Source organism: Novosphingobium sp. BL-S-33 (assembly GCF_056857025.1).
Genome location: NZ_CM166474.1, coordinates 1828262 through 1884831, shown reverse-complemented (window position 1 = coordinate 1884831; position 56570 = coordinate 1828262). Strand labels below are relative to the sequence as shown.

General features: G+C 64.9%; 54 protein-coding genes and 1 tRNA gene (1 of these 55 cut by a window edge). 29 read left to right on the top strand and 26 right to left on the bottom strand.

All coding sequences use genetic code 11. The annotated features are described in order from the left end of the window. From rfbF to AC1VVM_RS08810, 5 genes are all read left to right on the top strand, one after another. A protein-coding gene (gene rfbF / locus AC1VVM_RS08830) for a glucose-1-phosphate cytidylyltransferase (protein ID WP_132384725.1) crosses the window boundary here: on the top strand, window positions 1-623 show its 3' portion. Its footprint begins 214 nt before the window's first position; the window shows 623 of its 837 coding nt (coding positions 215-837); the start codon falls outside the window, past its left edge; the stop codon is at window positions 621-623. After that, window positions 616-1758 (top strand): CDP-glucose 4,6-dehydratase, encoded by a 1143-nt coding sequence (gene rfbG, locus AC1VVM_RS08825; RefSeq protein ID WP_482903598.1) that lies wholly within the window; start codon window positions 616-618, stop codon window positions 1756-1758. The genes rfbF and rfbG overlap by 8 nt, the downstream gene beginning before the upstream one ends. Beyond that, a complete protein-coding gene (locus tag AC1VVM_RS08820) occupies window positions 1749-2969 on the top strand; it encodes a DegT/DnrJ/EryC1/StrS family aminotransferase (RefSeq protein WP_482954953.1) in 1221 nt (406 codons plus the stop codon). The genes rfbG and AC1VVM_RS08820 overlap by 10 nt, the downstream gene beginning before the upstream one ends. An 89-nt stretch (window positions 2970-3058) precedes the next feature. Next, a complete protein-coding gene (locus tag AC1VVM_RS08815) occupies window positions 3059-4018 on the top strand; it encodes an NAD-dependent epimerase/dehydratase family protein (RefSeq protein WP_165912028.1) in 960 nt (319 codons plus the stop codon). 5 nt (window positions 4019-4023) lie between these two features. Further along, window positions 4024-5004 (top strand): glycosyltransferase family 2 protein, encoded by a 981-nt coding sequence (locus AC1VVM_RS08810; protein WP_482903596.1) that lies wholly within the window; start codon window positions 4024-4026, stop codon window positions 5002-5004. On the opposite strand, the gene AC1VVM_RS08805 is transcribed toward AC1VVM_RS08810, so the two are convergent. After that, window positions 4976-5392: a GtrA family protein gene (locus AC1VVM_RS08805; protein ID WP_482903595.1), complete on the bottom strand. Its 417-nt coding sequence runs from the start codon at window positions 5390-5392 to the stop codon at window positions 4976-4978. The genes AC1VVM_RS08810 and AC1VVM_RS08805 overlap by 29 nt on opposite strands. Beyond that, window positions 5389-6438: an SDR family NAD(P)-dependent oxidoreductase gene (locus AC1VVM_RS08800; protein ID WP_482903594.1), complete on the bottom strand. Its 1050-nt coding sequence runs from the start codon at window positions 6436-6438 to the stop codon at window positions 5389-5391. Before AC1VVM_RS08800 ends, AC1VVM_RS08805 begins: the two co-directional genes overlap by 4 nt. 354 nt (window positions 6439-6792) lie before the next feature. Here AC1VVM_RS08800 and AC1VVM_RS08795 point away from each other — a divergent pair, with 354 nt between their 5' ends. Together AC1VVM_RS08795 and AC1VVM_RS08790 are read left to right on the top strand one after the other, a co-directional pair. Continuing rightward, entirely contained in the window at window positions 6793-7827 is a 1035-nt protein-coding gene (locus AC1VVM_RS08795) for a hypothetical protein (RefSeq protein WP_482903593.1), read from the top strand. A gap of 208 nt (window positions 7828-8035) precedes the next feature. Continuing rightward, a complete protein-coding gene (locus AC1VVM_RS08790; protein WP_482954952.1) occupies window positions 8036-9046 on the top strand; it encodes an IS30 family transposase in 1011 nt (336 codons plus the stop codon). A 101-nt stretch (window positions 9047-9147) separates the two neighbouring features. Here AC1VVM_RS08790 and AC1VVM_RS08785 read toward each other — a convergent pair whose 3' ends face one another. Next, window positions 9148-9501, bottom strand: coding sequence for a response regulator (locus tag AC1VVM_RS08785; RefSeq protein WP_132385702.1), 354 nt, complete (start codon window positions 9499-9501; stop codon window positions 9148-9150). A 131-nt stretch (window positions 9502-9632) separates the two neighbouring features. Beyond that, the gene (locus AC1VVM_RS08780) at window positions 9633-9950 is read right to left on the bottom strand and encodes a hypothetical protein (RefSeq protein WP_207904590.1); all 318 of its coding nucleotides are present in this window, start codon (window positions 9948-9950) and stop codon (window positions 9633-9635) included. Between the two features lie 190 nt (window positions 9951-10140). On the opposite strand from AC1VVM_RS08780, the gene AC1VVM_RS08775 reads away from it, so the two are divergent. The 7 genes from AC1VVM_RS08775 (at window position 10141) to AC1VVM_RS08745 (ending at window position 19628) form a co-directional block, all read left to right on the top strand. Next, window positions 10141-12516, top strand: coding sequence for a chemotaxis protein CheA (locus AC1VVM_RS08775; RefSeq protein ID WP_482903592.1), 2376 nt, complete (start codon window positions 10141-10143; stop codon window positions 12514-12516). A gap of 2 nt (window positions 12517-12518) precedes the next feature. Continuing rightward, window positions 12519-12998, top strand: coding sequence for a chemotaxis protein CheW (locus tag AC1VVM_RS08770; protein WP_482903591.1), 480 nt, complete (start codon window positions 12519-12521; stop codon window positions 12996-12998). 55 nt (window positions 12999-13053) lie between these two features. Beyond that, window positions 13054-13419, top strand: coding sequence for a response regulator (locus AC1VVM_RS08765; protein ID WP_132384715.1), 366 nt, complete (start codon window positions 13054-13056; stop codon window positions 13417-13419). Window positions 13420-13439: 20 nt separating this feature from the next. Beyond that, window positions 13440-14564, top strand: a complete 1125-nt coding sequence (gene cheB / locus AC1VVM_RS08760) for a chemotaxis-specific protein-glutamate methyltransferase CheB (RefSeq protein WP_482903590.1) — start codon at window positions 13440-13442, stop codon at window positions 14562-14564. Further along, window positions 14555-15433 (top strand): CheR family methyltransferase, encoded by an 879-nt coding sequence (locus tag AC1VVM_RS08755; RefSeq protein ID WP_482903589.1) that lies wholly within the window; start codon window positions 14555-14557, stop codon window positions 15431-15433. The genes cheB and AC1VVM_RS08755 overlap by 10 nt, the downstream gene beginning before the upstream one ends. A gap of 105 nt (window positions 15434-15538) precedes the next feature. Then, the gene (locus tag AC1VVM_RS08750) at window positions 15539-17350 is read left to right on the top strand and encodes a methyl-accepting chemotaxis protein (RefSeq protein ID WP_482903588.1); all 1812 of its coding nucleotides are present in this window, start codon (window positions 15539-15541) and stop codon (window positions 17348-17350) included. 73 nt (window positions 17351-17423) lie between these two features. After that, a complete protein-coding gene (locus AC1VVM_RS08745) occupies window positions 17424-19628 on the top strand; it encodes a penicillin acylase family protein (protein ID WP_482903587.1) in 2205 nt (734 codons plus the stop codon). Between the two features lie 345 nt (window positions 19629-19973). Here the strand turns inward: AC1VVM_RS08745 and AC1VVM_RS08740 are convergent, their stop codons facing one another. The 3 genes from AC1VVM_RS08740 to nhaC all read right to left on the bottom strand — a co-directional run bounded on the left by AC1VVM_RS08740 (window position 19974) and on the right by nhaC (window position 24452). Continuing rightward, a complete protein-coding gene (locus tag AC1VVM_RS08740) occupies window positions 19974-22121 on the bottom strand; it encodes a methyl-accepting chemotaxis protein (protein ID WP_482903586.1) in 2148 nt (715 codons plus the stop codon). Between the two features lie 21 nt (window positions 22122-22142). Beyond that, window positions 22143-22850: a TorF family putative porin gene (locus AC1VVM_RS08735; protein ID WP_482903585.1), complete on the bottom strand. Its 708-nt coding sequence runs from the start codon at window positions 22848-22850 to the stop codon at window positions 22143-22145. 132 nt (window positions 22851-22982) lie between these two features. Next, window positions 22983-24452 (bottom strand): Na+/H+ antiporter NhaC, encoded by a 1470-nt coding sequence (gene nhaC, locus AC1VVM_RS08730; RefSeq protein WP_482903584.1) that lies wholly within the window; start codon window positions 24450-24452, stop codon window positions 22983-22985. A 518-nt stretch (window positions 24453-24970) separates the two neighbouring features. On the opposite strand from nhaC, the gene AC1VVM_RS08725 reads away from it, so the two are divergent. The 3 genes from AC1VVM_RS08725 (at window position 24971) to AC1VVM_RS08715 (ending at window position 28653) form a co-directional block, all read left to right on the top strand. Beyond that, window positions 24971-25888, top strand: coding sequence for a hypothetical protein (locus AC1VVM_RS08725; protein ID WP_482903583.1), 918 nt, complete (start codon window positions 24971-24973; stop codon window positions 25886-25888). Window positions 25889-25955: 67 nt separating this feature from the next. Continuing rightward, entirely contained in the window at window positions 25956-27386 is a 1431-nt protein-coding gene (locus AC1VVM_RS08720) for a basic amino acid/polyamine antiporter (RefSeq protein ID WP_482903582.1), read from the top strand. A 25-nt stretch (window positions 27387-27411) separates the two neighbouring features. Then, window positions 27412-28653, top strand: a complete 1242-nt coding sequence (locus tag AC1VVM_RS08715; protein ID WP_482903581.1) for an arginine deiminase — start codon at window positions 27412-27414, stop codon at window positions 28651-28653. Between the two features lie 245 nt (window positions 28654-28898). Here the strand turns inward: AC1VVM_RS08715 and AC1VVM_RS08710 are convergent, their stop codons facing one another. Continuing rightward, a complete protein-coding gene (locus AC1VVM_RS08710; RefSeq protein ID WP_482954951.1) occupies window positions 28899-29303 on the bottom strand; it encodes a DUF6491 family protein in 405 nt (134 codons plus the stop codon). 339 nt (window positions 29304-29642) lie between these two features. Then, window positions 29643-30104, bottom strand: coding sequence for an outer membrane lipoprotein (locus AC1VVM_RS08705; protein WP_482903579.1), 462 nt, complete (start codon window positions 30102-30104; stop codon window positions 29643-29645). Window positions 30105-30480: 376 nt separating this feature from the next. Here AC1VVM_RS08705 and AC1VVM_RS08700 point away from each other — a divergent pair, with 376 nt between their 5' ends. From AC1VVM_RS08700 to AC1VVM_RS08690, 3 genes are all read left to right on the top strand, one after another. Further along, on the top strand, window positions 30481-30852 hold the full coding sequence (locus AC1VVM_RS08700; RefSeq protein WP_482903578.1) for an SHOCT domain-containing protein: 372 nt from the start codon (window positions 30481-30483) through the stop codon (window positions 30850-30852). A gap of 4 nt (window positions 30853-30856) precedes the next feature. After that, complete coding sequence (locus AC1VVM_RS08695) at window positions 30857-32590, top strand: alpha/beta hydrolase (RefSeq protein ID WP_482903577.1); 1734 nt, start codon at window positions 30857-30859, stop codon at window positions 32588-32590. Window positions 32591-32760: 170 nt separating this feature from the next. Further along, window positions 32761-33126: a hypothetical protein gene (locus tag AC1VVM_RS08690; protein ID WP_482903576.1), complete on the top strand. Its 366-nt coding sequence runs from the start codon at window positions 32761-32763 to the stop codon at window positions 33124-33126. A gap of 343 nt (window positions 33127-33469) precedes the next feature. On the opposite strand, the gene AC1VVM_RS08685 is transcribed toward AC1VVM_RS08690, so the two are convergent. The 4 genes from AC1VVM_RS08685 to AC1VVM_RS08670 form a co-directional block, all read right to left on the bottom strand. Next, a tRNA-Lys gene (locus AC1VVM_RS08685) sits at window positions 33470-33545 on the bottom strand. Between the two features lie 38 nt (window positions 33546-33583). Continuing rightward, complete coding sequence (folK, locus tag AC1VVM_RS08680) at window positions 33584-34093, bottom strand: 2-amino-4-hydroxy-6-hydroxymethyldihydropteridine diphosphokinase (protein ID WP_132389490.1); 510 nt, start codon at window positions 34091-34093, stop codon at window positions 33584-33586. A gap of 26 nt (window positions 34094-34119) precedes the next feature. Continuing rightward, on the bottom strand, window positions 34120-34983 hold the full coding sequence (aguB, locus tag AC1VVM_RS08675) for an N-carbamoylputrescine amidase (RefSeq protein WP_482954950.1): 864 nt from the start codon (window positions 34981-34983) through the stop codon (window positions 34120-34122). 13 nt (window positions 34984-34996) lie between these two features. Next, complete coding sequence (locus AC1VVM_RS08670; protein WP_482954949.1) at window positions 34997-35863, bottom strand: class I SAM-dependent methyltransferase; 867 nt, start codon at window positions 35861-35863, stop codon at window positions 34997-34999. A gap of 120 nt (window positions 35864-35983) precedes the next feature. Here AC1VVM_RS08670 and msrA point away from each other — a divergent pair, with 120 nt between their 5' ends. Continuing rightward, window positions 35984-36529 (top strand): peptide-methionine (S)-S-oxide reductase MsrA, encoded by a 546-nt coding sequence (gene msrA, locus AC1VVM_RS08665; protein WP_132389484.1) that lies wholly within the window; start codon window positions 35984-35986, stop codon window positions 36527-36529. A 321-nt stretch (window positions 36530-36850) separates the two neighbouring features. Continuing rightward, a complete protein-coding gene (locus tag AC1VVM_RS08660; RefSeq protein WP_482903573.1) occupies window positions 36851-38416 on the top strand; it encodes an arylsulfatase in 1566 nt (521 codons plus the stop codon). 182 nt (window positions 38417-38598) lie between these two features. Here AC1VVM_RS08660 and AC1VVM_RS08655 read toward each other — a convergent pair whose 3' ends face one another. Both AC1VVM_RS08655 and AC1VVM_RS08650 read right to left on the bottom strand, forming a co-directional pair. Beyond that, the gene (locus AC1VVM_RS08655) at window positions 38599-38757 is read right to left on the bottom strand and encodes a hypothetical protein (RefSeq protein WP_482903572.1); all 159 of its coding nucleotides are present in this window, start codon (window positions 38755-38757) and stop codon (window positions 38599-38601) included. Window positions 38758-38988: 231 nt separating this feature from the next. Next, a complete protein-coding gene (locus AC1VVM_RS08650) occupies window positions 38989-40233 on the bottom strand; it encodes an RsmB/NOP family class I SAM-dependent RNA methyltransferase (protein WP_482903571.1) in 1245 nt (414 codons plus the stop codon). 54 nt (window positions 40234-40287) lie between these two features. Here AC1VVM_RS08650 and AC1VVM_RS08645 point away from each other — a divergent pair, with 54 nt between their 5' ends. Then, the gene (locus AC1VVM_RS08645; protein WP_132389478.1) at window positions 40288-40467 is read left to right on the top strand and encodes a DUF1674 domain-containing protein; all 180 of its coding nucleotides are present in this window, start codon (window positions 40288-40290) and stop codon (window positions 40465-40467) included. 30 nt (window positions 40468-40497) lie between these two features. Here AC1VVM_RS08645 and AC1VVM_RS08640 read toward each other — a convergent pair whose 3' ends face one another. After that, entirely contained in the window at window positions 40498-41403 is a 906-nt protein-coding gene (locus tag AC1VVM_RS08640; protein ID WP_132389476.1) for a LysR family transcriptional regulator, read from the bottom strand. A gap of 94 nt (window positions 41404-41497) precedes the next feature. Between AC1VVM_RS08640 and AC1VVM_RS08635 the strand changes: the two genes are divergently transcribed. Both AC1VVM_RS08635 and AC1VVM_RS08630 read left to right on the top strand, forming a co-directional pair. Then, complete coding sequence (locus AC1VVM_RS08635; RefSeq protein WP_482903570.1) at window positions 41498-41926, top strand: DoxX family protein; 429 nt, start codon at window positions 41498-41500, stop codon at window positions 41924-41926. Window positions 41927-41939: 13 nt separating this feature from the next. Beyond that, window positions 41940-42728 carry a DODA-type extradiol aromatic ring-opening family dioxygenase gene (locus AC1VVM_RS08630; protein WP_482903569.1) on the top strand — a complete coding sequence of 263 codons (789 nt, stop codon included), beginning with the start codon at window positions 41940-41942 and terminating at the stop codon, window positions 42726-42728. Window positions 42729-42764: 36 nt separating this feature from the next. Here AC1VVM_RS08630 and AC1VVM_RS08625 read toward each other — a convergent pair whose 3' ends face one another. The 4 genes from AC1VVM_RS08625 to AC1VVM_RS08610 all read right to left on the bottom strand — a co-directional run bounded on the left by AC1VVM_RS08625 (window position 42765) and on the right by AC1VVM_RS08610 (window position 46980). Further along, a complete protein-coding gene (locus tag AC1VVM_RS08625) occupies window positions 42765-43745 on the bottom strand; it encodes a sensor domain-containing diguanylate cyclase (protein WP_482905179.1) in 981 nt (326 codons plus the stop codon). A gap of 145 nt (window positions 43746-43890) precedes the next feature. Further along, window positions 43891-44403: a L,D-transpeptidase family protein gene (locus AC1VVM_RS08620; protein ID WP_482903568.1), complete on the bottom strand. Its 513-nt coding sequence runs from the start codon at window positions 44401-44403 to the stop codon at window positions 43891-43893. Window positions 44404-44408: 5 nt separating this feature from the next. After that, a complete protein-coding gene (locus AC1VVM_RS08615) occupies window positions 44409-45698 on the bottom strand; it encodes an adenylosuccinate synthase (RefSeq protein ID WP_482903567.1) in 1290 nt (429 codons plus the stop codon). 154 nt (window positions 45699-45852) lie between these two features. Next, window positions 45853-46980, bottom strand: a complete 1128-nt coding sequence (locus tag AC1VVM_RS08610; RefSeq protein ID WP_482903566.1) for an ATP phosphoribosyltransferase regulatory subunit — start codon at window positions 46978-46980, stop codon at window positions 45853-45855. Between the two features lie 268 nt (window positions 46981-47248). Between AC1VVM_RS08610 and AC1VVM_RS08605 the strand changes: the two genes are divergently transcribed. Both AC1VVM_RS08605 and AC1VVM_RS08600 read left to right on the top strand, forming a co-directional pair. Further along, complete coding sequence (locus tag AC1VVM_RS08605; protein WP_482903565.1) at window positions 47249-48043, top strand: EF-hand domain-containing protein; 795 nt, start codon at window positions 47249-47251, stop codon at window positions 48041-48043. A 201-nt stretch (window positions 48044-48244) separates the two neighbouring features. Continuing rightward, window positions 48245-48532, top strand: coding sequence for a GIY-YIG nuclease family protein (locus tag AC1VVM_RS08600; protein WP_482903564.1), 288 nt, complete (start codon window positions 48245-48247; stop codon window positions 48530-48532). Between the two features lie 233 nt (window positions 48533-48765). On the opposite strand, the gene serA is transcribed toward AC1VVM_RS08600, so the two are convergent. Together serA and AC1VVM_RS08590 are read right to left on the bottom strand one after the other, a co-directional pair. Further along, window positions 48766-50352, bottom strand: coding sequence for a phosphoglycerate dehydrogenase (serA, locus tag AC1VVM_RS08595; protein ID WP_482903563.1), 1587 nt, complete (start codon window positions 50350-50352; stop codon window positions 48766-48768). A 140-nt stretch (window positions 50353-50492) separates the two neighbouring features. Further along, entirely contained in the window at window positions 50493-51626 is a 1134-nt protein-coding gene (locus AC1VVM_RS08590) for a phosphoserine transaminase (protein WP_482956318.1), read from the bottom strand. Between the two features lie 255 nt (window positions 51627-51881). Between AC1VVM_RS08590 and AC1VVM_RS08585 the strand changes: the two genes are divergently transcribed. Further along, on the top strand, window positions 51882-52562 hold the full coding sequence (locus AC1VVM_RS08585; RefSeq protein ID WP_482903561.1) for an extensin-like domain-containing protein: 681 nt from the start codon (window positions 51882-51884) through the stop codon (window positions 52560-52562). Here AC1VVM_RS08585 and maiA read toward each other — a convergent pair. The 4 genes from maiA to phhA form a co-directional block, all read right to left on the bottom strand. Further along, window positions 52559-53194, bottom strand: coding sequence for a maleylacetoacetate isomerase (maiA, locus tag AC1VVM_RS08580; RefSeq protein ID WP_482903560.1), 636 nt, complete (start codon window positions 53192-53194; stop codon window positions 52559-52561). The genes AC1VVM_RS08585 and maiA overlap by 4 nt on opposite strands. A gap of 16 nt (window positions 53195-53210) precedes the next feature. Then, window positions 53211-53777 (bottom strand): VOC family protein, encoded by a 567-nt coding sequence (locus tag AC1VVM_RS08575; RefSeq protein ID WP_482956317.1) that lies wholly within the window; start codon window positions 53775-53777, stop codon window positions 53211-53213. Between the two features lie 202 nt (window positions 53778-53979). Beyond that, window positions 53980-55080 carry a 4-hydroxyphenylpyruvate dioxygenase gene (gene hppD, locus AC1VVM_RS08570; protein WP_482903558.1) on the bottom strand — a complete coding sequence of 367 codons (1101 nt, stop codon included), beginning with the start codon at window positions 55078-55080 and terminating at the stop codon, window positions 53980-53982. Then, window positions 55077-55934, bottom strand: a complete 858-nt coding sequence (phhA, locus tag AC1VVM_RS08565) for a phenylalanine 4-monooxygenase (RefSeq protein ID WP_482905178.1) — start codon at window positions 55932-55934, stop codon at window positions 55077-55079. Before phhA ends, hppD begins: the two co-directional genes overlap by 4 nt. A gap of 108 nt (window positions 55935-56042) precedes the next feature. Between phhA and AC1VVM_RS08560 the strand changes: the two genes are divergently transcribed. Further along, the gene (locus AC1VVM_RS08560; protein ID WP_132389450.1) at window positions 56043-56504 is read left to right on the top strand and encodes an Lrp/AsnC family transcriptional regulator; all 462 of its coding nucleotides are present in this window, start codon (window positions 56043-56045) and stop codon (window positions 56502-56504) included. The last annotated feature ends 66 nt before the right edge of the window (window positions 56505-56570 follow it).

Here is a 56570-nt window from a genome sequence, read left to right as displayed (position 1 = left end):
ACGACTTCACGGTGGGCATCGGCAATGGCGAGATGGCCCTGCGCCCCACCACCAAGATCGACTGGCGCGTTTCGGTGGTGGACACCGGCCTGGCAACGATGACCGGGGGGCGGCTCAGGCGGCTCCGCTCGTGGCTGGATAACGAGACATTCATGGTCACCTACTCGGACGGGGTGGGCAACATCGATATTACCGCGCTGCTGGAATACCACCGCTCGCATGGCAGGCTGGCCACCGTTACCGCGGTCCAGCCGCCAGCGCGTTTCGGCAATCTGGAATTGGGCGAATGCGCTGGAAAAGGTGGCCAGGTGGTGGAATTCACCGAGAAGGTCATCAAGTACGAAACCTGGATAAACGGCGGCTTCTTCGTCTTTGAGCCGGGCGTGCTCGACTATTTGACGGGTGACGAGGAACCGCTCGAACAGGCGCCGCTCACCCGCCTGGCTCACGATGGCCAGCTCATGGCTTTCAAGCACAAGGGCTTCTGGCACCCGATGGACACCGTGCGTGACCGCGACACACTGGACAAGCTGGGCACGCAGGCGCTGCCGCCGTGGATGGATTTCGAGAACGGGCAGCCGGTGCTTTCCACCGACGGTCCGACCAAACTGCAACATGCCTGACGAGGGCACTCTGGATCAGGCGCTTGCAGCGGTTTACCGCGGCAAGCGGATCCTGGTGACTGGCCATACCGGATTCAAGGGTGGCTGGCTTTGCCTCTTGCTCAGGAAACTGGGTGCCGAGGTTGCCGGGATCGCCTTGCACCGCCCCCCGCAAGGCCCTGACTTCTTCCATTCGGTCGACCTCGGGGAGCTGGTCGACCACCGCATTGCCGACATTCGCGATGCCCGCGCCTATGGCGAGGCCTGCAAGGGGCTGGAACCCGATCTGGTGTTTCACCTTGCCGCGCAGGCGCTGGTGCGGCCTTCCTATGCCGACCCGGTGGAAACGTTCGCCACCAATGTGACCGGCACGGCGATAGTGCTCGACGCGGTGCGGCGCATACCCTCTACGCGCGGCGTGGTCGTCGTTACCAGCGACAAGTGCTACGACAACCGCGAGTGGGCATGGCCCTATCGCGAGACCGACGCGCTGGGCGGCGCAGACCCCTACAGCGCCTCCAAAGGCTGCACCGAACTGGTGGCCGCCGCGTTCCGGCATTCGTATTTTGGCGATCCCGCTGGCTGCCAGATCGCCACCGCACGGGCGGGCAACGTGATCGGCGGCGGCGACATGTCGCTCGACCGGCTGCTGCCCGACGTGGTGCGCGCGACCATGGCGGGCACGGCAGTAACGATCCGCAATCCGGCCAGCGTACGCCCGTGGCAGCACGTGCTGGAGCCCGTGACGGGCTACCTCATGATAGGCGCCAGGCTGCTGGGCAGCGATGCCCCGCGCTATGCCGAGGCTTTCAACTTCGGCCCGAGCGCGGATGGCTTCATCGATGTCGAGACACTCGCCCGCCGATTCCAGCACGCCTGGGGCTCCGGTGTCGCGCAGATCGCCTTCGGCAAGCGGCCGGACGATCCGCACGAGGCAGGGATGCTCACGCTCGATTCCAGCAAGGCGCGCGCGCGCCTCGGCTGGCGGCCCCGCCTTTCGACCGAAGATGCGGTGGCCCTGACCGCCGAGTGGTACCGCACCGCAACGCGCGGCCATGCCGCGATGCGCGCCATCAGCGAGGCGCAGATCGCCCACTATTTCAACGCAACCGCAGACACCCAATCGTTCGAGGGGGCAACGGCAGCATGCGCGTGAATTACGGCCAGACCGTCCACGGCGAGGAAGAGATCGCCGCCGTCCTCGAAGTCCTGCGAACATCGACGCAGATGGGCCCGAAAGTGCGCGCCATGGAGGAGCAGGTCTCCGCGCTCTTCGCCAAGGACCACGGGATCATGGTCAATTCCGGCTCCTCCGCGAACTACCTCGCGATCGAACTGCTGAACCTGCCAGAAGGCAGCGAGGTCGTGACCCCTGCCCTCACGTTCGCGACGACGGTGGCGCCCATCGTGCGGTCACGGCTGATTCCCGCTTTCGTCGATTCCGCCGTGGGCACCTACAATATCGATGTCGACAAGATCGAAGCGATGATCGGGCCGAACACCCGCGCGGTGATGATCCCATCGCTGATCGGCAACCTGCCCGACTGGGACCGCATTCGCGACATTGCCGACCGGCATGGCCTGATGATCGTGGAAGACAGCGCCGATACATTGGGCGCCACTTTGCGCGGAACCAGCACGGGGACACGCTCGCACATTTCCACCACCAGCTTCTACGGGTCGCATGTCATCAATGCGGCGGGCAACGGCGGCATGCTCTGCGTCTCGGACGAGGACCTTGCCCGGCGCGCGCTGCTGCTGCGTTCGTGGGGGCGGACAAGTTCGCTCCATGTCGATTCCGAGAGCATCGACACGCGCTTCAACGTCGCACTCGACGGTATCGACTACGACGCCAAGTTCCTGTTCGACGAACTGGGTTTCAACGTCGAGCCTTCGGAGATGGGCGCCGCCTTCGGGTTGGTCCAGCTCACCAAGCTCCAGGCCAACATCGCCGCGCGCGAGCGTCACTTCCAGCGCCAGTACGCGTTCTTCAAGGCTTACGAGGAATGGTTCGTGCTGCCCCGCCAATTGCCGGATTCGCGCACCGGCTGGCTCGCCTTCCCGCTGACCATTCGCGAGGATGCGCCTTTCACCCGCACGCAGATGCAGATCTGGCTGGAGCAGCGCGATATCCAGACGCGCCCGGTGTTCACCGGCAATATCCTGCGCCAGCCGGCCATGCAGGGCGTGCCCGCGCGCGTATCGCCCGAAGGCTATCCGGTGGCCGATGCGGTCATGAGGGGCGGCATCCTGCTCGCCTGCCACCACGGCCTGACCGAAGCCCACATCCAGTACATGCATGAAAGTTTCGAGGCCTTCGTTGCATCGCTGCCCGCGTCCTCCCGCTTCGAGACCGCCAATGCCTGAGTATTCGCCCAAAATGCCGCTGCCGGGGACAGCGGCCTGACGGAAAAGCACAGACTGCCCGGAAGGCCGGGCCGAAGGGAACAGGAATCGTGGTGCGCAAGTCAGTCTCGCTGGTGACAGGAGCAGCCGGCTTCATCGGCTCGCACCTGTCCGCGCGCCTTCTTGCGGAAGGGGACGAAGTCCACGTCCTCGTCCGCCCGACGACGTCGCTGGCGCGGCTATCCGCGATCGCTGGAAACCTTACGATCCACACCTCCGACTTGCGCGACCGTGAGGCCACGCGCGCGCAAATCGCGGCGATCGCGCCAGAGCGCGTATTCCACCTGGCCGCCGAAACCCGCCTGCCCCCCGAACCGAGCTTCGAGCGGGCCCGCGCGGCCATCGCCTTCTATATCGAACCCACGCTCAACCTTGTGGAAGCGCTGGCGGACCTTTCCGCGCCCCCTTCGGTCGTCGTCCGCACCGGGACCATCGCCGAATACGGCGACGCTGATCTGCCCTATGGCGAGGCCAGCCGCCCCCACCCGCTCTCACCCTATGGCGCCGGGATGCTGGCCACCGCGCAGTATCTTGCGATGCTGGCCCCCACCGTGCCGTTCCCGGTTATCACCGCCAGACTGGCGCTGTGCTACGGCCCCGGCCAATCGCGCGAATTCCTTGTCCCCGCGCTGATCGACGCAGCGATTACGGGTCGCCCCATCACTGTCCGGCGTCCCGGCGACCGGCGCGACCTGCTGCACGTTGCGGATGTCGTCGACGCCCTGCTCCAGATTGCCGAGCTTGCCTCCGGTGATTGCACGCTCGTCAATGTCGCCTCGGGCGAGGCACCGACCATGGGCGAAGTGGCCGACCGGATCGTCGCCATGACCGGCTGCGACCCCGCTCTCGTCACCAGGCTGGACCCGCTTCCCGGCGACAGCCCGGTCGAAATGCGCAGCACCACCGAACGGGCACGCGTGCGCTTTGGATGGGAGCGACGGATCGGGCTTGAGGAAGGGCTGCGCCAGACCATCGCGGCCGAGCAACTCATGCGCAGCATGGCGGGGTGACGGCAGTGAACGCAGAGCCCAAAACCCTTGTCTCGATCCTGATACCGGCCTTCAACGAAGAGCTGACCGTGGTTCGTTGCTACGAGGCAGTGGTGCGCGTTTTCGAGAGACTGCCAGAGTACAGCTACGAGATCATCGTCACCGACAACCATTCGACCGACCGGACTTTCGAACTGCTGGAAGAGCTTGCCCGAAGGGACCCGGCGCTCAAGGTCATCCGGTTCTCACGCAACTATGGCTACCAGCGCTCACTGCTCTGTGCCTACAAGGCAGCCAGCGGTGCTTGCTCGATCCAGCTCGATTGTGATCTTCAGGACCCGCCCGAACTGATCCCCGACATGCTCCAGCATTGGCGGCTGGGCCATCAGGTCGTCTACGGCATCCGCCGCAGCCTGCAGGACAGCTTCGTGGTGGCGACGGCCCGGCGCGCGTTCTACCACTTCATCACCTGGATCAGCGACGACGACCTGCCGGTCAACGCTGGCGAGTTCCGCCTTTGCGACCGGCGCATCCTGGTCGAGCTGCACAAGGTGGACGATGCCTCGCCCTATTTGCGCGGCCTCATCAGCGCGATGGGTTTCTCGCAGATCGGGCTGGAGTACGACCGTGCGGACCGGACGGCGGGGGAAAGCAAGTTTCCGCTGAAATCGATGATTTCGCTGGCGGTGGACGGCGTGCTCAACCACTCGCTGCTGCCGCTGCGGATCGCCTCGATCTCCGGGATCATGATCGGCGTGCTGTCGCTGCTGCTGACGTTCGTCTATCTGATCGGCCGGATCGTGCTGGGACAGCATTGGCCCGCCGGCTTCGCGACGACGACGATCCTGCTGCTGATGTCGATCTCCATCAATTCGATCTTCATGGGGATCCTGGGCGAATATGTCGGGCGCCTGTTCCTTCAGGCCAAGAACGCATCCAGCCCGATCGTCGAGACCCGGCTCAACTTTCCCGACGTGGTCACGCTCGTCGCGCGGGAAACACGATAAGGCGGGTCAGCACGAAGAGCAGCGCGGCATAAGTGCAGACGGCCAAGCCCTGAAGCAGCGCAGTGCCGCCCAGACCCGCTGCCCTCCCCAGCGCAATCACGCCAAGATTGGCGCCATAGGCCGTCAGGAACGCCAGCACATAACGCACCATCTCCGCCCGGCTCGGACGGTGGCGAGCGCGGAACGTCAGGCTGCGGTGCATAAGATAGGAAATCGGCAAGCCCATCGCGAAGCCCAGCACATTGGCGCCGTAATCCCCCAGCCCGGCGAACAGCCAGCACAGGATGAGGCCATAGCCGATCGCGGTATTGGCCGCGCCCACCAGCACGAACCGTGCGAGCGTGGCCAGTTCGCCGCGCAGGGCCACGACGCGATCCGCCGGGCTCACTCGGCCGCCTGGGATGCCGCCTCGGTCTCGCACCCGTAGAACACGCGATACCAATCCGCGAAGCGCTGGAGCCCTTCTTCCAGCATGACGCGCGGGTGATAGCCGGTAAGCGCGTTCAGGCGGCTGACGTCGGCATAAGTGGCGGTCACGTCGCCCGGCTGCATCGGGCGCATGACCTTCACCGCCTCACGCCCGAGCGCCGCTTCGAGTGCGGCGATCATGTCCATCAGGCCGACCGGGCGACTGTCCCCGATGTTGAGCACGCGGTGCAGCGGATCGTACATTCCCCCGCCCGGCGGGTTGTCGAGCGCACCGAGCACCCCGTCGACGATATCGTCGATATAGGTGAAATCGCGCGCCATCCGGCCCTCGCCATAGACCTCGATCGGCTGACCGGAGAGGATATTTCCGGTGAAGCTGAAATAGGCCATGTCCGGCCGTCCCCATGGCCCATAGACCGTGAAGAACCGCAGCCCCGTCTGCGCGAAGTGATAGAGCCCGGCATAGGCATGGCTCATCAGCTCGCACGAACGCTTGGTGGCGGCGTAGAGCGAGACTGGGCTTACCGTGGGATCGTCCTCGGTAAACCCACTGCCTGCCAGCGGCCGGTCGCCGTAGACCGAACTGGACGAGGCATAGACCAGGTGTTCGAAATCCGGCGCATGGCGGCACGCCTCCAGCACCGAGAGATGCCCGGCCAGATTGGAATGCTGATAGGCGAAAGGATGCTCGATGCTGTAGCGCACCCCCGCCTGCGCCGCGAGATGCACGACCCTGCGCACGCCCTCGTGCCGAACCAGCGCTGCCAGTCCCTCGGCATCGGCGATGTCCATGCGGTGGAACATGAAGTCGGGATGCCCCTCGAACGTCGCGAGGCGCGCTTCCTTCAGCGCGGGATCGTAGTAAGCGTTGACCACGTCGATCCCGATCACCCGCTCGCCCCGGGCCAGCAGGCGATGCGCGGTGGCATGGCCGATGAAGCCGGCCGCCCCGGTCACGAGCACCGGATCGCGGCCGCCACCTCGCACCTTTTCATGTTCGTTCACAGACTGGCTCCCTTCCGCCGTTCGGCGCGCAGGCCCTCCGCAAAGGGGTGCTGGGTGACGAAGGGTGCTGGGGGAACCCGCCCCGGGCAATCACCCCTATGGCGATCCCGGACGTGTCATTGGGGTCGGAGCGCCAGCCCATTGGGCGTACCCCGCCCACAACCGGGGCCGCGATGGTAGTGCGCCACGGCTCAGCCTAGACTTAAGGGGTGCCAGCGGGCGATTCATGGCAATTGACCGGAATCGGGCAAAAACCGAACATTCGACTTGCATTCAGGAAGCTAACCGGGCCGGTCGGGCACAGAGATCCCCCCAAAAGGCAACCGTTCCCGCCGAGGCATGGAGATCCCCGCGTTGTCCCAACAGTCGATTCAACCGCTTGTTCATATCGGCTTTCACAAGACCGCCTCCACGCTGCTCCAGCGCACGCTTTTCGCCCGCTCAGACCTAGGCTACGAACGCCCCGGCCGGGACCGCGTCCGCCTTCAGGCCGACTTCATCCGCTACGGCGCCTTCGACGAGATGGAGCCCAAGGTGATCGAGGCCTATCACCGCCTTGCCTACGAAGCTCGCACGCGCGGCCGCACGCTGGTGCTCTCGCACGAGCGTCTCTCAGGCTATCCCGGATCGGGCGGGTTCGACGCGCGGATGATCGCGGACCGCGTCAAGACCTGCCTTCCCGATGCCCGAATCCTGGTCTTCGTGCGCGAACAGCGTTCGATGCTCTATTCCTACTATCTTCAGTATATTACCGACGGCGGATCGCTGTCGTTCCGGCGGCTGACGCGGCCGATCCAGCCCAAGCTGTTCCGCAAGCCGGAATTCGACTTGCGCAGCTTCGCCTATGTCCCGCTGATCGAATATTACCGGACACTGTTCGGTTCGGAGAACGTGCTCGTCATCCCCTACGAAGCGCTGCGCGGCGAATCCTGGCGCATTGCGGTGGAGATCGCGCGTTTCTGCGGCCAGTCGACCGCCCGGATCGAGGCTGACATCTTCGGCGACATGGCCAATGCCAGCATGCCGCTGATGATGCAGCTGCTGCGGCGCCATCTCAACGGGCTGATCTACCGCAACCAGCTCTCCCCGCACGCGCCGATCGCGTTCAATCCGTTCGACCGCTGGTATCGCCGGATGCGCCCGCTGTTCGAGCCCACGCGGCTGATCGATGCTCCCCTGCGTCGGCGCCTCAAGCGCCAGATCGAGGATGTCACCGGCGACCGCTATGCGGAGAGCAACCTCCAACTTCAGCGCATGACCGCGCACGATCTTTCGCGTTACGGCTATCGCTTGTCGGTTCCGTCATCGGCGCCTCAGCCGAGGACGACCGCACCGAACGGCAACGAGGTCACGGTGCGAACCGGCACGGCCTTGCAAGCAACGGGCTAACCTGCGGACGCTGACTGCCCCCCACGAGGCCACCCCAACACCTCGTCGCCCCCGCGAAGGCGGGCCCCCGCTTTTGTTGAGTTCACGCAGAGACGCGGAGACATACAGAGACCGTGCAGCAATCCGCCGTTCTCTCTGCGTGCTTAAAAGAAGAAGCGGGATCCGCCAAGTTCACAAACGAAGTGCAACACCAGGTTATGGTGTTGTCATGGGAAGAGCTTACGAACAGCTTGATCTGGAAGAGCGGTGTACGATTGCCCGTCTTCATGAAGACGGGCAATCGCTGCGCCAGATCGCGGCAGCTGTGGATCGCTCGGCATCGACGATCTCTCGGGAGCTGAAGCGCAACAGCGGCAGCACGGTGGGCTATCGGCCCGGCTATGCGCAAGAGCAGGCGCGCGCCCGGCGCTGGTCGGGCCTGCGCCTCGAACGCGATCAGGCCTTGCGCGAGGGCGTGCTGGGCCGCCTCGCGGCCGGCTGGTCACCCGAGCAGATCGCCGGCCGCATGGCCCGCGAGGCCGGCGTGCGTATCATCAGTCACGAGAGCATCTATCGCTTCATCCATGCCCAGATCAGGCGGACGAACGATCGATCATGGCGCCATTATCTGCCCCGCGCCAAGGCCCGCCGCGGATGGCGCCGCAAGCCCGGCGGATCCTCGGTCCGCTTCATCGCCAAGCGCCAACCCATCGCCATGCGCCCGGACGAGGCCGCGGATCGGTCCCGGCCCGGCCACTGGGAGGCCGACTTCATGCTCTTCGCCCGATACGGCCAGGCCATCCTCGTCGCCCATGAACGCTCCTCGCGCTACACCCTGATCTGCCATCCGCCCGACCGAAAGGCCCGGCGCACCGCCGACCTGCTCGCCGCCATGCTGCGGCCCTGGCCCGCCGCCTTGCGCCAAACCCTGACCCTCGACAACGGCACCGAGTTTGCACAGCACCACAGGTTGCACCGTCTCGGCATCGATACGTTCTTCTGCGACCCCCACGCCCCATGGCAAAAGGGCGGCGTCGAAAACGCCATCGGCCGCCTCAGACGCGACCTGCCGCGCAAGACCAACATCGAGGATCTCTCGCCTGCCCACTTTGAGGACATCATCCAACGCTACAACAATACACCGCGAAAATGCCTCGACTTCAAAACACCCGCCGAGGCATGCTCTCTTCAACCGTTGCACTTCGAATGTGAATCCACATCCCCGCCTTCGCGGGGATGACGGGGTTTGGGATGGCGATCTCAGTTAGTCCGGCGACCAACGCGCCGTTAAGTCTGCCTTACCTGATCGCCGCCCGCATTTAGACTCAGGCCATCAAAATATCAGGCCGCGCCGATGCCTTGCAGCTTCATGTGCAACGTATGGTGATCGAACGGCTTGATGACGTATTCGTCGGCACCCGCCTCGATCCCCTTGCGGATATCGCCGTTCTCCGAGTTGGTGGTACAGAACACCACCTTCGGCCGGTGGGCGCCCTGCATCCCGCGCAGCGCGGTGACGAATTCCAGCCCGCCCATCAGCGGCATGTTCCAGTCGAGCAGGATCAGGTCCGGCATCGCCGCCATGCACTTGCTCAGCGCTTCCTCGCCATTCTCGGCCTCGGTCACGGTGTAGCCGAGCGCCTCAAGGATACGGCGCGAGACTTTCCGGATCACCCGCGAATCGTCGACGATCAGGCCGCGACGACCACGCGGCGCCTCGGGCACAGCAGCGGCGGCGGCCTGCGGGGCAGGTGTTTCGTCCTCGCGGCGGGCGGGCGCCGGGGTGCGCTTGATCAGACCCTCAAGAATGACACTTACTCCCTTGCTCACGCGTTCTCGTTGGCCTGGAGGATCCGGGCGACCTTCTTGGCGGTCTCGATGACTTCCTCCTTGTCCTCGGCCACCGGCTGAGGCCGGGGCAGCGATTCGGCGGAAATCTCCGAAGGCGTCATCCGCACATGGATATAGGGCATCCAGATCTCGCCGAATTCGGCCTTCTGGTACCACAGGTCGACAACGTCATAGGACACCCAGAATCCGTCGGGATCCTGAAGCCGCACGCCCTCGCCGATGCGGGGCACGGCGGCAAACCGGACGGTCTCCTGCGTCTGACGTGTCTCGTTCTGGACTTCGATCTCGATCAAAGCACGGTCTCCCTCGCTTGGCCGACAGGCTAGGGGGAAATCCTTGCTGAAAAGGAAATTTTACCAATCTTCCGCGCACGACCGGCCGCGTGAGGGTGCCGATCCCGGTTTCCGCGGGGCACGAGATCGACGGGCCTATACTCTTGGTTAATTTATTCGGCCGCATAAGCCCCGGGAATTGGGGGCCCTTATGGACGAACTGCTCGAAGACTTCGTCGTCGAAACCCGCGAAATGCTGGAGGCGCTGGGCGGCGAACTGATTTCCTGGGAGGAAAATCCGGGCGACCGCGCGCGGCTCGATTCGATTTTCCGCTTCGTCCACACCGTGAAGGGCAATTGCGGCTTCGTGGACCTGCCGCGTCTCGAAGCGCTCAGCCACGCCGCCGAGGATGCGCTGGCCGATGTCCGCGCAGGTCGCCGCAGCGCCGATGCCGCTCTGGTCAGCGCGGTGCTGGCGGTGGTGGACCGGATCGGCGACATGGTCGACGCCATCGAGGCGGGCGAGACTTTCCCCGAAGGCGGCGACGAGGCGCTGAAGGCCGCGCTCGAACCGGCGGCCGCGCCGGTCGTCACGCTGGTTCCGGCTACCCCTCCGCCAATATCAGGCCCCCGTACTGCCCAGCCGCAGCGATCGATCCGCATCCCCGTCGAACTGCTCGACAAAGTGATGAGCGGCGTTTCCGACATGGTGCTGGCCCGCAACGAACTGGCCCGCCGCCTGCGCGAAGGCGCGGTCGAACCGCAAGTCCACGAACCGTTCGAGCGCCTTTCCGCGATTATCGCCGAAGTGCGCGAGGCGATGACCCGCACCCGCATGCAGCGGATCGAGAGCCTGTTTTCCGGACTGCCCCGCATGGTGCGCGACCTTGCCGCCGAACTCGGCAAGCAGGCGCACGTGGACATCGCCGGCAACGAGGTGGAGCTTGACCGCGAGATGGTCGAGATCATCCGCGATCCCCTCACCCACATCGTCCGCAACGCCATCGACCACGGCATCGAGCACGCGCCGCTGCGGCGCCTTGCCGGCAAGAGCGAGATCGGGCGGCTCTCCGTTTCGGCGCGCCAGTCGGGCAACAAGATCCTGATCGACATCGTCGACGACGGGCGCGGGATCGACGAGACGCGCCTGCTCGAAAAGGCCGTGATCGCCGGTCTGGTGGACGAGGCGCAGGCCGCCCGCATGTCGCGCAGCGAAGCCTTCGAACTGATCTTCGAGCCGGGACTGTCCACCGCCGAAACGGTCACCGCGATTTCCGGACGCGGCGTCGGCATGGACGTGGTGCGCGCAAATATCGAGCGGATCGGCGGCGCCATCGAGATCGATTCGACGCCCGGCCTCGGCACCCGCATGACCCTGCGCGTGCCGCTCACGCTGACCATCATTCCGGCCGTGACGGTCGGCATCGGCAACCAGCGCTTCGCGATCCCGCGCAGTTCGGTGGAGGAAATCATCCACCTTGCCGACGGCACGCTGGAAATCGACGAAGTGGGCGGCGCCATGCTCGCCCGTATCCGCGAGCACCGCGTGCCCTGCCTCATGGCCGCGCAAGTGCTGCATGTTGCGGCTGACGAGCCCCTCTCCGACGACGCGGCGCGGCCGGTGATCGTGCTGCGGCACGCGGGCGGCGGCCATTTCGCGCTGATCGTCGATCAGGTCTTCGGGCACGAGGAACTGGTCATCAAGCCCGCAGCCCCTGCCATCATCGCCACCGGCCTCTATGCCGGTACCACGCTGACCGACGACGGCCATCCGATCCTGCTGCTGGAAGTGAGCGGCATCGCCCGCGCCGGCGGCCTGCGCACCGACGCGCTGGAACGCCGCGACCGGCTGGAGGACGCCCCTGCCCAGCCACGCCGCACGACCAGCGTGCTGCTCTTCACCGGGCTCGACGGCATTCGCCGCGCCATGCCGATGGGCGTGCTCGACCGGCTGGAGGAAGTCGGCCCCGAAGCGATCGCGATGGAGGGCGACCGCCGCCTCGTGGTCATACGCGATTGCATCCTGCCGCTCGCCGGGATCGAGGACATGCCCCTCGAAACGGCGCTGGACGGCAATGGCGTCCTGCGCCTGCTGCGGCTTGCCGACGGACAGAACGAGATCGCCTATGCCGTGCGCGAGGCGCTGGAAATCCGCGAGATCGATGCGGATGCCATTGCCGCAGGCGGCGCCGAGCACGAGGATGCAGTGGTCCTGGTCGACGGTCTGGCCACGCAAGTCGTCGCGCCCTACCGCCTGTTCGCGCGCCATTCGCGCACGCCGTCGCGCATCGTCCGGCCGGTCTGCCGCCTTCCCGCCGACGATGCGTGGATCCAGAACTTCGTGCGCCCGATGGTCGAGGCGGCAGGCTACCGCGTGGTCGAGACCGACACCCCGGACGAGGCCGATCTTGCCATCCTGCCACACGATGGCGGCGGCGCGTCCACTGCCTCGCCCCATGGCCCGGCGCGCGAGGTGATCCGCCTACGCACCGAACCGGGAAACCCGGAGCCGGGCGATTCCAGCATCTATCGCTACGATCAGGCCGCGCTGATGGGCGCCTTGCGCCGCCACGCCGGGAGGGCCTGAGCATGTCGGAACTGTCCAATCGAGAACTGCTCGTCGTCGTCACGCTGGCCGGGCGGCGGATCGCGCTGCGCTCGCGCGATGTGCAATCGGTCATCGCGCTTGAAGTGATGACTCCGGTCCCTTGCGCCCCCGCCCATGTTGCCGGACTTTCGGGTCTGCGCAGCCGGGTGCTGACCGTGATCGACGGCTGCCGCGCGCTCGATCTCGGCGAATGTTCGCGCGGCGCCCAAGGCGGCGCCGGATCGCCCGCCGCCGTGGTCATGCACGAAGGTCACGCCTACGCCCTGCTGCTCGACGAGGTAGAGGACGTGACGGAGGCGTGGAACGAGCCGCAACCGATCAACGCGCAAATGGAAGGCAATTGGGCAGCGATGTCGCACGGCCTTGTCGAAACCGCGCTGGGGCCGCTGCTGGTGGCCGATGTCGGGGCCCTGATCGCGGGTCCGCAAGCCACTTTCCCGCCCTCCGTCGAGGCCGCTTAAGCAAATGGTTACGCAAAACGACTAGGGTTGGGCTCTGGGATAAGGAAACTACCGTATGAAAACCTGCCTGATCGTCGATGACTCGCGGTTGATCCGGAAGTTCTCGCGTCAGTCGATGGAGGCCCTCGGCTTCATGGTCAGTGAGGCCTGCGACGGGCAGCAAGCCATCCAGAGCTGCGAAGCCGCGATGCCCGACGTCATCCTGCTCGACTGGAACATGCCGGTGATGAGCGGCATCGAATTCCTGCGCGTCCTGCGCCAGACCGGCCATGCCAACCAACCCAAGGTCGTGTTCTGCACCACCGAAAGCGATGCCGCCCATATTCAGGCGGCCATCGAGGCGGGCGCCGACGAATATGTGATGAAGCCGTTCGACCACGATACCCTGCACATGAAGCTTCAGCTCGTCGGCGTCGCCTGAGCCGCATCGAGGCTGCCTCGATGGCCCTATCCCCGCTGCGCCGACGCGACATGCGCTCCGATCGGGCCCGCGCGGCACTGCTGCCGCCCGTCCGACTGATGATAATCGACGATTCGCTGGTGGCCCGCACCGCGCTCAAGCGCATGGTCGAAGGGGCCGAGGGGCTTGAGGTCGTCGGTATTGCCAGCAATGCCGAAGCGGCGTTGGAAACCTTGCGCACCAGTCGGGTCGACGTGATCCTGCTCGATCTCGACATGCCCGGCATGGGCGGACTGGAAGCACTCCCCCGCATCATCGAGCGGGCACGCGGCGCGCGTATTCTGGTGGTCTCCTCGCTCACCATCGACGGCGCCGAGCATACACTGGCGGCGCTGGCACTGGGCGCTGCCGATACCCTGCCCAAGCCCGTCGCACGCGGATTCCACGGAGACTACCGCGACCTCCTGCTCGGCAAGATCCGCGAACTCGGCCTTGCTGCCGTCCCCACGCGCGAAGCGGTCGGCCGGGAGGCCGCGCCGTCCCCGCGCCTGCGTCCGCCAACGGGCAATCCCGCGCGGCAACCCGCCGAAATCCTTGCCATCGGCGCATCCACCGGCGGCGTTCACGCGCTAGCCAGCCTGTTTGCGGCGCTGCCCCGGCAGCTTGGCGTGCCGGTCGTCATCACCCAGCACTTGCCGCCCGCGATCATTCCCTATTTCGCGCGCCAGATCCGCACCGCCTCGGGCTGCGAGACGCTGCTGGCCGAAGAGGACATGCCGCTCCTGCCCGACCGCGTGCTGATCGCGCCCGGCGCTGCCCACATGGCCTTCCGCCGCCGGGGAGACACGCTCACCGTCCGGCTCGACCACGCGCCTGCCCCGAGCGGCTGCCTGCCCTCGCTGGACACCATGTTCGCCTCGCTCGCCGAGGAGATGGGCGACCGTACTTTGGGCGTCGTGCTCTCGGGCATGGGGCGCGACGGAGCCCTTGGCGCGGCCCGCATCGTCGCGGCCGGAGGCACAATCCTTGCGCAGGACGAGGCCAGCTCGGCCGTCTGGGGCATGCCGCGCGCGGTAGCTGAGGCCGGGCTTGCCAGCGCCGTCCTGCCGCCCGAACAGCTTGCCCAGCGCGTGATCGCCGGAATTGGAGCCACGCCGTGCAAGTGAGTCTCGCCTCCGAACGCCTGCTGGCCGAACTTCTGCGGGCGCGCACCGGGCAGGAGCTGCCCGACAATCGCCGCTGGCGGATCGGCACGGCGCTCTCAGGCCTGTGCCGCGAATATGGCATCGACAGCATCGACCAGCTTGTCGCCATGTTTTCGCCCACGCGGCAATCCGTGCTGGCGCGCCAGATGGTCGAGGCCCTGCTCAACAACGAAACCTATTTCTTCCGCGACCGCGCGCTGTTCGACCATCTCGTCGGGCATGTCCTGCCCACTTTGGCCGAAACCCGGGCGGAAAGCCGCTCACTGACGATCTGGTCGGTCGGATGCTCGACCGGGCAGGAGGCGCTGACGCTGGCGATGCTCTTCGCCTCTCAGGAAGCGCGCTGGGCGGGCTGGACCATCTCGATCCTCGGCACAGACGTCTCCGGCTCGGTGATCGAGATCGCGCGCAAGGGCTGCTACACGCCGTTCCAGATCCAGCGCGGCCTCGCCATGGGCGAGATGATGCGCTGGTTCGAGGAAACGCCGCAAGGCTGGCGCGTGCGCGAACGGCTGCGCCGGATGATTCGTTTCGAGGAGCACAACCTGCTCGATCCGCTGCCCGCCCTGCCCGGCGGCCAGATGCCCACGTTCGACATCGTGCTGTGCCGTAATGTCCTGCTCTATTTCGATGCCGCCACGCGGGAGCGCGCCTTTGCCCGCGTCGCCTCCGCGCTGGCGCCCGACGGCTGGCTGATGCTCGGCGCCGGAGAGACCACGCTGGGCCTGACCGACCGGCTCTCCCCAGAACGCGGCGCCCCCGGATTCTTCCGCCATGCAAAGCCCGCAAAACCGCGCCGCGCCGCCGTCGCGCCAGCCGCTATCGCCTGAAGCGCCGTTACTCCGTTTAAGCCTTATTTAAGCGTAATTTCGTAGGCCTCTGCATCATCGCTCGCCAAGGTTGTTCAGCCAAGGTTTGCAGGGGGGAAGAGTGCAATGACCGACATGGCTTCCGCATCGAAGCGCGACTGGTTCTGGCGCCGGTCCATCGTCACCAAGATCCGCATTATCATCTGCATTTTCCTGGTCATGTCGGTGACGATCGCGGGCGTTGCCTGCGTCGCGCTGAGCAAGGTTCAGGGCGACGCCACGCTGACCGCCAAGCTCCACAGCTCCGCGCTCGGTGCCGCCGATGCCTGGAGCGATATCGCGCAGGCCATGCAGCAGCTCGATGCGGCGCGCGCAGCAGGCGATACAGGCGGTGATTCAGGGCACGGCCTCGATGCCGCCCATGCCAATGCCACCCGGGCGCTCGTCGCCTCGGCCGCCGACAAGCTCGGCAAGGCGCGCGTGGCGCTCGACAATGTCGATCCCGGCGTGGACCTGCTGTTCGACCGCCTGACGCCCACGCTCACTGCCTTCGACGCGCAGCTTTCCTCGGGCCCAACCGGCACCGATCCCTCCGTGGCGATGACCCAGATCTCGGGCCAGGTCGCGCAGATCAAGGACGTGCTGACCCAGCGCACCGAATCCATCGAGCAGAGCCGTGACAGCTTCATCGGCTGGACCGAAGTCACCATGCTGGTCCTCGCCCTGCTGGCCGCGCTCAATGGCATCTTCGCGCTCCTGGTCACCCGGCGCGGCATCACTGGCCCGCTGGCCGACATGGCCGATGCCATGGTCAAGCTGGCCGAGGGTGACCGCGATATCGTCGTGCCCGGCACCGATCAGGTCAACGAGATCGGCGACATGGCCCGCTCGCTCGAAACCTTCCGGCGCGGGTATCTGCGGCTCGACAAGCTGCGGCAGGAAGCCGCCGCCGCCGCCGAGGCCGAGATCGAGCGACAGGAAGAACTGCGCCGTGGCCGCGACGCCATGCGCGACCAGCGCAAGAAGATCGTCCTCGATCTTGCCGAGAAGTTCGAACAGAGCGTGGGCGAGATCGTCAGCGGCGTCGCCTCGGCCTCCAGCCAGCTTCAGTCGACCGCGACCTCGATGGCCAAGTCCGCCGAACATGCCGCCACACGCACCAGCGAAGTCTCGACCGCGATGGGCGAAGCGTCGGCCGGGGTGACCGCCGCCGCTGCCGCCAGCGACGAATTCGCCATGTCGATCCACGAAATCAGCCGTCAGGCCGCGACTTCGGCCGAACTGGCCCGTCAGGCCAGCGAAACCACCGCCAATGCCGATGCCACGATCGCCAAACTGGCGGTGTCGGCCGAACAGGTGGGCCAGATCGTCAAGCTGATCCACTCCATCGCCCAGCGCACCAACCTGCTGGCGCTCAATGCCTCGATCGAGGCGGCACGCGGGGGCGAGGCTGGTCGCGGCTTCGCGGTCGTCGCCGCAGAGGTCAAGGAACTGGCCGCCCAGACCAGCAAGGCGACCGACGAAGTGGCCGCGCAGATCGGCGAGATCCAGGCATCCACCACCGGTAGCGTCGAGGCCCTGCGCGCCATTGCCGAGGACGTGGCCCAGCTTGAGGCCACCTCGGTCTCGATTGCCGCCGCGGTCGATCAGCAGTCGGTTGCCGGGCAGGATCTTGCCCGCAGCATCGACCTTGCCGCGCGCAGCACCGACGATGTTACCGGGCGCGTGGAAGACGTGCGCGAAACCTCGCTGGCGACGGGTGCCGCCGCCTCGCAAGTGCTCTCCTCCTCGACCGAGCTTCAGCTTCAGGCGGCGATCCTCAAGAGCCAGGTCGAGCGCTTCCTCGGCAGCATTCGCAGCCCCGAATTGCCCGACGAGCGCATTTCCACCTACCCCGTCCAGCACGACTGGGACCGCGAAGTCGAAGCCGCTGAATAGGCCGATTGCCTTGCTCCGCCGGGCCGGTCCGATGGACCTTGCCCGGCGGCGCCTCGGGCGATAGCTGAGGGCGATGCAGCGCAATTTATCTCCTGTTCGCAAGGCTCTCGCCGCCGGCACTTTCCTTACCGCGCTTGCCGCTCCGCCGGCCGCCCATGCGGCAACGCCGGCCGAACTGGCCCGCTGGAAGGCAGAGGCGGCCCGGGTCACGATCACCCGCGACGACTGGGGCATTGCCCATGTTCACGGCCGCAGCGATGCCGACACCGTGTTCGGCGCGATCTATACGCAGGCCGAAGACGATTTCCCGAGGGTAGAGGCCAATTACCTCACCGCGCTCGGCCGCACGGCGGAAGCCGATGGCGAAAGCGCGATCTGGCAGGACTTGCGCCAGCGCCTCTTCGTCGATCCCGAGGAACTGAAGGCGCAATATCGCGAGAGCCCGCCATGGCTGCGCACGCTGATGAACAGCTGGGCGGACGGGCTCAATTTCTACCTCGCCACGCATCCCGACGTGAAGCCCAAGCTGCTCACGCGGTTCGAGCCGTGGATGGCCCTCTCCTTCACCGAGGGTTCGATCGGCGGCGACATCGAGCAGATCTCGCTGACCAAGCTCCAGAGCTTTTACGAACACCGCCGCATTCCGCCCACCGCGCTGGAAACCGGCGCGCTGGTGAAAGAACCGAGCGGATCGAACGGCATCGCCATCGCGCCCGTCAACACCGCGAACGGCCATGCCCTGCTGCTGATCAACCCGCACACCAGCTTCTACTTCCGCGCCGAATTGCAGATGACCAGCGATGCCGGGCTCAACACGTATGGCGCGTCGACCTGGGGCCAGTTCTTCATCTATCAGGGCTTCAACCCGAAGATCGGCTGGATGCATACGTCCTCCACCGTCGACAATATCGACCAGTTCGCGGAGACGGTGGACACGCGCGGCGGCAAGCCCGTCTATCACTACGGCAGCGGACTGCGCCCGCTGACGACGCGCGAGGTGACCGTCTCGTTCCGCCGCCCCGACGGCACCATGGGCGAGCGCCAGTTCACCACCTACCGCACGCACCACGGCCCCATCGTGGCCGAGGACGGCGGCAAGTGGATTGCCGAGGCGCTGATGTGGAAGCCGATCCCCGCGCTCCAACAGAGCTGGCTGCGCACCAAGACGAGCGACCTTGCCTCCTTCATCACGGTCGCGGGCGCGCGGGCCAATTCCTCGAACGACACGATCCTGGCCGATGCCCGGGGCGAGATCGCCTATCTCCACCCGCAATTCGTGCCAGTGCGCGACGATCGCTTCGACTACCGCGATCCGGTCGACGGCGCCGATCCGGCCACCGACTGGAAGGGCCTGCACGCGATCGACACGCTGCCCAACGTGCTCAATCCCAAAGTCGGCTGGGTCCACAACACCAATGACTGGCCCTGGGACGCCGCCGGGCCGGACAGCCCCAAGGCCGCCGATTTCCCGCGCTACATGGATCAGGTGGGCGGCAACTATCGCGGCGTCCATGCCGACGAAGTGCTCACCGGCAAGCACGACTTCACGCCCGAACGCCTGATCGCGGCGGCTTACGACAGCCACCTGCCCGCTTTCGCGGTGCTGCTGCCGCAGCTTGCCGCAGACTACGACGCCCTGCCCGCCGCCGATCCGCTGAAAGCCAAGCTCGCCGCGCCGATGGCGCTGTTGCGGAGCTGGGATTGCCGCTGGGGCTATGGCTCGAAGGAAACCACGCTGGCGGTGTTCTGGGGCGATACGCTGGGCGGCAAGTTCGGCGCCGATGCCAAGAGGGCACGGCTGAACCTGCCGGACTACATCGCCAAGCGTACCACGTCTGACCAGCGACTGACCGCGCTTTCGGAGGCGACGGACCGGCTGACGCGCGACTTCGGCGGCTGGCAGGTGCCGTGGGGCGAGGTCAATCGCTTCCAGCGGCTCGACGGTGCGATCACGCCGCACTTCGACGATGCCAAGAGCAGCATTTCGGTGCCCTTCACCTCGGCGCTCTGGGGCTCGCTCGCCTCGTTCGGCGCGAAGCCTTATCCGAACACGAAGAAGTATTACGGCACCAGCGGCAACAGCTTCGTCGCCGTGGTCGAGTTCGGACCCAAAGTGCGGGCATGGGCCGTGAGCGCCGGAGGACAGAGCGGCGATCCGACCTCTGCGCACTTCAAGGATCAGGCGCAGCGCTATGCCGATGGTGCGCTGCGGCCGATCTATTTCTATCCCGAGGATCTGGCCGGGCACACGACCCGTACGTACCGGCCGGGAGAGTAAGCCCGCTCCGCCTGTTCCGCTCGCTCTGCCCAATCAGCCCGTCAGGCCCGTTCCGTCCACTCCCCTCACACCCAAACACTCCGTCGCCCTCGCGAATGCGGGGGCCCTGCTTTTTCTTGAGTTCACGCGCAGACGTGGAGACGCAGAGAGACGGTGCAGCAATCGCCCCTCTGCGTCTCCGCGTCTCTGCGTGCTTAAAAAGAAAAGCGGGGCCCCCGCCTTCGCCGGGGCGACGAAGACCGGTGGATGTAAAGGGGTGGAACGCCGCGAGGCCTATACGAAAAGGCCCGCGGATCGGCGTGATCCGCGGGCCTTTGCTTTACCCGAAGGCTGGACCGGCAACCGTCAGGCCACCGAAGCCAGCCGCGCCGAACCGCGCATCTCGCCGGTATCGAAACGCGCCGCCTGATCGTTGAGCGAAACCGCCTCGGTCGTCAGGTTGCGCGCGGCGGCGGAGGTTTCCTCCACCATGGCCGCGTTCTGCTGGGTCGAATGGTCCATGGTCGAAACCGCCACGCTGATCTGGCTGATCGCGGTGGACTGGGCCTGATTGTCCTCCGCCATCTGGCCGAGCAGCTTGTGCACTTCGCCGACGCCGCCCGAGATGTTCTCGAACGCACCGTCCACGCGCTGCACCGCGTTCACGGCGGTGACGATATCGGTCTGCGTCACCGTAAGCTGGTCACGCGCGCGCTTGGCCTCTTCCTCGGCCCGCATCGCAAGCGCCGAGACGAGATCGGCCACCACGGCGAACCCGCGACCGGCATCACCCGCACGGCCTGCCTCGACCGCCGCGTTCATGGCGAGCACGCGGGTCTGGAAGGCGATCTTGTCGACGCCTTCGATCACCTGGTCGATGCCCTTGGCGCTGTCGCTCACACGGTCCATCGCCGCGACGGCCTCACCGGCAACCGCGCGGCCGCTGGAGACAGTGGTGAGCGCCTCGTCGGCACGGCGGACCGTCTGCGATGCGGCGGTGGCCGAAGCCTTGAGCCGCTGGTCGATCTGCACGAGCGCGGCCGACGTCTCTTCCAGGCTGGCGGCATTGGCTTCGGTGCGACGGGCAAGGTCTTCCGATGCCTGCGCGATTTCCATCGAGCCCGAACGGATACCCCCGGCGCTGAGCGCGACGGCACCGATCATGCGGCGCAGCTCGCCCAGAGCGGCGTTGAAGTTGTCCTTCAGCGCAGCATAGCCCGCCGGGAACGGCACTGCGATCTCGGCCGTGAGATCGCCGCGCGTCAGGGCGTCGAGCCCCTCGCCCACGGCGCTCGTCACCACGCGCTGCTCTTCGGCGGCGCGCTGGTCGGCCTCGGCACGGTCGGCAGCGGCCTGACGGAACACGTCCGCCGCACGGGCCATGGTGCCGATCTCGTCCTCACGCTCGGTTTCGGGGATCGTGCAATCCTCACCCTTGGCAAGGCGGTCAACCGCATCGCTCAGCGCCGCCATCGGGCGGCCGATGATGCCGCGTGCAGCGAAGAACAGGCTCGCCAGCACCGCGCCGACAATGATCAGACCGCCCAGCACAAGCTGCCAGCCGATCGAACGCGCCGGCGCCGAAACGGTCGCCTCGGGAACGTCGAGCACAAGCGCCCAAGTGGCATTGAGATTGTCGAGCGCGATCGGACGGATCACGCGGCGGGTGGGCACGCCGCCGATGTCGAGGCCCGGCAGCACCTTGGTCTCGCCGCTGGCCAGCGCGGCCTTCACTTCATCGAGGCCGGGGTCGGCATAAGTCTTGCCGAGCACCGAGGCGTCCGGATTGGCCACCCATGTCGCCGAGGAGGACAGCAGCATCACGCGGCCGTCACCGAAGGGCTTGAGCGTGCCGAGACGCTGGGAAATCGTACCCAGTTCCATGTCCACGCCGACCACGCCAATCACCTTGTCGCCCGAACGGACGGGGTGCGTGATCGAGGTCATCAGGACCTGCTTGCCGTCAAGATCGTAGGCATAGGGATCGACAAGCGCGCCCTTGCCGCTGTCGAATGCCTGACGGAAGTAAGGCTTGTCGTAAGCACCCGCCTCATTGTTCGGCTGCTGCGTCAGGACGCCGTTGCTCTTCACCCAGTACGGCGTGAAGTTGCCGTTGGGTGCGGAGCCCGGCTGATTGCCCTTGCCCGCATCGGTGCCGTCCCACTGGTTCGGCTTGATCATCACCCAGCTGCCCAGCGCTGCCTTGGATTCGAGCAGATCGGTCTTCAGCACCGTCAACGCCGTGCCGCGATCGCGCGCGCCGGTCGCGTGCATCTTGCCCAGCGACGAGGCCAGGGCCCGTGCAGTCGCCTCGAACGTGGCGATATCGGCCTTCACCTGATTGCCCTCGGCATTGGCCTGGGCGACGGCGGCATCGTCGGACAGGTTGGCCACGGCCGTGCCGGTCTCAAAAACGACGCCCGAAAATCCGAGCAGGAGCAGCAGCGCGATCGCCAGGCCGGCGACCGTCATCAGCTTGCCCGCTATGTGCATGCGACTGAACAGGTCTTTCATTATCTCGCTCCAGCGGGAGGATCAGAAGCCGGCGCTGACGGAAAACAGCGCGGCGCCATCGGCGTTGTGGCCGTGGCTAAGGTCGGTATCGATGTAGGAAAGGTTGAAGGTCAGCTTGCTCACCGCGACGTCGGCGCCCAGCGACCAGTCGTAATAGCCGCCGGGCTTCGGGCTGAGCGCGCCCTTGCTGCGGCCGCCGTGCGCGCGAAGCGTCACCGGGGTCCCGGGAATAGGCGCGGCAGCCTCGCCGAAGAGGTAAAGGTGATCGCCGCCCAGCGCGGCCTGATCCCAGCTATAACCACTGCCCAGCGTTCCGCGCAGCGGGCCGAAATCGTGGGTCAGCTTGGCCGTGGTCTCGAAGTACTCGATCTTCCCGGTGCCCTTGCCGCCGGGATAGCTGTAATAGGCAACGGCAACGTCAAGGCTGGTACGCTTGGCGACGTTACCCGCCCAGCCGCCGTAGAGATCGACCTCGGTGGGGCCATAACGGTCCCCCAAGCCGAGCGAAGAGCCCCAGGTGCCGACGTAGACGCCGCTCTTGTGCGCAAGGTTGATCGTGCCCTGGATCGCAGGGTCCTTGCCGGTCAACGAGATGCCGCGAAACCGGTAGTCGCTGATGAGGGTGACGTCGCCCGAGACGGTGATGGCGGGGCTTTCTTCCTGAGCTTGAACGGCGGGGGGAAACAGAACTGCAATCAGGGCGACCCCTGAAGGAATGGCAAAACGCATGTAAGTCCTCTTTGCGGGACACTGATAGACTTTGCCATTATAGGATAGCTCGCCAGCCAACGTGCCGGCCGGACTCGATTACAGGAGCAGTCGAAGCCGCGGCGCGAAACTCCGGCGCGGCGGCGCGGGAAATCAGTTCTCGCGGATACGGGCTATCTTGATGTCCAGCCCGCCGTAGAGAATGTCGAGCAGCGGGCTCGCATAGTTGAAGATCGCGAAGGGCGCATAGGCCAGCGTGGGCACGCCCAGCACCGCCGCCATATAGGCGCCGCAGGAATTCCACGGCACCAACGGTGCCGTGACGATGCCGCCGTCCGAAACCACGCGTGAGAGGTTCTTGCTCGCCAGATTGCGCTTTTCGAATTCCACCCGAAACAGGCGGATCGGCAGCACGACCGCCACGTATTGATCAGCGGTCACGATGTTCAGGCCGATCGCGGTGCAGATCGATGTCGCGATCAGGCTGCCGGTGTGCTTCGCCCGCGTGAGCACCGGCGTCACAAGCTTGGACAACAGACCGAACTCATCGAGCAGCGATCCGAAAGCCAGCGCCACGATGATCAGCCAGACGGTCAACAACATGCTCGCCATGCCGCCGCGCGAAAGCAGGCTGTCCACCGCCTCTATGCCGGTATCGGTATGATAGCCGCTGGCGATCACATGCCAGACCGCCTTGATATAGGCCTCCAGCCCGGTCCCGCCGTCGGGAATGATCGCAAGCACCGCATGGGGTTGGGTGAAGCAGGCGAGCAACCCCGCGAACAGCGCCGAAGTCATGATCGCCAGCGACGCCGGAGCCTTGCGGAACGACAGGACGACCAGCAGCAGAAGCGGAAGCAGATTGATGGCCGAGATATTGAAGATCTGATCCAGCGCCATCAGTTCGGAATGTATGACCTCCGAACCGGCCAGCGCGGGATGGCCGATAAATCCCAGCGAGATCAATCCGATCGCCGCGATAACGAAGGCCGGGCCGCTGACCCACGCCTGATGGCGAAGATGCTCGTAAATATCGTTGCCGGTCAATTGGGCGGCCAGGATCGTCGTTTCGGACAAGGGAGACAGTTTGTCTCCGGTATAGGCCCCGGAAACGACCGCACCGGCAGTAATGAAGGGGGATAGATCGGCCAGAGTGGCCAACCCGATCAATCCAACTCCGATAGTTCCCGCTGTCGTCCAAGAACTGCCGATGCAGAGCGATGTGACGGCACAGACTATTAGCGCCGTAGCGTAGAACCAGTTGGGATTAATGATCCCAAGACCGTAGTATACCAGCGTAGGAATGGTACCGGCCATGTTCCATGTACCGATCAGCGCGCCCACCGTAAGCAGGATGAAAATCGCACTGACCACCGAAGAAACGCCGCGACGCCCCGCTTCGGCAACACTTTCCCAAGGATGGCCATTCTTCAGGATAATCAGGGATGCCACCATGCCGGCCAGCATCATCGCGACCTGCAATGGCCCGGCCATCGCATCCACGCCGAACAACACGACCGCGCTACTGACAAGTACTGCCAGGATCACCAGCGGTAACAGCGCGTCCGCATAAGAGGGTTCGCGGGGTTGTCTTGGGGTGGGTTCAGGATCCGTTTCGGGCATGCGGTCCATCTTTCGAAAAGTTCCGCAGTAAAAGCACTTGCCGAGTCGGCTAGGTGATGAACCGATATTGGCGCACAAAGAAAAAATTATCACGCTCAAAATTCAAAAATTCGCGAAGCGCCACTCATTTAGAGTCCATTTCGAGAACACCCGCGGCAACGCATTAGAAGCGACACTCTATTGCCGCGAGCCTGCGAAACGGCGGACGAGAGCGCGAATTGATGCTGTTCGGGGGGAACCCGCCCGCCTGCACTGCAGCTTTCGTGCTTCTTCCTGGCACCTCGATCCCGTTGCTAAACAATGGATTAACGCTGATACAATTCAATTTTCCGCATGAAATCAACAGCCGCCTTCTATGAAAGAGCGCAATCACATTTGCGTTGCACTGCAACAATACAGGTATGGCGAGGAGAAATCGTCGCTCCATTTAAAAATTTGTCTTTGCACACTTATTCGCTTTGAAGATATGCTGGCCTCAGATCACTTTTGAACGCGGGAACACCGCGCGGGAGGGCAAAGTGAAATCTGCCTCGGTCCGTCTCCTCGGCTACCTCCTGGCCATCGCACCGCTTTCGGCCCACGCAGAACCAGCAGTCCCCCCGGATGGCGAGGCGGGAACGCTCAAATCCGATGCATCCGGATCGGATCAGGAAGTCGATCAGCTCCACATCCCCGGCTACGACGGAACGCGCGTGGGCGCATCGGCAATCGAGTTCGAATTCGCGCCCGAGATCGCCTCCCACAATCCGCTCGGTTCGAACTCCCGCACAAGCACGTCCACCAGCACATCGCTAACCTTCATCACCACCCAGCCCCTGTCGGACCGGCTGGAAGTCGAATTCGACGCCGGGCCGTCGATGCTTCTGGAACATGGCGACATCGCGGAATCCACCCTCGCCGCGTCGCTCGAACTGCGCACGCACCAAAGCGCCTCCGGTTTCGCCGGTTTCGCGCGGTACGAACTGGCGCACGACATGGACAGTTTCTTCGGCAGCAGCCTCGCCACCGACCAGACCCTCACGGGCGGGTTGCGCTATGGCGCGAATGTCGGCGCCGGGTCGATCGGGGTGGAACTGGCCCCGCGCTGGATGAATTCCAATCACAATACCGACGATTACCTCGCCGCCGAACTTTTCATCGACGCGTTCTATCCCGTCATGAACGACGGCATCGGCCTGATCGGCGAAGTGTCCATCGATCGCCGCTGGTACCTGAACAACGGCTCCGCTGTGCCCGGCAAGCGGCGCGACTGGCGGTTCGAGGGCTTTGCCGGGATCGATATCGCAAACCTGCTTGCCCCGCCGCCGGGCCGCTTCAACCCGCTTCACGCGCTAGGCGTCGGCGTGCTCTGGCTGGAAGTCGATTCCAATCTGGACAGCGCGGACCGCTCCGCTTTCAAAGTCCTGCCCGCCATCACGCTGCGCGCAGATTTGTGACAGTTATTCCGTAAGTTACTCAAGAATAAACCGCGACCCATCGAAATTCCACTCTTGGGAGACGTAGATGCCGAGCCAGGATAACAAGATCTCGCTGTTTTCGCTCACCTCGATGGTGGTGGGTTCGATGATCGGGGCGGGGATCTTCAATCTGCCGGCGCGGTTCGGTTCGGCGACGGGGCCGTTCGGGGCGATCATCGCCTGGCTCATCGCCGGCACCGGCATGTACGCGCTGGCCCGGGTCTTCCAGGCGCTGGCCGCGCGCAAGCCCGATATCGATGCCGGCGTCTTCGCTTATGCCAAGGCCGGCTTCGGGGACTACATGGGGTTCCTTTCCGCCTTCGGGTACTGGCTCGGCTCCATTCTCGGCAACGTGTTCTACTGGGTCCTGATCGGCGCGACGCTCGGCAAGTTCTTCCCGGTGTTCGGAGACGGCAGTTCGGCGGTGGCCATCGGCGTCTCGCTGGTCGGCATCTGGGCCTTCCACTTCATGATCCTGCGCGGGATCGAGCAGGCCACTTTCATCAACTTCGTCGTCACCATCGCCAAGATCGTGCCGATCCTGGCGGCGCTGCTGCTGATGCTGCTGGCGTTCCACTGGGACACGTTCGCCGCCAACTTCTGGGGCGGCGAAGGCATGCCGGAGAAGACGCTGGTGGCGCAAGTGCGCGATACCATGCTCATCACCGTCTTCGTGTTCCTCGGTATCGAGGGCGCCAGCGTCTATTCGCGCTTTGCCCGCACCCGCGCCGATGTCGGCACCGCCACGATCCTGGGCTTCGTGGGGGTGACCGGGCTGATGGTCGCGGTCACGCTGCTGCCTTATGCGGTGATGCCGCAGGCGGCGGTGGCCGGGCTGCGCCAGCCCTCGCTCGCCAGCGCGCTGGCGGAAGTGGTGGGCCCGTGGGGCAGCGTGTTCATCTCGGTGGGCGTGCTGGTCTCGGTGCTGGGCGCCTATCTCGCCTGGTCGCTGATCTGCGCCGAAGTGCTGTTCGCCGCCGCCAAGTCGCGCGACATGCCCCGGCTGTTTTCCGAAGAGAACCGCAACCGCGTGCCCGCCAATGCGCTGTGGCTGTCCAACATCGTCGTCTCGCTCTTCGTCATCTCGACCTACTGGTCGCAGGATGCCTTCAACCTGATGCTGGACCTCACCAGCGTCAGCGCGCTGCTGCCTTACCTGCTGGTGGCGGGCTACGGCGTTCTGATCGCCCGCCGCCGCGAGGGGTATGGCGCCGATGGCAGTGAGGCCGGACGCGACCAGTTCATCGCCTGGGTGGCGGCGTTCTATTCGGTCGTGATGTTCGTGGCGGCGGGGCTGGAGCATGTCATGCTCGTGGCGATCCTGCTGATCCCGGGCACCCTGATCCTCTACGTCTGGGCCCGGCGCGAACAGGGCGTGCGGCTGTTCAAGCCGGTCGAGCTGGTGATCTTCCTGGTGGTGCTGGTCGGAGGGCTGGTCGGCCTTGCCGGGCTGCTCACCGGCCGCATCGTTCCGTGATCCGATCCAACAGGAGCCTCCCCCCATGTCTACTGACACTCCCTATGGCGTTCACTCCGAAGTCGGCAAGCTGCGCAAGGTCATGGTCTGCGCGCCGGGCCGCGCGCACCAGCGGCTGACGCCGTCCAACTGCGACGACCTGCTGTTCGATGACGTGCTCTGGGTGGACGCAGCCAAGCGCGACCATCTCGATTTCCAGCAGAAGATGCGCGACCGCGGCGTCGACGTGGTGGAGATGCATGACCTGCTGACCACCACCGTGGGTATCCCCGAGGCGCGCAAGTGGATCCTCGACCACCGCGTCACCGAGAACGAGGTCGGGCTCGGCCTGCTGAACGATGTGCGCAGCTATCTCGAAGGCCTGCCCCACCGCGAACTGGCCGAGATCCTGATCGGCGGCCTGTCGGTGGAGGAGTTCCCCGAAAGCCACTCCAGCGCGCTGATGGCGCTGATCCGCGAGACGCCGGGGATTACCCAGTACCTCATCACCCCCCTGCCCAACACGCTCTACACCCGCGACACCACCTGCTGGATCTACGGCGGCTGCACGGTGAACCCGCTCTACTGGCCCGCGCGCAAGGACGAGACGCTGCTGACCACGGCGATCTACAAGTTCCACCCCGACTTCGCGGGCAAGACCAAGATCTGGCACGGCAATCCCGAAGAGGACCACGGCCTGGCCACGATCGAGGGCGGCGACGTGATGCCGGCGGGCAACCGCACCTTGCTGATCGGCATGTCCGAGCGCACCTCGCGCCAGGGCATCGCGCTGCTCGCGCGCTCGCTGTTCCAGCAGGACGTGGTGGACCAGATCCTGGTGGCGGGCATGCCCCGGCTGCGCGCGGCGATGCACCTCGACACGATCTTCACCTTTGCCGACCGCGACTGCGTGCTGATCTATCCCGACATCGTCGACACCATCACCCCTTACATGATCCGCCCCGGTGCCAACGGCGGCTTCGACGTGCGGCGCGAGGAAGGCGGCTGGGTGGCGGCAGTCGCCCGCGCGCTCAAGGTCGACAACATGCGCGTGGTGGAGACCGGCGGCACCCACTACATGCGCGAGCGCACGCAGTGGGATTCGGGCGCGAACCTCGTCTGCGTCTCGCCCGGCGTGGTGCTCGCCTATGACCGCAACGTCTATACCAACACCCTGCTGCGCAAGGCCGGGATCGAGGTCATCACCATCTCCGGCGCCGAACTCGGACGCGGACGGGGCGGCGGGCATTGCATGACGTGCCCCATCATTCGCGATGCCGCTGAGTAGAACGAGTCCGAAAGTTCGCCCAAACTCGTCATCCCCGCGAAGGCGGGGATCCCGCTTCTCTTGCGCGACACGAGAGGTTGCAGAAGAAAGCGGGGGCCCCGCCTTCGCGGGGGCGACGAACGAATGAAACTGACGGTTCGACATCACGTAAAACGCGTTGGGGCGCCGAATTCGTCCGCGATGCTGAAATGACAGACGGCACGGAGATATCACCCGTGACGTCCGTCATTTCGCAAATGAAGTGACTACGGTCGCTGGCTCAGCGGCAGCGCCGCCACTTGCTCCGGCGTCAAGCCGGTGATCGATTGCACTGTGCAACGCTGTGGACCGCTCGGGCCTCTCGTCACGATGGAGACCCCGGCCCCCAGTCCGGTGCAGACCGTCGAGCTGCCGGTGGTGGCCAGCCGCATGCTCGTGGTCCAGTTCAGATCCCGGCACATGCCCATCGTATCGATGCGATAGACATCGCGGCCGATCCGCATGTTGACGGTGCGGGAGTTCACGGCCCTGAAGTGCCGGGCGGAGCTGGCCTGGAAGCATTGCGGCGGCTGTCGCTGCGCGGCGTTCTGCCCGGACGGCGGCGCGTCATTGGCGCAACCGGCCACGGCGGCGCAGGCCATCACCGCGACCCAGACTGACGTTCTCGACATCGGCTTACTCCTTTCCAGTGATCGACAGGATAGCGTCACAGGGGGAGACCACCGGGATGGCGGCAGCAAGGCTTCGGTGACCAGCCAAATTGCGGCATGTGGCGACTGTCCTTCGCACACGCCCGATCCGGCGAACGGGTCACGTCAGTCCACGCTTCACCTGTGACGTACTGGATCGAATTGTGATGGAGCCATGGCTTGGAATTGACTGGACTTGCGGCATTCCGATGAACACCGACGCATGCTGCAATACCGGACCCGTCATCGGCCGGAGGCTCGTTCCACGCAGTGTGGTGAGCCCCCGGCCCGACAGGGCCCCGGCCCGACAGGATGCGGGGATCAGTGGGTTACGCGGGTGTTCTGTGCCGTACCGCTGACGCGTACGCGGTCACCCACGCGGAAATCGCGCATTTCGCCGGGTTGGACGACCGCAATGGTTTCCCCCGAATCCAGCTTGAGAGTGAACTCGACGCCCGTGGTCCTGCTGGAGCCCTGAAGAGCCGAACCGACCGCCCCGCCGACCACGGCACCGGCAACACCGCCTGCGACATTGGCGGCCGTGCTGCTGCCGATCTGGCTGCCACCGATCGCGCCGAGCGCACCGCCCGCGATGGTTCCGACGTTCGTCTGCCCGGGGCGAATCTCGACCTCGCGAAGCGATATGATCTCCGCGAACTGGACGGGCACAGCCTGACCCACTTCATTCCGGGAGAACGAGGATGGCCCGGGCTGAGGCGTGCAGGCACCAAGCAGAGCAAAGGACGCCACGGAAGAGGCCAGAATATATGTACGGAGCTTCATAAAATTCTCCTCGTTCGAATGACGCGGATTTTACGAGCTGTTCTGCCCCGAGATATCAGGGCCGCGTGTAATCGCGCCAAGATCACTCAATTTCAGATAATGACTTATCAATGACGATCGTTGAGTCGCCCAATCGCATCATACCGGATTACCTTACCCATTCAAGTCCTTCAAAATTCTACGCAAGGTGAGGTTGTCGTTTGAGCTTGGACTCGATTTCATGTTATCTATACAAGTCGTATCGATTCACGGAACCACTAAACAATCACGATTAGATAACTCGACCAGTCCCCAAGGCAATTGCAATCCGTCTTCCCAAGTGCAGGCTGATACAGCGACCTGCACACATTCCAGTCAATCGAGCAGGAGATTTCTAATGAATCTACCGGATTTCTGGACGTTCCTCCTGGATGTGGCGGTCATCTTCGTTTTCGTCATGTGGTTCTGGCTCCTGATTACAGTGCTGCGCGATCTGTTTCGCCGCGATGACGCCGGCGGGTTCAAGAAGATACTCTGGGTCATCCTGCTGATCGTTGCGCCTTTTCTGGGCGTTTTCCTGTACTTGCTTCTCCAGTCCAAAGGCATGGCGATCCGGAACGGGCAGGAAGTGGCCCGAACTCGCGAACAACTGCGTGAATTCATTGGCCAAAGCCCGGCGCAGGAACTGGAAAAACTGGAAGCCCTGAAGGCATCCGGCGCCATCACCAGCGAAGAGCACGCCAAGCTCAGGGCCCGCGTCATAGGCTGATCCGATGCCCACGCCGGCAGACCAGGGCGCTTCCGGAGCAAGAGCGGGCACGACGTTCGCAAGACTCTGGAGCGCCCGGCGCATTCGCTTCCATCTTGCCCGCAGATCGTTGCTCGGGCTGGTTCTCGGCACGATTTTCCTCGCCGCGTCGCTCACGCCCAGCCTTGCCCCTCGCCCCCCGCTCCTGCTCGGCCTGCTGGGCGGCACGAGCTTCGCGATGGGTTATCTGCTGAGCATCGCCCTGCTCTACGTCTGGCACTACATGGGCCTGCCGGTCCGCCGCGTGCCGCCGAAGGTAACGCAAGCGATCATCGCGGCCTGCGCCATTCTTGCGGCGGCCTATCTGTGGCTTTCCATCGATTGGCAGAATGACGTCCGCGTCGTGCTGCATATGGAACCCCTGTCGCACTGGCAGCTGATCGCCACCTGCATCGTCGCCCTCGTCGCCTTTGCCGTGCTCTTTGCGCTGGGCCTGCTGGCAAGAGCGCTGTTCCGCCGCCTGACCCTGTGGCTCGACCGCTATCTGCCGCGCCGCGTTGCCATCCCGCTGGGCGTCCTGATCGTCGCCTTGCTGTTCTGGAGCATGATCACCGGCGTCGTGTTCAAGGCCGGCCTTCACCTTGCCGATGCATCGTTCAGCGAGCTGGACGCTCTGATCGAACCCGATCTCGCCCCGCCGACCGCGCCTTTCCAGGTTGGCAGCGCGGACTCGCTCATCACATGGGAGGAACTCGGCCGGCAGGGGCGCCACTACATCGCCTCGGGCCCGTCGCAGAACCAGATCGGCCTGTTCACCGGCGCTCCCGCATCCCAGCCGATCAGGGTCTATGCCGGGCTGAATTCGGCCCGCAATGTCGACGAGCGGGCGAACCTTGCCCTCGCAGAATTGAAGCGCGTGGGTGGATTCGACAAATCGATACTTGTCGTGATCGCCCCGACCGGCACCGGCTGGATCGATCCCGCCGCGATCGACAGTCTCGAATATCTCCAGCACGGCGATGTCGCCAGCGTGGCGATCCAGTATTCGTACCTCGCCAGTTGGCTGTCGCTGCTGGTCGAGCCGAACTATGGCGCGGACAGTGCGCGCGCCATGTTCCGGAAAGTCTACGATTACTGGAAAACCCTGCCCAGAGCGCACCGGCCGCGCCTCTATCTCTATGGCCTCAGCCTCGGCGCGTTGAGTTCCGAAAGCTCGCTCGATCTGTTCGACATGATAAACGAGCCGATTCAGGGCGCGCTTTGGGCGGGACCGCCGTTTCCCAGCACGCTCTGGCAATCGACGACGCGGGACCGGCAGCCCGATTCGCCCGCATGGCTGCCCCGGTTTCGCGACAGTTCGGTGGTCCGCTTCACAAACCAGCAGGATCACCTGACCATTCCGGGGGCCTCATGGGGCCGGATGCGCATCGTCTATCTGCAATATGGCAGCGATCCGATTACCTTCTTCACGCCCAGTTCGTTCTACAGGCAGCCGGAATGGATGATCGGCCAGCGCGCGCCCGATGTCTCGCCCACATTTCGCTGGGTGCCCGGCGTCACCTTCCTGCAACTGAGCGTGGACATGATCACGGGGATGGAAACACCCCCGGGCTTCGGACACGTCTTCGCCGCGGACCACTACGTCAACGCCTGGGTGGCCGTGACACAGCCGACGGGCTGGACGGAAGCCGGGCTTCACCGGCTTTCGCAGGACCTCAACCGGCGACAGAATTCCGACCAGACGCAGGCACAGCCATGATGGATCCGGCCCCTTCCATTCGCCTCGCCTATAGAGTTAACGCGACTTAAATCGTGACGCCAACGTTATTTCGCAACTGCAGCAAACATAGTCGGGACGTTTGTCCCAGCTTGTCTATCCATTGGAAATAGTGCTAGATTAATCTTCCCCCACAAAGAAGGAAAAGGCCAATGAACTTCAATCGTGTCACACTTTCCTGTGCCGCCTTGATTGCAGTCAATCTTGCGGCACTCCCTACTGCGTCTCTGGCACAACCGGCAGCCACACCCACTGCATTTGAACGCGCCATGCTGAGCGTGTTGGATGCCCCGACCCGTGCACAGGTCGAAAAGCGGGCCGTCCACGGCAACACCGTTTCGGGTGTCATCGGCACGATCCTGCTCAACAACTACTATGGTGCGGGCGCCAGGAACCCGGGGCAGGCCCTCTCGGTGGCAGCGGTCGATTTCGGGCGCGGCGCGGTCATCTTCCGGCGCGCACCCAATGTGCTCGAAATGCAGCGGTTCGATCCGCATACGCTTCGCATGATCCGGTAACGCCACAGGGCCTCCATCAAGACCATCGCCGCCCAATGCTCTTCCCCGGCATTGGAGCAGTGATCCAGCCGACGATAGTCGTGGCAAGGCTTCGACTATCGTCGGCTACGGCATGATGACGTAAAGCGACGGCGGTTGGCCAATAAGGGAACCACCTGATCGCGCGTCAAAGCGCCTTCAACTTGAGATCGATCAGAAAAACTGAAGTCGTGCAGGGTAACCTGCAGGATCGCCGCACGCCGTCACACCCTCTGCTATCCGCCTGGGACCATACGCCGGATCGGGACGAGTCCGCCCCACCAACCATGGATCCACGATAGCAGCTGTATGCGGGTGGATTGGATGGTGAGCCCTGCTGGGTTCGAACCAGCGACCTACTGATTAAAAGTCAGTTGCTCTACCGACTGAGCTAAGGGCCCCCGTTTCCGGGCGCCGCCGTGACCGGCGGCGGAAGGGGTCACCTAAGGGCAGGTCGCGCCTTGGTCAAGCGGGCATGAAGCTGGTTTATCGTCAGGCCTGTCAAAGGATCGCGCCAGCCCCCCGCAATCCGCCGTGCGGGGCCTAGCACGAAGTCCCTTTCGCGGAACGCCGGGTGCGGGATTACAAGGCTTTCATCGCCTTCTCCCGCCGCCCATGGGCCGCCATTCCACAGCACGATATCGAGGTCCAGCACGCGCGAGCCCCAGGCCGCGCCCATGCGGCGGCGGCCGAACTTATGCTCGATCTTGTGCAGTTTGTGCAGAACTTCGTCGGGCTCACGCTTGCTGCGCACAAGCGCCACGCCATTGGCGTAGCGGCGGCGCGAGGGGCCGAGCGGCGCGCTCTCGATCACCGGCGAGGCCGCCAGCACTTCCATCTTGCCGTGATCCAGCGCCTCAAGCGCGGCGGCGAGCACCTGTCGCGGTCCGCCGTACCGCGGATGGCGCATGTTGGAGCCGAGCGCGACCAGATACCTGTGTTTTGCCAAACTGCCCGGCTCCCCGTTTTGTGATTTCAGATGTCTTGCGCGATGCGCGTGTAGAGCTGCGGCCGGCGATCCCGGAAGAAGCCCATGCCCGCGCGGTGCTTTGCGGCTCGCGCGAGGTCCAGCGTGGAGACCAGCACGCCAGTCTCCTCCTTGCCGAACTCCGCGACATAATCGCCCCATTCGTCGGTGATGAACGAGTGGCCGTAGAAAGTCTGCTCGGTCCCGCATTCCGATTCGACACCGATGCGGTTGGAGGCGATCACCGGCATGCAGTTCGACACCGAGTGCCCCACCATCGCCCGGCGCCACATGCGGCTGGTGTCCAGCGTGGCGTCGTAGGGCTCGGAGCCGATAGCGGTGGGATAGAACAGCAGTTCCGCACCCATCAGCGCCATCACACGCGCGCATTCCGGGTACCACTGGTCCCAGCAGACTCCCACGCCGACCTTGGTGCCGAGAACGTCCCAGACCTTGAACCCGTCGTTGCCGGGACGGAAGTAGTACTTCTCCTCGTAGCCGGGGCCGTCGGGGATGTGGCTCTTGCGATAGGTGCCGATGATCTCGCCATCGGTGCCGATCATGGCCAGCGTGTTGTAGTAGTGGTGGCCGTCGCGTTCGAAGAAGCTGGTGGGGATCACCACCTTCAGCTTCGCCGCCAGCGCCTTCATCGCGATCACCGAAGGATGCTCGACCGTGGGGCGGGCGATCGCGAAGAGTTCCTCTTCCTCGGTCTTGCAGAAGTAGGGGCCGGAGAACAGCTCAGGCGGCAGCACGATCTGCGCGCCCTTGGCGGCGGCTTCCTCGACCAGCGTGGAAACGGCGGCGATGTTCTCGCCCTCGTCGGCGGAATTGAGCGCGAGCTGGAGCGCGGCAACGGTGATCTGGGTCATGAGCGAGCCCCTATCAGCCTCGCTTGCGGAACAGAAGCGTCATCCGGTCGCTCTCGCCGATGGCGAGGTACTTGTCGCGGTCCTGATCCTTGAGCTGGAGCGTGGGCGGCAGGGTCCAGACACCGTCGGGCCAGTTCGCACTGTCCTTCGGATTGGCGCTGACTTCCGACTGGCCGACAAGATCGAAGCCCTGTGCCTGCATGAACTTGATGACATCAGCCTGCCGCAGATAGCCCTTGGAACCGTCCGCATAGGCATCGGGAGCATCCGGCTTGGCGCGGTGCTGCTCGATACCGATCAGCCCGCCGGGCTTGAGCAAGTCGCGCATCGCCGCCACTTCGCTGGTCGCGATGTTCCAGCGCAGCATGTTGTGCAGCATGCGCGGGATGATGATGACGTCGAACGTGCCCTTCTCGCCTGCCGGGATCGCGCCCAGCGTATAGGCGGCAAAGCGATCCGCCGGCAGGCCGGTGAACTGGGCGACATGGGCCGGATAGCTGGCCGCGCCCTTGCGGATGCCGTCCTGCGTCTCGGGCTTGAAGGCCGGGCTGTCCGGATTGAAGTAGAGCCCCACCAGATGCCCCTGCGGCCCGAGGTAGAGCCCCAGCAGGCGCGAGTACCACTCGCCGCCCGGCGCATATTCGCCCACCTTCATCGTCGGCGAAACGCGGAAGAAGCTCAGCGTCTCCACCGGATGGCGGTACTTGTCGCGCGCACGGTCGGCATCGCGCAGCGGGTTGGCAGCGGCCAGTTCCAGCAGCGCCTCACACCCCTTGCAGGCGGCGGGCACTTCCTTTGAATCGGGGTCGGCGGCGATGGCGGGCACGGGCGCCGCAAGAATGCCAAGGAACGTCGAAAGGGCGATCAGGGCGCGGCGCATCGGCAAGTCTCCCGTGGAATGTCGGTCGAAGCGCGAAGGTAGTTGTCTCGCCGCCAATGACAAGCCGCACTTGTGTACCTATCTAGCGACAAACTCCCCCTCATGAGGATCTGGAATACAATGGAAACGGCAATCGTTGCAGGCGGATGCTTCTGGTGCACCGAAGCAGTGTTCCGCGATGTGATCGGCGTGGATTCGGTCGAGAGCGGCTATATCGGCGGCACTGTCGCCAATCCCACCTACAAGCAGGTCTGCGCCGGCGACACCGGCCATGCCGAAGCGATCAAGGTGAACTACGACCCTTCGGTGCTGTCCTATGGAGACCTGCTGGACGTGTTCATGGGCACGCATGACCCGACGCAGCTCAACCGCCAGGGCAATGACGTGGGCACGCAGTACCGCTCGGCGATCTTCCCCCTGAACGACGCGCAGGCCGCCGAGGCCGATGCCGCCCTCGCCCGCGCCAACACCGAGCTTTCGGGCAAAGTGGTTACCACCATCGAAGGCTTCGCCGACGGCGCGCAGCAGGACGCATGGTACCCGGCCGAGGACTACCATCAGGAATACTGGGACGGCGAAGGCCAGCGCAATCCCTACTGCCTCGCGGTGATCCCGCCCAAGCTGATGAAGCTGCGCAAGAGCTTCCAGAACAAGGTCAAGGGCTGAGCCTTTTCCCGCCGGTTGCGCTGTTGTGGCGTGACTGGCGGGTCCTCCCGCTCTGGAGTGCTGCAGGATGATGGCCGTTCGCGGCCGTAACGGCGATTGGCGGCTTTGAAAACCGGGATTCCCCGATTGTTCGCCCCCAATCCTTGGCCCCGATTTTCGACGGCAGACTTGTCCGTCCCGTCCATCGGCGCATGCACCATTTTCCGCTCCAACCTCGGGGGAATCCCCGATGGGCTGATTACGGAACGCCTTCTACTTGTGCCTCTCCCGAAATAGCGATGGCTCCAACGCCGTCCTGTCCGGCAGTTCCAGGAGGACCAAATGGCTGCGAAAAAACCCAATATCATTCTGATCTTGTCGGATGACTTCGGTTACGGCGACGCGGGTTGCTATGGCGGCGGCGAGAATCGCGGCGCGCCGACACCCAACATCGACCGGCTTGCAGCCGAGGGCTTGCAATTCCTCTCGTTCTACGCCCAGCCAAGCTGCACACCGGGACGCGCGGCGGTCCTGACCGGCCGCATCCCCAATCGCTCCGGCATGACCACGGTGGCCTTCCAGGGTGAGGGCGGCGGCCTTCCCGCTGCCGAATGGACGCTGGCCTCGGTGCTCAAGACGGTCGGCTACAAGACCTTCTTCTCCGGCAAGTGGCACCTTGGCGAGGACGATTACGCGCTGCCCAACGCCCACGGCTACGACGTGATGAAGCATTGCGGGCTCTACCACCTAAATGCCTACACCTATGCCGACCCCGAGTGGTTCCCCGACATGGACGATGAACTGCGCGAAATGTTCGCGAAAGTCACCAAGGGGTCGCTTTCCGGGAATGCCGGTGAAAAGGCCAAGGAAGACTTCAAGATCAACGGCCAATATGTCGATACGCCGGAAAAGGGTGTGGTCGGCATCCCCTATTTTGACGGCTATGTCGAAAAGGCGTCGCTTGAGTACCTCGATACCGTCAAGGACAGTGAAGAGCCGTTCTTCATGCACATCAACTTCATGAAGATGCACCAGCCTTCGATGCCGCACCCCGATTTCAAGCACAAGTCGATGGCGAAGTCGAAGTACGCCGATTCGATGGTTGAAAACGATGCCCGCATCGGTGCGATCATGGACAAGGTCCGCGAACTGGGCCTGGACGACAACACTTACGTGTTCTGGACCACGGACAACGGAGCATGGCAGGACGTCTATCCTGATGCAGGCTTCACACCTTATCGCGGCACCAAGGGCACTATCCGCGAAGGCGGCAACCGTGTCCCGGCGCTGGCATGGGGCCCCGGCATCAAGGCCGGTAGCAAGAATTCGGACATAGTCGGCGGACTGGACTACATGGCAACTTTCGCCAAACTGGCCGGCGCCAAGCTGCCGACCGAAGATCGCGAAGGCGAACCGATCATCTTCGACAGCATCGACATGTCGCCGGTACTGTTCGGAACCGGGCCTTCAGACCGGACGGTGTGGTTCTACTTCACCGAAAACGAGCTGACTCCCGGCGCCGTGCGCAGAAAGCAGTACAAGGCCTGCTTCAACTTGCGCGGCGATAACGGCGCACACACAGGTGGTCTTGCGGTCGATTCCAACCAGGGCTGGAAGGGACCGGAAAGCTACGTGGCCACCGTGCCGCAACTGTTCGACTTGTGGCAGGATCCGCAGGAGCGCTACGACATCTTCATGAACAGCTTCTCCGAGCACACCTGGGCGGTGGTCACCATCAACGAGGAAGTGCAGAAGTTGATGCAGACCTATATCAAGTATCCGCCGCGCAAGATCCAGAGCGCGACCTACACCGGCCCGATCACGATCAGCCAGTACGAACGGTTCAAACACATCAAGGACCAGCTTGCGACCGAAGGCTTCAACATCGGGTTCGCGACCGGCGCTTGACGAGAGTTTCACCCGCCCGGGAAAACATGCGTTCTCGGGCGGGTGAAGCTGCAACGGCTGCCATGTGAGTGTCGGTTTGAAGATCGGCATTTGATCTTCCCAATGCCTTGGGGTCCGCTTGAAATTGCGCGAAAGCACTTTTTGGCCCGACACTGGCTGTGGCCAGATTTGCAGGCGGTCTCTCAGCCCCTGCGCCAGACCTTGTGCTTTTCCCTGCGCACGTCGTTGCCGCAGTGGCGGCAGTTGCCGCTGAAACCGGCGCCGTCCCATGTGACGTGCTCACGCTCGGGATCGTGGCGGTCCAGCAGGCACAAGATGGCCTGTGGGATTAAACGTACCATCGCGATTACTCCCTTCGAGAGTTTCCGACAGTCCGCCTGACATTCGGCAGTGCGGCGCAATGCTCTTCAGGCTCACCCTTCGCCCAAGAATGCCAGAGCCTTACGAGTCGCGCCACGGCATCGCAGCGCAGCGCGTCTCATGGATAGGGCGGTTGGCTGCATTCATCCATATGGATTACCCCAATGGATGAGCGGCCGTGCCGATACCGCGCCGCCCCTCACTCGCTCCCCTCAGTCGCGGCGCCAGCGTGCCACGAAGAACCCGTCAAGGCCGCCCTCGCCCGCCAGCATCGCCGGATCGGTGCGCAGCCAGCCTTCGGCCGTCGGGGCCAGCCCCTCGGGCAGTTCCGCCGCGCCGATCGGCACCGGGGCGAGTGCCACTTTCCCGGCCTGCTCCTCACCCTCTTCGGGTTCGAGCGAGCAGACCGCGTAGACCAGCGTGCCACCCGGCGCGAGCCATGCGGCCGCGCGTTCGAGCATGGCGGACTGGAGTTCCACCATCTCGCCGATCTGGCGCTCGCCGATGCGGTGAAGCACGTCGGGATGGCGGCGGCAGGTGCCGGTCGCGGTGCACGGCGCGTCGAGCAGGATGGCGTCGAAGCGCGTCTCGGTTTCCCAGTTCAGCGCGTCGGCTTGCACGATCTCGGCCTCAAGCCCGGTTCGCTTGAGATTGTCGCCCAAGCGCTCAAGGCGGCGCTTCGAGGAATCGAGCGCGGTCACCTGCCAGCCGGCGGCGGCCAGTTGCATCGTCTTGCCACCGGGCGCGGCGCAGAGATCGAGCACCTTGCGGGCCTCACCCGCGCCGAGCAGCCGCGCGGGCAGGCTGGCGGCAAGGTCCTGCACCCACCAGGCGCCCTCGCGGAAGCCTTCGAGCAGTTCGATGGCGGTGCCACGCGGCAGGCGGACGTGGCCAGGCATGAGCGACTTGCCGCCCAGCCGTTCGGCCCACTCGGCGGTCTCGTCCGCGTTGCGCAGGGCAAGGTCGAGCGGCGGCAGATCGGCCAGCCCGGCAGCGATGGCGCCGATGCGATCCCCCCAACGCTCGCCCCAGCGCTCGGTCACGTCCTCGGGAAGCGTGGGCACGTCGGGCAGCTTCGCCTCGGCCTTGGTCAGGGTGGAGAACACGCCGTGGGCAAGGCGGCGCGGGCCGCCCATCAGCAGCGGCAGGCCGGTGGCGATCACGGCATGGGCCGGGGTATCCAGCCGCAGCACCTGCACCAGCATGATCTCCAGCACGGCGCGCGCCTTGGCGTCGTCGGCCAGCGGCAGGCGGGTGGCGGAATCGATCAGCGCATCAAGGTCGGTGCGCCAGCGCAGCACCTCTCCGGCAATGGCGCGGGCGAGCGCCCGGTCGGCGTCGCCACGCACCCGCGCGAGCGCAGTGCCCGCCGCCTGGTCGAGCGTTTCGCCCCGCCGCAGCACGGCATCGATAAGGTTGAGCGCGGCACGGCGCGCCGGAAGGCCGGGAATGTCCATTTGCGGCCCCTATAGCGGATTGCCTTTTTGCGCCAGTCACACCACATGGGCCGAATGACCGAACGCGCCACCAAACGTCCCGAAGGCTTTACCAAGCCCGCCCACTGGACGAACGAACCCGCGCCCCAGCCCTCGCCTGCCGAGGCGGCCAAGGCGGATGAGGAGGATCCGGACGGGATCTCCCCCACCCGTTATGGCGATTGGGTACGCAACGGGATCGCCGTCGATTTCTAAGGCGGGCTGACGGCCGGGTTACTGCGCGCGCTACCAATCGCGTGCCATGGCGGGCAGCCGCTTTGCCAGAAAGTCGATCCACGCCCGCGTCTTGGCCGCCGGGCGGCGCGTGCGGTGGGTAACCGCGTGAACCGCGCCAAGGTCGATCAGTTCGGCGCCGAGGTCGAGTTCGACCAGCCGCCCCTCGGCAATGGCGCGGTCAACGAAGAAACGCGGGCCGTAGACAAGGCCCATCCCCGCCATCGCCGCCTGCGCCAGAACCTGCCCGTTATTGGCATGCAGCGAGCCGCGCACCGCCACCGGACGGCTGCCGTCGGCGCCGAAGCCCCAGCGCGTGGTGCCGGTCTCCCCGCTCAACGTGTAGCCGAGGCAGTCGTGGCCGGGCAGGTCGTCGATCGATAACGGCGTGCCGCGCCGCGCAAGGTAGGACGGCGCGGCGCAGATCGCCATCCGCACGGGCGCGAGCTTGCGGGCGACGAGATTGCTGTCCGCCAGCCGGCCGATGCGCACGGCGACGTCCCAGCGCTCCTCCAGCAGGTCCACCACACGGTCGTTGAGGCCGAGTTCGATGGTCACTTGCGGATAGAGCGCGTGAAATTCGGTGACGAGTTCGGCCAGATAGGCACTGCCGAAAGCGGCCGGTCCGGAGACGCGCAACAGCCCCTCAACCGAGGCGGAGCGGGCGGTCGCCTTGGCATCCGCTTCCTCCAGTTCGGCCAATACCCGCTCGGCCGTGTCGAGGTAGGCCGCCCCCGCCTCGGTAAGCGCGAGGCGGCGGGTGGTGCGGTTGACCAATGTCACGCCAAGGCGCTGTTCAAGGGCGTTCAGGTGCTTGGCCGCCATCGCCGGAGACATCGAAAGCTCGCGCGCGGCGGCGGAAAGCCCGCCGAGGCGAATGGCCCGCACGAAAACCTCGATGCCTTTCAGACGATCCATTCGACACCCACGGTATAAAGTCATTCAACAAATGACGATATTATCACCTCAAGAGCAAAGGTCCACATAGGCTGGCGAAAGGACATATCCCGCCATGCCCACGACTTACGCTACGTCATTTCCCGAGACTTCCGCGCGCTACGGCGCACTTGTCCTGCGCGTCGCACTCGGCGCGCTGTTCCTGGCGCACTTCGCGCTCAAGCTCTTCGTCTTCACGCCCGCGGGTACCGCCGCGTTCTTCGGCAGCCTCGGCCTTCCGCCCGCCCTCGCTTATGTGACCATGGCCGCCGAATTGCTGGGAGGACTGGCCCTCATCGCCGGTGTCAAGGCGCGCATCGTCGCGCTGGCCTTGATCCCGCTGCTGCTCGGCACGATCTTCACCGTGCATGGTGCCAACGGTTTCTTCTTCGATTCCAAGGGCGGCGGCTGGGAATATCCGGCCTTCTGGTCGATCGCCCTCCTTGTGCAGGCCCTGATCGGCGACGGCGCTTTCGCGCTCTCGCCGACGCGCCGCCATCTCTGAAAGGACTAATCCCATGACCCGCCAACCCACCTTCTTCATCCCCCACGGCGGTGGCCCCTGCTTTTTCATGCACGACCCCAAGGGCAACTGGACGACGATGGCCGAATTCCTCGATTCGCTGCCCGCGCGCCTGCCGGAACCGCCCAAGGCCATCCTTGTCGTCTCGGGCCACTGGGAGACCGACGGCTTCGCCTTCACCGGCGCCGAGAACCCCACACTGCTGTTCGACTACTACGGCTTCCCGCAGCACACCTATGAACTGCGCTTCGATGCCCCGGGCGCACCGGGACTGGCTGCCCGCGCGGCCGGACTGCTGCAAAGCGCGGGCTTCACCGCCGCCGTCGATCCGCAGCGTGGCTACGACCACGGCGTGTTCATCCCGCTCAAGGTCGCCTGGCCCAATGCCGATGTGCCGGTGGTGGAGATGTCGCTGGACCGCTCGCTCGATCCCGCCATGCACCTTGCCGCCGGCAAGGCGCTCGCCCCGCTGCGCGACGAAGGCGTGCTGATCCTGGGTTCGGGCATGAGCTTCCACAACATGCGCGGCTACGGCAACCCGCAAGCCACCGCGCCTTCGCAAGCTTTCGATCAATGGCTGGGCGCGGCGGCGACGGCCCCTGCGGAAACCCGTGCCAAGGCGCTCACCCACTGGGCCGAGGCTCCGGGCGGCCGCTTCTCCCACCCGCGCGAGGAACACCTGCTGCCGCTGATGGTCGCGGCAGGCGCCTCCGAGGCGGCGGGCGAGACAGTCTGGTCCGATCTCGTGCTCAGCACCGCGATTTCGGCCTATCGGTTCGATTGACGAGTGGGGGCGGCACAAGCCGCCCCTTCCCCTATCTCAGTGCAACAGTTCGCACCGGTTCCGCCCGCCACGCTTGGCGGTGTAAAGCGGGCCATCGGCTGCGGCGATCCACTCCTCCGCCGTGGCGATCCTGTCGGTCAGCGGCGCGATGCCGATGCTGACGGTGACATGGATCACCCCGCCGCCCGGCAGCGGGATCGCCAGACCGGCCAGCCCCTCGCGAAAACGCTCGACCGCAACTAGCGCATCCGAAGGCTCCGTTTCAGGCAGGAGCAAGGCGAATTCTTCTCCGCCAAGCCGCCCCAGCAAGTCCACCGGACGCGAGGAACCGACCACGCTCGCCACCATCTCGCGCAGCACGGCATCGCCGGCGGGGTGGCCATATGTGTCGTTGACCGCCTTGAAGTGATCGATATCGAGAAGCGCCAGGCAGCAGGGCCTGCCGTAGCGACGGAACCGCGCGATCTCCTGCCCGGCCTTCTCGATGAAGCCCCGACGGGTCAGCGCGCCGGTCAGCTGGTCGCGCTCGGCAATGCGGCGCAGCAACAGTTCGTTCGTTACGATCCGCGCGAAATTGGAGAGCATCTCCACCTCGCTTGTCGTGAAGGTGCGCACCTTGTCGTCGATCGCGCAGAGCACGCCGACGTTGTAGCCCTCCGGCGTCAGCAGCGGCACGCCCGCATAGCTGCGCACATTGGGATCGCCGGTTACGTAAGGATTTTCGGCAAAGCGTGAATCGAGCCGTGCGTCGTTGACAAGCATGGGTTCCGACTGGCGGATCGCATAAGTGCAGAACGAGACGTTGCGCGGTGTCTCGCTCACGCCGAGCCCGCTGCGCGCCTTGAACCACTGGCGATCCTCGTCGATCAGGGTGACTGCCGCCATCGGCACACCGAGCACGGTGCGCACCAGCGCAACGATGTTCTCGAAAGGCTCCTCGGGGGGCGTATCGAGCACTTCAAGACTGCGCAGCGCCGCCAGACGGCCCGGCTCGTCGTTCAATTTCACGTCTTGCAGCATCGCGCGGTCCCGACCCGACTCCACAGGGAACTCCCGCCCTAGGCGAAAACCCTAGCCCATGATTAAAATCCTGAAAACCTCCCGAATAACGAATGGCAGCCGCCGGGGTGATTTCGTCCAAAAGCGGGCGCGGATCGGGAAATCAGGGCAGGATTTCGATCGGCGTGCCATCGCCCACCGACTGCCACAAGGCTTCGATTTCCGCATCGGATACGGCGATGCAGCCATCGGTCCAGTCGCCTCTTGCGCGCGTGGCGATGCCACCCGGCTGGCCGTGAATCATGATCATTCCACCGGGCGCGCGACCGCGCGCAGCGGCATAGGCGTTGTCGTCGGCGTTCGGATAGGAGATGTGGAGCGCGAGGTGATAGGCGCTGTCCGGGTTGCCCCAGTCGATCTCGTAACGCCCTTCAGGTGTGCGCCCGTCGCCTTCGAAGTGCTTGGGGCCCAGCGGCTGGCCGCCCAGCTGGACATGCTCGATAACGCGGACGATCCGCCCGCCGGACCACAATTCCATGCGCCGGTCGGACTTGATGACGCGGATCAGGTCGATCGGCGCCAACTCAGCGGAAGGTTGTTCGGAAGGTGGCCCGGCATGGGCGCTGCCGATGCCGAGCAGAAACAAAAGCGGCGCGAGTGGTAGCTCGCGCCGCATTGTCATCAATCCAGGAAGGGATCGCGCACGAGGATGGTGTCCTCGCGCTCGGGGCTGGTCGAAACCAGCGCGACCGGGGTCTCGATCAGTTCCTGCACGCGCTGGATATACTTGATCGCCTGAGCGGGCAGATCGGCCCACGAGCGGGCACCGGCAGTGGTACCCTGCCAGCCGTCCATTTCCTCGTAGATCGGCTCGACATTGGCCTGGTCGGCGGCGTGGCTGGGGAAGTAGTCCAGCACTTTGCCGTGCAGGCGATAGCCGGTGCAGATCTTCACCTTCTCGAAGCCGTCGAGCACGTCGAGCTTGGTCAGCGCAATGCCGGTCACGCCCGAGATTGCGCAGGACTGGCGCGTCAGCACCGCATCGAACCAACCGCAGCGGCGCTTGCGGCCGGTGACGGTGCCGAATTCATGGCCACGTTCGCCAAGGCGCTGGCCGGTCTCGTCCTCCAGCTCGGTCGGGAACGGGCCCGAGCCGACGCGGGTGGTGTAAGCCTTGACGATGCCCAGCACGAAGCCAGTGGCCGAGGGGCCAAGGCCCGAACCCGAAGCCGCGGTGCCCGAAACCGTGTTCGAGCTGGTGACGAAGGGGTACGTGCCGTGATCGACGTCGAGCAGCACGCCCTGCGCGCCTTCGAACAGGATGCGCGCGCCGGCCTTGCGGACCTTGTTCAGGCGCTTCCACACCGGCTGCGAGAACTGGAGTACGAAGGGCGCGATCTCGCGCAGTTCGTTGATCAGCGCCTCGCGGTCGACCGGCGGCTGGCCGAAGCCGGCGCGCAGCGCGTCGTGGTGGGCGCAGAGGCGGTCAAGCTGCGAATCCAGCGCGTCGAGGTGCGCCAGATCGCAGACGCGGATGGCGCGGCGGCCGACCTTGTCTTCGTAAGCCGGGCCGATGCCGCGGCCGGTGGTGCCGATCTTGCCCGAACCGGCAGCCGTCTCGCGCAGCCCGTCAAGGTCGCGGTGAAGCGGCAGGATCAGCGGGCAATTGTCCGCGATCGCGAAGTTCTCGGGATTGATCTCCACGCCCTGCCCGCGCAGCTTCTCGACCTCTGACTTGAGGTGCCAGGGATCGAGCACGACGCCGTTGCCGATGATCGACAGCGTGCCGGTGACGATGCCCGAAGGCAGGAGGCTCAGCTTGTAGACCTGCTCGCCGACGACGAGCGTGTGGCCGGCATTGTGGCCGCCCTGGAAACGGACGACGGCATCGGCGCGGCTTGCCAGCCAGTCGACGATCTTGCCCTTGCCCTCATCGCCCCACTGGGCGCCGATCACGGTTACATTGGCCATGGATATACTCCTCCACCCTGCCACGGTGGATCCAATAACGCCCTTCGACAGGACTCGGCGATATGGATTTTCATGGGACGGAAGCGCCCCGGCTTTTCGTGCGCGCCCTAGTGGCAAGGCGCATGGCTAGTCAAGTCCGCGCTCAGACCCGTGGTCAGGTGAGCGCGATCGCCTCGCCGCCTTCCAGCCGGTGCGAACAGCCGAGCGCAATCGGATCGTCGCTTTCCGACAGGGCAGCCACCGTCACCCAGCCCACCGCGCGCTGACGGGCGGCAAGCGCCGCATCGTGGCCCATCGGCAGGAACAGGCGCTGCGGCGCCTCGGCCTTGCCGGCCAGCAGGTCCACCAGCGTATCGGGATAGAGCGAGAAGCCGGTCGCCGATTCGGGATGATGGCCAGTCTGGCCGAGAATGCGATAGGTGCCGCCACGGCCAAGGCCGCCGGCAATGCCCTCGGCATAGATCGTGAAGCCGAACCATGACTGGTATTCGAAGCCATGACGCTCCGAGGGGTCCAGCGTGATCCGCGCCTTGCCGGAAACGCGCGCGGCGATCTCGCGCAGACCGGCGATACGGCTGGCCAGAGCGCCGCCGGCATCGAAGGCGGCAAGGCGCTCGATCGCGCTCTCGAACGGACCGACGGCGTAGAGCAGCGGCAGATATGCCTCGCCGCCCACATCCACCAGGCCGCCCGCATCCTTGGCGTCCAGCATCTGACGCACCGCCTCGATATTGGCAGCAGGCAGCGGCAGGGCTTCGGCCGCCAGCGTGTCGACCAGATCGGGCAACGTGAAGTCGACCGAGATGCCGGTGGCTCCGGCGGCGGTCAGCGTCTCGATGGCGAGTTCGACGATCTCGGCAGCGGCGGCGACCGAATCGGTACCGATCAGCTCGGCGCCAAGCTGGAGCCGTTCGCGGCGCGGATCGAGCCCGTCGCCCTTGATCGTGCAGACTTGCCCCGAATAGGACAGGCGCAGCGGGCGCGGCGCTTCGGCAAGGCCGGTGGCGGCGATGCGCGCGATCTGCGCGGTCATGTCCGAACGCAGCGCCAGCAGGCGCAGCGAGATCGGATCGACGAAGCGGAACATCCGCCGCACCTGCACGCCCGCCATGCGATGCGCGAGCGCCTTCTCGAACTCGATAAAGGGCGTTTCGACCCGCTCGTAGCCGTGGCTCGACAGCACGTCGTGCGCGGCACGGCGCACGGTTTGCGAGGCCCAGGCCTGCTGCGGGAGACGGTCGCCCAGTCCTTCGGGCAAGAGATCGCGGTCGTTGTCCTGCATAGCGAGGGCGCCCTTAGCCCGAAGGAAGGGCAATGTCGAATGCGCGCTGCGATTGTAGCGCGCACAAGAATGCCTGCGACAATTTGCGTGAAATTTTCTGTCAACAATCGCGGTGCATCGCGGTATCCCACAGCCCGTCGTCTGGCGGGACGAACGTTCGAATTGATAGCCCATTCCCTGCGGGGGCCGGATCGTCAGGCGTGAGCGCGGCTCCCAAGCGGGGCCTGCCCGCCTTGCGCCCTGTCCCGGCGAACACCGGTCGAGGTCGATGCGCAAGATTTCCCTGATCCTCCTGCCCCTCCTGCTGCTGCAGACCCCTGCCCACGCCCAGATGGGCGGCGATATGGGAGGCATGGGTGGAATGGGCGGCATGGGCGGCGGAATGGGAGGCGAAGGTGGTGGTGGCGGCGGCGGTGGTCGGCACCACGGCGGCATGGGCGGTGAAGGCCATGGCGGCGGTGGCGGCGGCGGTCCGCCGCACATGCCCAAGCCCATCTCGCGCGAGCACTACAACAAAATAGTCACCGCGATGTTCAAGGAGGCCGACACCGACCGCAACGGTCTGGTGACACTCGACGAATTCCACAATTATATCAACGCGCGCCGCGAAGCCGCGATCAAGGCCCGCTTCACCAAGGTCGACACGAACGGCGACGGGAACATCTCGATGGCGGAATTCACGGCCTGGCAAAAGCAGATGGGCTCGGTGGCCAGCAACGAGAACGGCGCTTTCGGCGAAGGCAGAGACCAGATCGCCGACGCGATCATGCCCGATTTCGGCAAGGACGACGACGACCGCATGCTGGCGGGCCTGATCGAGCCGATCACGGGGACCGTCATCGCCAAGGCCAATACGAATTACGATGCGGGCGTCTCGCTGGATGAGCTTCTGGCCTATGAAGGCGCGAAGTTCGATGCGGCGGACACCGATCATGACGGCTTCTTGTCGATGCAGGAACTGCATCCCCGTGGTCCGCGCGGTGGGCCGGGTGGCATGCGTGGCGGGATGCCGCCGCGGGATGAGCCCGGGCCGGTTGCGCCTTCTGCGGCGGCTCAGCAGTAGGGATTGGGCTGCCGAAACTCCTTGCGCCTTGCCGCTGGCGCCTTCGACAAGCTCAGGCTGAGCGGGTTGGGAAGTGGAATGGGAATTGTGCGAGCATCGCGTAGGGCCCGCGCGAATGACCTGCACGATTATTAAAGTTTAACCCACCCCCGCTCAGCCTGAGCTTGTCGAAGGCCGGCCACCTACGCCAGAACATCGCGCATGGCCTTCCACGCCTACATCCTGCGCTGCCGCGACGGCTCTTACTATGTTGGCCATACGGACGACCTTGAGCACCGCGTTGCCCAACACCAGACGGGCGCACTCGGCGGATACACCGCGACGCGACGGCCGGTAACGCTCATTTGGGCGGATTCATTCCAGACGCGAGATGACGCCTTTGCCGTTGAGCGCAAGCTCAAGGGTTGGAGCCGCGCGAAGAAGGAAGCCATGATGGCCGGAGACTGGGTGCTGGTAAGCGAATTGGCGCGGTGTCGGTCCGCAGTCTGACGTGGTGTGTGGTCTCGACACCCTTCGACAAGCTCAGGGTGAACGGGGATTGGACGAATGAGCCACGGCCGGGCCTAGCACTATATCTCGACCGCCCTGCTCAAGGCCAAAACCCACCCCGCTCATCCTGAGCCTGTCGAAGGATGCCAACCCACCGCCCTCCCCAAAACCGAAAAGAGGCCGACATCCGAAGATGCCGACCCCTTCCGTTGAGAGCTCTTTGAAAAGCTGGATCAGACGAACTTGAGCGCCTTCACCGTCTTCACGCCCGGAAGCGCGGTGGCGCCCTTGAGGACGTCCTCCGGAACCGCGCTGTCGACCGAGAGCAGCAGCACCGCTTCGCCGCCGGCATCGCGGCGACCGAGGTTGAAGGTGCCGATGTTGATCGCGTTCTCGCCCAGCAGCGTGCCGATGCGGCCGATGAAGCCCGGAGCGTCTTCGTTGACGATGTACATCATGTCGCCGGCCAGTTCGGCTTCGACCTTGATGCCGAACAGCTCGACCAGACGCGGCTCGACGTTGTTGAACAGCGTGCCGGCCACCGAACGCTCGCCCGCTTCGGTCTTCACCGAGACGCGGATCAGCGTGTGGTAGTCGCCTTCGCGCTCGGTCTTCACTTCGCGCACTTCAAGGCCGCGCTCCTTGGCGAGGAACGGCGCGTTGACCATGTTCACCGTGTCCGACTGGACGCGCATGAAACCGGCCAGCACGGCGGCGGTGATCGGCTTCTGGTTCAGCTCGGCAGCTGCGCCCTCGACGTGGATCGAGATGCGGGGAACCGAATCGCGGGTCAGCTGACCGACCATCGAGCCCAGCATTTCGGCGAGCTTCATGTAGGGCTTCAGCTTCGGCGCTTCCTCGGCCGAGAGCGAAGGCATGTTGAGCGCGTTGGTGACGCCGCCGTTGACCAGAAAGTCAGCCAGCTGCTCGGCAACCTGAAGCGCCACATTCACCTGTGCTTCGGTCGTCGAGGCGCCGAGGTGCGGGGTGCAGATGAAGTTCGGCGTGCCGAACAGCGGCGAGTCCTTGGCGGGCTCGGTCTGGAACACGTCGAGCGCGGCACCGGCGACGTGGCCGTTGTCCAGCATGTCCTTCAGCGCGGCTTCGTCGATCAGACCGCCACGCGCGCAGTTGACGATGCGCACGCCCTTCTTGGTCTTGGCCAGATTCTCGCGGCTGAGGATGTTGCGGGTCTGGTCGGTCAGCGGCGTGTGCAGCGTGATGAAGTCCGCCTTTTCGAGCAGGGTCTCGAGATCGGCCTTCTCGACGCCCATTTCGACAGCGCGTTCCGGGGTGAGGAACGGATCGAAAGCGACGACCTTCATCTTCAGACCCAGCGCACGGCTGGCGACGATCGAGCCGATGTTGCCGGCGCCGATCAGGCCGAGCGTCTTGCCGGTGACTTCAACGCCCATGAAGCCGTTCTTCGGCCACAGGCCTTGCTGGGTCTGGGCGTTGGCTTCGGGGATCTGGCGGGCCAGAGCGAAGATCATGGCGATGGCGTGTTCGGCGGTGGTGATCGAGTTGCCGAACGGCGTGTTCATCACGACGACGCCTTGGGCCGAAGCGGCCGGGATATCGACGTTGTCGACGCCGATACCGGCGCGGCCGATCACCTTCAGGTTCTTCGCGGCGGCGAGGATTTCCTTGGTGACCTTGGTCGACGAACGGATCGCGAGACCGTCATAGTCGCCGATGCGGGCGATCAGCTGCTCGGGCGTTTCGCCGGTGATGACGTCTACGTCGCAGCCACGGATCTCGAAGATACGGGCGGCGTTGGGGTCCATCTTGTCCGAAATGAGGACGCGGGGCTTGGTCATGGTCTTGTTCCATTATCGTCATCCCCGCCGTTTTTGCGGGGGTCCGCTCGTCGAACGCAGCTTGGGCGTAGGGCGGAAGGAAGGAAAGCGGGGCCCCCGCCTGCGCGGGGGCGACGCCATTTATCGGATTACAGTCTGGCTCAGCCGGCCTTGACGGTGGCGTAGGCCCAATCGAGCCACGGTCCCAGCGCCTCGATGTCGGCCGTGTCTACGGTCGCGCCGCACCAGATGCGCAGGCCCGGAGGGGCATCGCGATATCCGGCGACGTCGTAAGCCGCGCCTTCCTTTTCGAGCAGGCCGGCAAACTTCTTGATGAAGTCGGCATCGGCGCCCTCGACCGAGAGGCAGACCGAGGTCTTGGAGCGCGTGCCGCTATCGATCGCGAGGTGCGAAAGCCAGTCACGCTCGGCAACGATCTTGTCCAGCGCGTGAGCATTGGCGTTCGAACGGGCCTTCAGCCCTTCGAGACCGCCCAGACCCTTGGCCCATTCCAGAGCGAAGATGGCGTCCTCGACGGCGAGCATCGAGGGGGTGTTGATGGTTTCGCCCTTGAACACGCCCTCTGCCAGCTTGCCCTTCGACACAAGGCGGAACACCTTGGGAAGCGGCCATGCCGGGGTGTAGTTCTCAAGACGCTCGACCGCGCGGGGGCCGAGGATCAGCACGCCGTGGCCGCCCTCGCCGCCCAGAACCTTCTGCCAGGAGAAAGTGGCAACGTCGATCTTGGACCAGTCGATGTCGTAGGCGAAAACCGCCGAAGTGGCGTCTGCGAAGGACAGGCCTTCACGGTCTGCCGGGATCCAGTTGGCGTCCGGAACGCGCACGCCCGAAGTGGTGCCGTTCCAGGTGAAGAGCACGTCGTCGGACCAGTCGATCTTGTCGAGGTCGGGCAGGTGGCCGTAGTCGGCGCGGAACACGGTGGGTTCCAGCTTGAGCTGCTTGACGGCGTCGGTAACCCAGCCCTCACCGAAGCTTTCCCAGGCCAGCGCGGTCACGCCGCGGGCGCCGAGCATGGTCCACATGGCCATCTCGAAGGCGCCGGTGTCCGAACCGGGGACGATACCGATGCGATGCGTGTCGGGTAGCTGCAGAACTTCGCGCATCAGATCGATGCAGTACGCAAGGCGCGTCTTGCCGATCTTGGCGCGGTGCGAGCGGCCGAGAGCTTCGGTGTTCAGTTTTTCGGGGGCATATCCGGGCGGCTTGGCGCAAGGACCGGAAGAGAAGTGCGGACGCGCAGGTTTGCGCGCGGGTACGCTAATAATATCAGTCATTTCTGACTCTCCTTACAGAGAGCTCGCGCGGCGTTGGGGCCGCGTGGCCCGGAGCCGCGTCTAAAGACAGCAGGAAATTTGTCAAACGATTCTCCGGCCGATTGCGCCAGATCGTTACGCCGGGGCGATCCCGCGCGAATTTCCGCCACTCAATGCCTGCAATGGCCGGTGGAAAACTCGACTCCCCCGATACCAGAGGCATCCATCGCAAGGCTAATCTGGGGTTCACCAAAGGATCGGATATTAGGCGGGACCATGAAAGCCCTCCCAAAACTGATACTTACGCTGCCGCTGATCACCGTGATCGCCGGCTGCGTCGGCTCGTCCGACCAGCCGGAGCGGCGTGGATCGCGCCCCCAACAGACGTCGCTGCCGGCTACGCCGATGCCCTCCCCCGAAGCGCGGCAGTGCATGGCCACGCTGGGCAGCCAGCACGCGGTGTTCTCGCCGGTGACGGATCGCTATTACGGCAGCGGCTGTTCGACGGTGGGCACGGTGAAGCTATCCGCGCTCAACACCGATAGCGCGACCGTCACCGTGACCAACCTCGGCCCGGTAACCTGCACGACGGCAACGCCGTTCGCCGCATGGGCCCGCTTCGGAGTGGACCGCGCGGCGCAACAGATCCTGGGCAGCCGGATCATCAGCATCGAGACGTATGGCAGCTATAACTGCCGCAACATCGCCGGAACCGCGCGCCGTTCGGGCCATGCCACCGCCAATGCTATCGACGTATCGGGATTCGTGCTGGCGGACGGCCGCCGTGTCACCGTGCTGGAAGACTGGAACGGCGGCACCCCTGCCGAGCGCCGCTTCCTGCGCGTTGCGCACGACAGCGCCTGCAAGCGCTTCGGCACGACGCTGGGGCCGGACTATAACGCCGCCCACGCCAATCACTTCCATCTGGAAGGCGATGGCAAGAGTTTCTGCCGTTAAGCCGGACTGTCGGGCTGGTTGTCCGGATGGGCGGCGGCGAACGCCGGGACATCGGAGCAAGCGTTGTCGATGCGCACAAGGCCGGGATAGGGCGACAAGTCCAGATCGAAACGCCGCGCGTTGTAGAACTGCGGCACCAGTACGCATTCGAACAGCCCCGGCGCGTCGAACAGGAAGTCCCCTGCCCCGCGCTGCGCCAGGCGCGCTTCGAGGCCCTCCAGCGTACGGGCCAGCCAATGGCGGTACCACGTGTCCACCTCGTCCTGCGAATGGCCGAGATCGTGCTTGAGATAGCGCAGCACCGGCAAGTTGAGCGGGGCATGCAGCTCGGTCGCCACGGCCATGGCCAGTTCACGCGCGGCAAAGCGGTCCTCGACATCGCGGGGGAGCAGCGGACGATCCGGAAATCGCTCGTCGAGCCATTCCAGAATCGCCATCGACTGCACATAGGTGCGCCCGTCGACCTCCAGCAGGGGAACACCGCCGAAGGGGTTCAGACGGCGATATTCCCCGGAGCGCTGCTCCGCGCTGAGCAGGTTCACGGGAACCTGCCCGTATTCCAAGCCCTTGAGATTGAGGGCGATACGCAGGCGATAGCTGGTGGAACTGCGCCAGTAGCCGTGAAGGCGCATCGCCGGTCCCACTGCCTTACGATTCCGCCGCGATCTTCTCGTGCAGCCAGGCCGCATGGCGCGGTGCCTTGCGTGTGCGCGACCACTCTTCCAGCATGTCATCGGCAACCAACTTGAGGTTCGCCATCTGGTCGGCGGTGCCGAATTGCCATGCCAGTTCGAGGCGGTGGCCGTTGGGGTCGAAGAAGTAGATCGACTTGAACACGCCGTGATGCGTCGGCCCGATCACGTCGAGCCCGCGCGCCTCTACCCGCGCCTTGGCGGCGAGCAGGCCTTCCTCGCTCTCCACCTTGAAAGCGATGTGCTGCACCCATGCGGGCGTTGCCTCGTCGCGGCCCATTTCGGGGGAATTGGGCAGCTCGAAGAACGCGAGCACATTGCCGCCGCCGCAATCGAGGAAAACGTGCATGTACGGATCGGGCGCGCCGGTGGAGGGCACCTGATCTTCCGCGATGGCCAGCATGAAATCCATGCCGAGCACGTCGCGGTAGAAATCCACCGTCTCCTTGGCGTCGCGGCAGCGGTAGGCCACGTGGTGAACGCCGCCGAGCTTGGGGGCGGTTTGCAGGGCCATTTCAGTCATCCGTTCTCTCCGTATTCCCGAGGTGGTGTGCCGCTCATGCTTCGACAAGCCGGCATGATCCTTCGACAAGCTCAGGATGAGCGGAGGGAGGTTTTAAGCCGCCCCTTCTCCCCGCCCTTTCTCTTCCACCCCAATAAACCAAATCCCGCTCACCCTGAGCTTGTCGAAGGGTCATCCCCGACACGTTGGCAGCAGTAAATTCTTACTCCGCCGGTTCCTCAACCTTCAGCACCCCGCGCCGGATCTGATCCCGCTCCATGCTTTCGAACAGCGCCTTGAAGTTGCCGTTCCCGAAACCGTCGTCGCCCTTGCGCTGGATGAATTCGAAGAACACCGGCCCGACGCGCGCCTCGGCGAAGATCTGGAGCAACAGGCGCGGCTGTCCGCCGTCCGTCGTTCCATCGAGCAGGATACCGCGCATCTTGAGCTGGTCGGCCGGCTCGCCGTGGTTCGGCAGACGTTCGTCGAGCATCTCGTAATAGGTTTCCGGCGGCGCCGTCATGAACGGCACGCCCAGCGCCTTGAGCTTGTCCCACGCCGCGATCAGATCGTCGCAGATCAGCGCGATGTGTTGGATACCCTCGCCATTGAAGGCGCGCAGGAACTCGTCGATCTGCCCCTTCCCGCCCTCGGCCTCTTCATTGAGCGGGATGCGGATCTTGCCATCCGGCGCGGTGAGCGCCTTGGAGGTAAGGCCGGTATATTCGCCCTTGATGTCGAAGAAGCGGATCTCGCGGAAGTTGAACAGCTTCTCGTAGTAATCCGCCCAATAGGCCATGCGACCGCCGTAGACGTTGTGGGTCAGGTGATCGATCAGGTCGAAGCCCGCGCCCACCGGATGGCGATCGACGCCCGGCAGGTATTCGAAGTCGATGTCGTAGATGGTCAGTGCACCATCACCGTCCCGCTCATAACGGTCGATCAGGTAGATGATCGAATTGCCGATGCCGCGAATGCCCGGAAGGTGCAGTTCCATCGGGCCGGTCGCGACCTGAATCGGCTCGGCCGAACGGGCGAGCAGTTCGGCATAGGCCGCGCGCGCGTCCTTGACGCGGAAGCCCATGCCGCAGGCGGAGGGGCCGTGCTCGCGGCTGAAGAACCACGCCGGGCTCTGCGGCTCGTAATTGGTGATGAAGTTGATCTGGCCCTGACGCCACAGCTCCACATCCTTCGAGCGGTGACGCGCGACTTTGGTGAAGCCCATCGTCTCGAACACCGGTTCGAGAATGCCCTTTTCCGGTGCCGAGAATTCGACGAACTCGAACCCGTCGAGGCCGATGGGGTTTTCGAACAGGTCGGTCATGCGATCGTTTCTCCGAAGGGGGTTTCGTCGGCCAGCAGCGCGCCGGCGGGGATCGGCGCCTCATGGCGCCAGCGTTCGTAGACCGGGCCGAAGTCCAGCCCGACAAGGTCCTCGATCAGCTGGGGCAGGCTTTCGAGAACGAAATAGCCCTTCTGGAAGCTGTCGATCGTATAGCCCGTGCGCATCACCCGCACCGGATCGAACGGCAGGCGCAGGACCTCGCGGTCTTCCAGCGAGAACTGCGTCTCGCCCGAGGAGGAGATGATCCCCGCCCCGAACACGCGCAGCCCCTCAGGCTCGCGCACGAGGCCGAACTCGATGGTGTACCAGTAGATCCGCGCCAGCATCGGCAGCGCGTCCATCGCCATCGCCCGCGCCCCGGCCTTGCCGTAGAGTTCGAGGAAATCGGCGATAGTGGGATCGAGCAGCATCGGCACGTGCCCGAAGAAATCGTGGAACACGTCGGGCTCGACCAGATAGTCCAGCTCGTGCTCCTCGCGCAGCCAGCGGGTGACCGGGAAGCGGCGGTGGGCGAGATGGTCGAAGAACACCGCGTCGGGAATGAAACCGGGCACGCCGACAAGCTGCCAGCCGGTCGCCGGGCCGAGCACGGCATTGGCATCCTCGAAACGCGGGATGCCGTCGGCACAGTCCAGCCGGGCCAGACCTTCGCGGAATGCCGCGCAGGCGTGGGTCTCGACAAGCGCCGACTGGCGCGCGTGGAGGCGGCGCCAGCGGTCGTGCATTTCGGGGGTATAGGCGTGCCAGTGCTGGCCGACCGTGTAGTCGTCAGCCGCGCCTTCGTACTCTCCGCGAAGGCCGCTTGTAGTTGTCTCGGTGCACGGCGTCTTCATGTCCGGCGAGGATAACACAGGCATCGCAAGAGATGCGTGCGATTGCACCCGCCATTCAAGGTGGTATTGGTGACTTCAACCAAAAATAGCGCCACAGACAGGTGATTCATGCAGCTGGACGAATTCGACCGCAAGATCATCGCATCGCTTCAGGAAGACGCGCGCATGCCCGTCGCCCAGGTGGCCGAGCGCGCCGCGCTCTCCGCCACCCCGGTCAGCCGCCGCATCAAGCGACTGGAGGATGAAGGCGTGATCCGGGGCTATGCGCCGGTGCTGGACTTGCGCAAGCTGGGCTTCGAGCTGGAGGCCTATGTGCTCATCAACCTCAACGCCCATGTCGACGAGATCATCCGCCGCTTCGAACAGGCGATCCGCGAACACCCTTACGTGATCGCATGCAATGCAGTGACGGGGGACATGGACTACCTTGTCCACGTCGTGGCGCGCAATGTGGACCATCTTTCGCAGATCACGCTGAAGACACTGCTGCGCATTCCCGGCGTGCGTGATGTGAAATCGATCATCGTGCTGGAAGCGGTCAAGGAAGCGCGGGCGCTGCCATTGGAATGAAGCCGAATTCGCGCAATGCAGGGCCGCATGCGGTCTATTCACTTGCGCGAACGACAGCGCATTCAT

Coding starts and splice junctions, on each gene's coding strand:
- AC1VVM_RS08645 (WP_132389478.1), top strand. CDS start 40,288: ATGACCGAACGCGCCACCAAACGTCCCGAAGGCTTTACCAAGCCCGCC.
- maiA (WP_482903560.1), bottom strand. CDS start 53,194: ATGCGCCTTCACGGCTACTGGCGCAGTTCCACCAGCTATCGCCTGCGT.
- nhaC (WP_482903584.1), bottom strand. CDS start 24,452: ATGCCCGAAACGGATCCTGAACCCACCCCAAGACAACCCCGCGAACCC.
- AC1VVM_RS08670 (WP_482954949.1), bottom strand. CDS start 35,863: ATGCGCCGCGCCCTGATCGCCCTTTCGACGTTCCTTGGCATTCTTGCG.
- AC1VVM_RS08650 (WP_482903571.1), bottom strand. CDS start 40,233: ATGGACATTCCCGGCCTTCCGGCGCGCCGTGCCGCGCTCAACCTTATC.
- AC1VVM_RS08690 (WP_482903576.1), top strand. CDS start 32,761: ATGAACTTCAATCGTGTCACACTTTCCTGTGCCGCCTTGATTGCAGTC.
- AC1VVM_RS08635 (WP_482903570.1), top strand. CDS start 41,498: ATGCCCACGACTTACGCTACGTCATTTCCCGAGACTTCCGCGCGCTAC.
- AC1VVM_RS08715 (WP_482903581.1), top strand. CDS start 27,412: ATGTCTACTGACACTCCCTATGGCGTTCACTCCGAAGTCGGCAAGCTG.
- AC1VVM_RS08605 (WP_482903565.1), top strand. CDS start 47,249: ATGCGCAAGATTTCCCTGATCCTCCTGCCCCTCCTGCTGCTGCAGACC.
- AC1VVM_RS08585 (WP_482903561.1), top strand. CDS start 51,882: ATGAAAGCCCTCCCAAAACTGATACTTACGCTGCCGCTGATCACCGTG.
- AC1VVM_RS08655 (WP_482903572.1), bottom strand. CDS start 38,757: ATGGTACGTTTAATCCCACAGGCCATCTTGTGCCTGCTGGACCGCCAC.
- AC1VVM_RS08750 (WP_482903588.1), top strand. CDS start 15,539: ATGACCGACATGGCTTCCGCATCGAAGCGCGACTGGTTCTGGCGCCGG.
- AC1VVM_RS08735 (WP_482903585.1), bottom strand. CDS start 22,850: ATGCGTTTTGCCATTCCTTCAGGGGTCGCCCTGATTGCAGTTCTGTTT.
- AC1VVM_RS08710 (WP_482954951.1), bottom strand. CDS start 29,303: ATGTCGAGAACGTCAGTCTGGGTCGCGGTGATGGCCTGCGCCGCCGTG.
- AC1VVM_RS08820 (WP_482954953.1), top strand. CDS start 1,749: ATGCGCGTGAATTACGGCCAGACCGTCCACGGCGAGGAAGAGATCGCC.
- AC1VVM_RS08560 (WP_132389450.1), top strand. CDS start 56,043: ATGCAGCTGGACGAATTCGACCGCAAGATCATCGCATCGCTTCAGGAA.
- AC1VVM_RS08610 (WP_482903566.1), bottom strand. CDS start 46,980: ATGCAGGACAACGACCGCGATCTCTTGCCCGAAGGACTGGGCGACCGT.
- AC1VVM_RS08770 (WP_482903591.1), top strand. CDS start 12,519: ATGTCGGAACTGTCCAATCGAGAACTGCTCGTCGTCGTCACGCTGGCC.
- AC1VVM_RS08740 (WP_482903586.1), bottom strand. CDS start 22,121: ATGAAAGACCTGTTCAGTCGCATGCACATAGCGGGCAAGCTGATGACG.
- rfbG (WP_482903598.1), top strand. CDS start 616: ATGCCTGACGAGGGCACTCTGGATCAGGCGCTTGCAGCGGTTTACCGC.
- hppD (WP_482903558.1), bottom strand. CDS start 55,080: ATGACCGACCTGTTCGAAAACCCCATCGGCCTCGACGGGTTCGAGTTC.
- AC1VVM_RS08790 (WP_482954952.1), top strand. CDS start 8,036: ATGGGAAGAGCTTACGAACAGCTTGATCTGGAAGAGCGGTGTACGATT.
- AC1VVM_RS08700 (WP_482903578.1), top strand. CDS start 30,481: ATGAATCTACCGGATTTCTGGACGTTCCTCCTGGATGTGGCGGTCATC.
- aguB (WP_482954950.1), bottom strand. CDS start 34,983: ATGACCCAGATCACCGTTGCCGCGCTCCAGCTCGCGCTCAATTCCGCC.
- AC1VVM_RS08695 (WP_482903577.1), top strand. CDS start 30,857: ATGCCCACGCCGGCAGACCAGGGCGCTTCCGGAGCAAGAGCGGGCACG.
- AC1VVM_RS08660 (WP_482903573.1), top strand. CDS start 36,851: ATGGCTGCGAAAAAACCCAATATCATTCTGATCTTGTCGGATGACTTC.
- serA (WP_482903563.1), bottom strand. CDS start 50,352: ATGACCAAGCCCCGCGTCCTCATTTCGGACAAGATGGACCCCAACGCC.
- cheB (WP_482903590.1), top strand. CDS start 13,440: ATGGCCCTATCCCCGCTGCGCCGACGCGACATGCGCTCCGATCGGGCC.
- AC1VVM_RS08745 (WP_482903587.1), top strand. CDS start 17,424: ATGCAGCGCAATTTATCTCCTGTTCGCAAGGCTCTCGCCGCCGGCACT.
- AC1VVM_RS08765 (WP_132384715.1), top strand. CDS start 13,054: ATGAAAACCTGCCTGATCGTCGATGACTCGCGGTTGATCCGGAAGTTC.
- msrA (WP_132389484.1), top strand. CDS start 35,984: ATGGAAACGGCAATCGTTGCAGGCGGATGCTTCTGGTGCACCGAAGCA.
- AC1VVM_RS08620 (WP_482903568.1), bottom strand. CDS start 44,403: ATGCGGCGCGAGCTACCACTCGCGCCGCTTTTGTTTCTGCTCGGCATC.
- phhA (WP_482905178.1), bottom strand. CDS start 55,934: ATGAAGACGCCGTGCACCGAGACAACTACAAGCGGCCTTCGCGGAGAG.
- AC1VVM_RS08575 (WP_482956317.1), bottom strand. CDS start 53,777: ATGACTGAAATGGCCCTGCAAACCGCCCCCAAGCTCGGCGGCGTTCAC.
- AC1VVM_RS08630 (WP_482903569.1), top strand. CDS start 41,940: ATGACCCGCCAACCCACCTTCTTCATCCCCCACGGCGGTGGCCCCTGC.
- AC1VVM_RS08615 (WP_482903567.1), bottom strand. CDS start 45,698: ATGGCCAATGTAACCGTGATCGGCGCCCAGTGGGGCGATGAGGGCAAG.
- AC1VVM_RS08705 (WP_482903579.1), bottom strand. CDS start 30,104: ATGAAGCTCCGTACATATATTCTGGCCTCTTCCGTGGCGTCCTTTGCT.
- AC1VVM_RS08600 (WP_482903564.1), top strand. CDS start 48,245: ATGGCCTTCCACGCCTACATCCTGCGCTGCCGCGACGGCTCTTACTAT.
- AC1VVM_RS08720 (WP_482903582.1), top strand. CDS start 25,956: ATGCCGAGCCAGGATAACAAGATCTCGCTGTTTTCGCTCACCTCGATG.
- AC1VVM_RS08640 (WP_132389476.1), bottom strand. CDS start 41,403: ATGGATCGTCTGAAAGGCATCGAGGTTTTCGTGCGGGCCATTCGCCTC.
- AC1VVM_RS08590 (WP_482956318.1), bottom strand. CDS start 51,626: ATGACTGATATTATTAGCGTACCCGCGCGCAAACCTGCGCGTCCGCAC.
- AC1VVM_RS08775 (WP_482903592.1), top strand. CDS start 10,141: ATGGACGAACTGCTCGAAGACTTCGTCGTCGAAACCCGCGAAATGCTG.